Annotated in this window: 50 protein-coding genes (2 of these 50 cut by a window edge); 35 read left to right on the top strand and 15 right to left on the bottom strand. The window is 42.8% G+C overall.

The window, feature by feature from the left end; genetic code table 11:
• From B151_RS0104925 to B151_RS19380, 8 genes are all read left to right on the top strand, one after another.
• Positions 1-810 carry the 3' end of a TonB-dependent receptor gene (locus B151_RS0104925; protein ID WP_169332186.1) on the top strand. 1,839 nt of this gene lie to the left of the window's left edge, so only the last 810 of its 2,649 coding nucleotides appear in the window; its start codon lies off the left edge, out of view; it ends in the stop codon at positions 808-810.
• An 11-nt stretch (positions 811-821) separates the two neighbouring features.
• Positions 822-4,085, top strand: a complete 3,264-nt coding sequence (locus B151_RS0104920; RefSeq protein WP_157470693.1) for a fibronectin type III domain-containing protein — start codon at positions 822-824, stop codon at positions 4,083-4,085.
• An 8-nt stretch (positions 4,086-4,093) separates the two neighbouring features.
• Entirely contained in the window at positions 4,094-5,095 is a 1,002-nt protein-coding gene (locus B151_RS18010) for a PorV/PorQ family protein (RefSeq protein WP_020402495.1), read from the top strand.
• 4 nt (positions 5,096-5,099) lie between these two features.
• Positions 5,100-6,212, top strand: a complete 1,113-nt coding sequence (locus B151_RS0104910) for a GntR family transcriptional regulator (protein ID WP_020402494.1) — start codon at positions 5,100-5,102, stop codon at positions 6,210-6,212.
• Positions 6,212-7,357 (top strand): glycoside hydrolase family 10-like protein, encoded by a 1,146-nt coding sequence (locus tag B151_RS0104905; protein ID WP_020402493.1) that lies wholly within the window; start codon positions 6,212-6,214, stop codon positions 7,355-7,357. The genes B151_RS0104910 and B151_RS0104905 overlap by 1 nt, the downstream gene beginning before the upstream one ends.
• Positions 7,347-9,323 carry a family 10 glycosylhydrolase gene (locus B151_RS19385; protein ID WP_083909862.1) on the top strand — a complete coding sequence of 659 codons (1,977 nt, stop codon included), beginning with the start codon at positions 7,347-7,349 and terminating at the stop codon, positions 9,321-9,323. The genes B151_RS0104905 and B151_RS19385 overlap by 11 nt, the downstream gene beginning before the upstream one ends.
• A gap of 10 nt (positions 9,324-9,333) precedes the next feature.
• Positions 9,334-11,163: a sodium:solute symporter family protein gene (locus tag B151_RS0104895; RefSeq protein ID WP_020402491.1), complete on the top strand. Its 1,830-nt coding sequence runs from the start codon at positions 9,334-9,336 to the stop codon at positions 11,161-11,163.
• Positions 11,164-11,296: 133 nt separating this feature from the next.
• Entirely contained in the window at positions 11,297-13,864 is a 2,568-nt protein-coding gene (locus tag B151_RS19380) for a T9SS type A sorting domain-containing protein (RefSeq protein WP_169332185.1), read from the top strand.
• Positions 13,865-14,063: 199 nt separating this feature from the next.
• Here the strand turns inward: B151_RS19380 and B151_RS17995 are convergent, their stop codons facing one another.
• Together B151_RS17995 and nagB are read right to left on the bottom strand one after the other, a co-directional pair.
• Entirely contained in the window at positions 14,064-15,956 is a 1,893-nt protein-coding gene (locus tag B151_RS17995) for an FAD-dependent oxidoreductase (RefSeq protein ID WP_020402489.1), read from the bottom strand.
• Positions 15,957-16,036: 80 nt separating this feature from the next.
• Positions 16,037-17,968 (bottom strand): glucosamine-6-phosphate deaminase, encoded by a 1,932-nt coding sequence (nagB, locus tag B151_RS0104880; RefSeq protein ID WP_020402488.1) that lies wholly within the window; start codon positions 17,966-17,968, stop codon positions 16,037-16,039.
• Between the two features lie 259 nt (positions 17,969-18,227).
• Between nagB and B151_RS0104875 the strand changes: the two genes are divergently transcribed.
• Positions 18,228-19,007 carry a TatD family hydrolase gene (locus B151_RS0104875; RefSeq protein WP_020402487.1) on the top strand — a complete coding sequence of 260 codons (780 nt, stop codon included), beginning with the start codon at positions 18,228-18,230 and terminating at the stop codon, positions 19,005-19,007.
• 143 nt (positions 19,008-19,150) lie between these two features.
• Positions 19,151-19,663 (top strand): hypothetical protein, encoded by a 513-nt coding sequence (locus B151_RS0104870; protein ID WP_020402486.1) that lies wholly within the window; start codon positions 19,151-19,153, stop codon positions 19,661-19,663.
• Between the two features lie 21 nt (positions 19,664-19,684).
• Here the strand turns inward: B151_RS0104870 and B151_RS17990 are convergent, their stop codons facing one another.
• Positions 19,685-21,055 carry a glycoside hydrolase family 3 N-terminal domain-containing protein gene (locus B151_RS17990; RefSeq protein ID WP_020402485.1) on the bottom strand — a complete coding sequence of 457 codons (1,371 nt, stop codon included), beginning with the start codon at positions 21,053-21,055 and terminating at the stop codon, positions 19,685-19,687.
• Between the two features lie 209 nt (positions 21,056-21,264).
• Here B151_RS17990 and B151_RS0104860 point away from each other — a divergent pair, with 209 nt between their 5' ends.
• The 4 genes from B151_RS0104860 (at position 21,265) to B151_RS0104845 (ending at position 23,874) form a co-directional block, all read left to right on the top strand.
• Positions 21,265-21,975: a ZIP family metal transporter gene (locus B151_RS0104860; RefSeq protein WP_026166481.1), complete on the top strand. Its 711-nt coding sequence runs from the start codon at positions 21,265-21,267 to the stop codon at positions 21,973-21,975.
• Positions 21,976-22,131: 156 nt separating this feature from the next.
• Positions 22,132-22,509: a DoxX family protein gene (locus tag B151_RS17985; RefSeq protein WP_020402483.1), complete on the top strand. Its 378-nt coding sequence runs from the start codon at positions 22,132-22,134 to the stop codon at positions 22,507-22,509.
• A gap of 21 nt (positions 22,510-22,530) precedes the next feature.
• Positions 22,531-23,226: a potassium channel family protein gene (locus B151_RS0104850; RefSeq protein WP_020402482.1), complete on the top strand. Its 696-nt coding sequence runs from the start codon at positions 22,531-22,533 to the stop codon at positions 23,224-23,226.
• Positions 23,227-23,328: 102 nt separating this feature from the next.
• Complete coding sequence (locus tag B151_RS0104845) at positions 23,329-23,874, top strand: DUF4256 domain-containing protein (protein WP_026166479.1); 546 nt, start codon at positions 23,329-23,331, stop codon at positions 23,872-23,874.
• Positions 23,875-23,898: 24 nt separating this feature from the next.
• On the opposite strand, the gene B151_RS0104840 is transcribed toward B151_RS0104845, so the two are convergent.
• On the bottom strand, positions 23,899-25,644 hold the full coding sequence (locus tag B151_RS0104840) for a Na/Pi cotransporter family protein (protein ID WP_020402480.1): 1,746 nt from the start codon (positions 25,642-25,644) through the stop codon (positions 23,899-23,901).
• Between the two features lie 143 nt (positions 25,645-25,787).
• Positions 25,788-26,906 carry a 4-phosphoerythronate dehydrogenase gene (locus B151_RS0104835; RefSeq protein WP_020402479.1) on the bottom strand — a complete coding sequence of 373 codons (1,119 nt, stop codon included), beginning with the start codon at positions 26,904-26,906 and terminating at the stop codon, positions 25,788-25,790.
• Between the two features lie 52 nt (positions 26,907-26,958).
• Here B151_RS0104835 and B151_RS0104830 point away from each other — a divergent pair, with 52 nt between their 5' ends.
• The 9 genes from B151_RS0104830 to B151_RS0104790 all read left to right on the top strand — a co-directional run bounded on the left by B151_RS0104830 (position 26,959) and on the right by B151_RS0104790 (position 36,106).
• Positions 26,959-28,302 (top strand): thymidine phosphorylase, encoded by a 1,344-nt coding sequence (locus tag B151_RS0104830; protein WP_020402478.1) that lies wholly within the window; start codon positions 26,959-26,961, stop codon positions 28,300-28,302.
• A gap of 75 nt (positions 28,303-28,377) precedes the next feature.
• On the top strand, positions 28,378-29,133 hold the full coding sequence (locus B151_RS0104825; protein ID WP_020402477.1) for a PspA/IM30 family protein: 756 nt from the start codon (positions 28,378-28,380) through the stop codon (positions 29,131-29,133).
• 12 nt (positions 29,134-29,145) lie between these two features.
• Positions 29,146-29,616, top strand: a complete 471-nt coding sequence (locus B151_RS0104820) for a hypothetical protein (protein WP_020402476.1) — start codon at positions 29,146-29,148, stop codon at positions 29,614-29,616.
• Entirely contained in the window at positions 29,613-30,497 is an 885-nt protein-coding gene (locus tag B151_RS0104815) for a hypothetical protein (protein ID WP_020402475.1), read from the top strand. The genes B151_RS0104820 and B151_RS0104815 overlap by 4 nt, the downstream gene beginning before the upstream one ends.
• Positions 30,498-30,500: 3 nt before the next feature.
• Positions 30,501-31,280 carry an enoyl-CoA hydratase/isomerase family protein gene (locus tag B151_RS0104810; protein ID WP_020402474.1) on the top strand — a complete coding sequence of 260 codons (780 nt, stop codon included), beginning with the start codon at positions 30,501-30,503 and terminating at the stop codon, positions 31,278-31,280.
• 79 nt (positions 31,281-31,359) lie between these two features.
• Positions 31,360-32,637, top strand: coding sequence for a hemolysin family protein (locus tag B151_RS0104805; RefSeq protein WP_020402473.1), 1,278 nt, complete (start codon positions 31,360-31,362; stop codon positions 32,635-32,637).
• 165 nt (positions 32,638-32,802) lie between these two features.
• Complete coding sequence (locus B151_RS0104800) at positions 32,803-34,515, top strand: ATP-binding protein (RefSeq protein ID WP_020402472.1); 1,713 nt, start codon at positions 32,803-32,805, stop codon at positions 34,513-34,515.
• Between the two features lie 213 nt (positions 34,516-34,728).
• Positions 34,729-35,340: a SatD family protein gene (locus B151_RS0104795; RefSeq protein ID WP_020402471.1), complete on the top strand. Its 612-nt coding sequence runs from the start codon at positions 34,729-34,731 to the stop codon at positions 35,338-35,340.
• A gap of 1 nt (position 35,341) precedes the next feature.
• The gene (locus B151_RS0104790) at positions 35,342-36,106 is read left to right on the top strand and encodes a DUF3307 domain-containing protein (RefSeq protein WP_020402470.1); all 765 of its coding nucleotides are present in this window, start codon (positions 35,342-35,344) and stop codon (positions 36,104-36,106) included.
• Between the two features lie 7 nt (positions 36,107-36,113).
• Here B151_RS0104790 and B151_RS0104785 read toward each other — a convergent pair whose 3' ends face one another.
• Positions 36,114-37,208 carry a 6-phosphofructokinase gene (locus tag B151_RS0104785; protein WP_020402469.1) on the bottom strand — a complete coding sequence of 365 codons (1,095 nt, stop codon included), beginning with the start codon at positions 37,206-37,208 and terminating at the stop codon, positions 36,114-36,116.
• 145 nt (positions 37,209-37,353) lie between these two features.
• On the opposite strand from B151_RS0104785, the gene B151_RS0104780 reads away from it, so the two are divergent.
• Positions 37,354-38,001: an SDR family oxidoreductase gene (locus B151_RS0104780; RefSeq protein WP_026166478.1), complete on the top strand. Its 648-nt coding sequence runs from the start codon at positions 37,354-37,356 to the stop codon at positions 37,999-38,001.
• Between the two features lie 82 nt (positions 38,002-38,083).
• Here the strand turns inward: B151_RS0104780 and azu are convergent, their stop codons facing one another.
• On the bottom strand, positions 38,084-38,524 hold the full coding sequence (gene azu, locus B151_RS0104775; RefSeq protein WP_157470692.1) for an azurin: 441 nt from the start codon (positions 38,522-38,524) through the stop codon (positions 38,084-38,086).
• Positions 38,525-38,834: 310 nt separating this feature from the next.
• Here azu and B151_RS0104770 point away from each other — a divergent pair, with 310 nt between their 5' ends.
• The 8 genes from B151_RS0104770 to B151_RS0104735 all read left to right on the top strand — a co-directional run bounded on the left by B151_RS0104770 (position 38,835) and on the right by B151_RS0104735 (position 46,695).
• The gene (locus B151_RS0104770; protein ID WP_020402466.1) at positions 38,835-39,806 is read left to right on the top strand and encodes a Gfo/Idh/MocA family protein; all 972 of its coding nucleotides are present in this window, start codon (positions 38,835-38,837) and stop codon (positions 39,804-39,806) included.
• A gap of 162 nt (positions 39,807-39,968) precedes the next feature.
• Positions 39,969-40,577, top strand: a complete 609-nt coding sequence (locus tag B151_RS0104765) for a TetR/AcrR family transcriptional regulator (protein ID WP_020402465.1) — start codon at positions 39,969-39,971, stop codon at positions 40,575-40,577.
• Positions 40,574-41,857: a TolC family protein gene (locus B151_RS0104760; RefSeq protein WP_020402464.1), complete on the top strand. Its 1,284-nt coding sequence runs from the start codon at positions 40,574-40,576 to the stop codon at positions 41,855-41,857. The genes B151_RS0104765 and B151_RS0104760 overlap by 4 nt, the downstream gene beginning before the upstream one ends.
• Complete coding sequence (locus B151_RS0104755) at positions 41,848-42,750, top strand: HlyD family secretion protein (protein WP_020402463.1); 903 nt, start codon at positions 41,848-41,850, stop codon at positions 42,748-42,750. The genes B151_RS0104760 and B151_RS0104755 overlap by 10 nt, the downstream gene beginning before the upstream one ends.
• Positions 42,751-42,790: 40 nt before the next feature.
• Positions 42,791-43,726 carry an ABC transporter ATP-binding protein gene (locus B151_RS0104750; protein WP_020402462.1) on the top strand — a complete coding sequence of 312 codons (936 nt, stop codon included), beginning with the start codon at positions 42,791-42,793 and terminating at the stop codon, positions 43,724-43,726.
• The gene (locus B151_RS0104745; protein WP_211207820.1) at positions 43,704-44,462 is read left to right on the top strand and encodes an ABC transporter ATP-binding protein; all 759 of its coding nucleotides are present in this window, start codon (positions 43,704-43,706) and stop codon (positions 44,460-44,462) included. Before B151_RS0104750 ends, B151_RS0104745 begins: the two co-directional genes overlap by 23 nt.
• A complete protein-coding gene (locus tag B151_RS0104740; RefSeq protein WP_020402460.1) occupies positions 44,459-45,568 on the top strand; it encodes an ABC transporter permease in 1,110 nt (369 codons plus the stop codon). Before B151_RS0104745 ends, B151_RS0104740 begins: the two co-directional genes overlap by 4 nt.
• Entirely contained in the window at positions 45,565-46,695 is a 1,131-nt protein-coding gene (locus B151_RS0104735) for an ABC transporter permease (RefSeq protein WP_026166477.1), read from the top strand. The genes B151_RS0104740 and B151_RS0104735 overlap by 4 nt, the downstream gene beginning before the upstream one ends.
• A 15-nt stretch (positions 46,696-46,710) precedes the next feature.
• Here B151_RS0104735 and B151_RS0104730 read toward each other — a convergent pair whose 3' ends face one another.
• From B151_RS0104730 to B151_RS0104715, 4 genes are all read right to left on the bottom strand, one after another.
• Positions 46,711-47,916 carry a GAF domain-containing sensor histidine kinase gene (locus B151_RS0104730; protein WP_020402458.1) on the bottom strand — a complete coding sequence of 402 codons (1,206 nt, stop codon included), beginning with the start codon at positions 47,914-47,916 and terminating at the stop codon, positions 46,711-46,713.
• A gap of 9 nt (positions 47,917-47,925) precedes the next feature.
• On the bottom strand, positions 47,926-48,813 hold the full coding sequence (locus tag B151_RS0104725) for an SMP-30/gluconolactonase/LRE family protein (RefSeq protein WP_020402457.1): 888 nt from the start codon (positions 48,811-48,813) through the stop codon (positions 47,926-47,928).
• Positions 48,814-48,818: 5 nt separating this feature from the next.
• A complete protein-coding gene (locus B151_RS0104720; RefSeq protein ID WP_020402456.1) occupies positions 48,819-49,499 on the bottom strand; it encodes a hypothetical protein in 681 nt (226 codons plus the stop codon).
• 145 nt (positions 49,500-49,644) lie between these two features.
• The gene (locus tag B151_RS0104715) at positions 49,645-51,105 is read right to left on the bottom strand and encodes an NADP-dependent isocitrate dehydrogenase (protein ID WP_020402455.1); all 1,461 of its coding nucleotides are present in this window, start codon (positions 51,103-51,105) and stop codon (positions 49,645-49,647) included.
• Positions 51,106-51,203: 98 nt separating this feature from the next.
• On the opposite strand from B151_RS0104715, the gene B151_RS0104710 reads away from it, so the two are divergent.
• Positions 51,204-52,106, top strand: coding sequence for a LysR family transcriptional regulator (locus B151_RS0104710; protein WP_020402454.1), 903 nt, complete (start codon positions 51,204-51,206; stop codon positions 52,104-52,106).
• Positions 52,107-52,447: 341 nt separating this feature from the next.
• Positions 52,448-54,253, top strand: a complete 1,806-nt coding sequence (locus B151_RS0104705) for a DEAD/DEAH box helicase (protein ID WP_020402453.1) — start codon at positions 52,448-52,450, stop codon at positions 54,251-54,253.
• Between the two features lie 77 nt (positions 54,254-54,330).
• On the opposite strand, the gene hisI is transcribed toward B151_RS0104705, so the two are convergent.
• Genes hisI through folE form a run of 4 tightly spaced genes read right to left on the bottom strand, consistent with a single transcriptional unit; the run spans position 54,331 to position 57,237 of the window.
• Positions 54,331-54,813, bottom strand: coding sequence for a phosphoribosyl-AMP cyclohydrolase (hisI, locus tag B151_RS0104700; protein ID WP_020402452.1), 483 nt, complete (start codon positions 54,811-54,813; stop codon positions 54,331-54,333).
• A gap of 26 nt (positions 54,814-54,839) precedes the next feature.
• Positions 54,840-55,088, bottom strand: coding sequence for a membrane protein insertion efficiency factor YidD (yidD, locus tag B151_RS0104695; protein WP_020402451.1), 249 nt, complete (start codon positions 55,086-55,088; stop codon positions 54,840-54,842).
• On the bottom strand, positions 55,088-56,545 hold the full coding sequence (gene cysS, locus B151_RS0104690; RefSeq protein ID WP_020402450.1) for a cysteine--tRNA ligase: 1,458 nt from the start codon (positions 56,543-56,545) through the stop codon (positions 55,088-55,090). Before cysS ends, yidD begins: the two co-directional genes overlap by 1 nt.
• 5 nt (positions 56,546-56,550) lie before the next feature.
• Entirely contained in the window at positions 56,551-57,237 is a 687-nt protein-coding gene (gene folE, locus B151_RS0104685) for a GTP cyclohydrolase I FolE (RefSeq protein WP_040516581.1), read from the bottom strand.
• Between the two features lie 303 nt (positions 57,238-57,540).
• On the opposite strand from folE, the gene B151_RS0104680 reads away from it, so the two are divergent.
• On the top strand, positions 57,541-57,671 hold the start of the coding sequence (locus tag B151_RS0104680; RefSeq protein WP_020402448.1) for a Dabb family protein. The gene runs 178 nt beyond the window's last position; 131 of the gene's 309 nt are visible here — the first part of the coding sequence; the start codon lies at positions 57,541-57,543; its stop codon lies off the right edge, out of view.

The raw sequence follows: 57,671 nt of genomic DNA, 5'->3' as shown, positions 1-57,671 counted from the left end.
CCTGAATTTGAAGTGCAATCCAGTAATTTCACACAATTTATTGGCAATGCAGGGCTGGATGCACAGAGATCTAATACTTATGAAATAGGTCTGCAACAACAAATTGGAGACTATGTAGGCATAGATGTAACGGCCTATTACCGGGATATCCGGGAATTGGTTGGCACTACTTTGTATGAAGCAAGAACCGGTGGAGATACCTGGGGGCGGTATGAGAATACAGACTTTGGTCGCGTTCGTGGAATCACTTTTTCAACCGACATCAGAACCGATATTGGTTTAATGGGTTCTGTAAATTACACCTATCAGTCAGTAAAAGGAAATGCAAGTGATCCTAAGCAGGCGTTTTTCAATGCACAGCAAAATAACGAGACCACAAGGCAGCTACTTCCCTTAAGCTGGGATCAGCGACATAATATTTCCGGTAGTTTGACCTATTTACAAAACAACCTTACGGCTGGCCTGTTGGCTACTTTTCATACCGGCTATCCCTTTACTCCTGAAAATGTACAGCGGAATGATATCACTGTACTCAGAAATCAGGCGCGTTACAATGCAGAATTTATCGTGGATTTAAGAATAGGATATCGGGTTGAGCTCTATGGGGTTACAGGCCAGCTATTTTTTACGGCCGAAAACTTGCTCAATTTTTACCGACAAGACCGCGAACCAAAGATTTTTGAATCAGAGATTGAAGCTCATATTTCAAACGGGAATAGCCGAATTAATTCCTTAAGAGATTATTTGACCAATCCGGTTTTGCAACCTGCACCCAGATTATTGAAGGCAGGTCTTCAGTTTAATTTTTAATTCAGTTTTTAATGAAGATCAGAAGATTGAACCATAATTTAGAAGCGGCACAAAAACTCTCCAGGTTAGGTTTGCTGTGTGTCATAGTAATGAGCTTCAACTTTGTGGTAAAAGCGCAGACCAACGAATCCGGGGTTTTCATAGATCCCAATGAGGGGGAACAAGATTCCAGGGTTGATTTTAATGTAACCGGGAATCAGGTGGAGTCCATCATCACGAATTGGGGTACGGTTGGAAATGGAAATGGAAGTATAAATCAGGCTGGGGTTTGGCCGAAAGGAACCGGTCACGGTCATTTACACGAAATGACGGGTATGATCCTGACGCGTACAGAAGATGTCGATGGGCAGGAGGTCACAGTGATATCAGATGGCTATGGTGCAAGCAGTGATGTTAGTGATATAGATCCAAATACCAATATAAGATGGAAATTTCAGCCCCTGCCGGGATACTTTAACCAAAATACAGATGAACCTGAAATTGCAAACTCAAGAAATCCCGACAGTTGGCCTCAATCCTGGCCGGATCAAAGTGCTGAATGGGATGGTAACTGGAACGGTTATTTTGGATTGAACCAGTTTAATGCTGACCAGGAAGTTTTCTATGTAATGGATGACCTGTCAAACACAGAATATGAATATTACCCGGTTGATGGAGATACAACCAAAGGAGGATTGGGATTGCAGGTTCGGGTAAGAGTATTCCAGTGGTCGCAGGCGCTGGCGAAGGATATTCTGTTTATGCAGTATGAAGTATCCAATATCGGCGATCAGACCTACACAACAGACATCAATGATAAGCCAATTATTTTTGGAGGGTATACGGATGTAAATCCAGCCGGTGCAGGTACATCTGATGATGCTGCAGGCTTCGATAATAACCAGGATATTGTATATGGTTGGAGTAGCACCGGGCAAGGATCATGGACACAATTCAGAGATATAGCACCGGGATATATCGGCTGGAAGTTTTTGGAAAGTCCGGGATTGGATTTTGACCTGACCGATAATGACAATGATGGTCTTGTGGATGAATCCCGTGATAATGACGCAGGTTCATTCGCTTTTGCCCCATGTGGAAACTATGATGATCCACAAGAACACTGGAGTGGAGATGAAGACTGTGACTGGAACGCATCTATCGATGATGTAGGCTCGGATGGAATAGGTCCGGAGCAGGATGGATATCCAGGCCCGGATGCAGATGGCTCAGAAGGAAACGGGCGCCCAGATCAGGGAGAACCAAACTTTGGGCGATTAGATAATGATGAGTCCGATCAAATTGGGTTAACCTCGTTTTATGCTCCTCTTTTTGGAGCCGTTAACATTCACGACGAAGAAACGGTTTGGCCGAATGTACAACCCGGCTTCTTTGATGTACCAAGTCAGGGCGTGAACCAGATATGGATCTTTGGTTCCGGCGCCTTTCAACTCCCGCCAAATACCAGTCAGCGTTTTTCTACCAGTTTTGTTTTTGGTGCTAATGAGGATGCCATGTTTAGGTCGGCAGCAGTAGCTCAGCGTATTTACGACTCCGATTATCGGTTTGCGGTTCCTCCAAGACAGCCCCGCCTGCGAGCTATTCCGGGAGATGGAAAAGTAACCTTGATCTGGGATGAACTATCAGAGGTGTCAAGAGATCCTGTTTATGGGGAGGATTTTGAAGGATATCGGATCATTAAGTCTACCGATCCACAGTTCAATGATGCAGAAGATGTTACCGATTCCTTTGGAAACTCAGTCTACAAGCGTTCCATTGCTCAATTTGATAAAATTAATGGACTTACCGGATACCATGAACTCCAATTTGGCGAGGAGATTGGCATACCCAATGGTGTACATTACTATATGGGGGAGGATACTGGAATTCAGCATTCTTTCGTGGACGAAGATGTTATCAACGGAAGAACCTATTATTATGCCCTCATTGCTTATGATGCCGGGTACGATGAAACCTATTTCGATCGTGGTATTTCTGACCTCGATAACTTATTCCCGATCTCTCCATCTGAATCTCCTGCCAGCATAACAGTTACCCAGGGAGTGGTTACTAATTATGATCCAAATACTGTGGAGGTTCGCCCCAACCCGGAAGCAAGCAATGTGGTTTTAGGTACATTGGATGTTGATAACCGTGGACGGGTAGATCAGGATGCAGGGAAAGCAACAGGAACAGTAAGGGCTTCGGTAGTTGACGAAAATCTACTCAAAGATCAGGAGTACAGCCTGTCCTTTTCTCAAAAACCGGTGGTTTATCCACAGAATGACACCTCGGCTGTTGAATATGAGACCACGGCATTTAGCATTACCGATAAAAATGGCAACTTAATTGTAGACAATAGTCCGGTCCCTACGAACCTTGACGGTGAGTTTGTCACCAATTGGACCTATGAGCTTTTGGAAGAAGGATTGATCCTGCAATTTGAGAATCAATATCCCAATGAATCGAATACGCAGCAAAATTCGGGTTGGACTACTGACAGTGAAACAAATCTGAGAACACAAGTCACCCTTCCGGACCCAACATTTTCTGTTCCTAATCCTCCAGTTTGGCCTATCCGTGCTGTATTGGAAGTGGGCGGAGATGGGGAAGTATTGGATTCTGCCTATACCTCCGATTCCGGAAACTTTTCTTTTCCCGTCAATTTCAGGTTATATGAAAAAAATACGGGTAACGAGATCAAGTTTATTTTTGATGAACCGGATTCAACCGAAAATGGACGAATAGATCAAGATGAACTGATCCAGCTATTATTCAAAGAAGAACCGGGTGATGATGATTATGTGATAGCCTGGAATATCAAATTTCTTAAACCCGTCGATGCAACCGGTGCAGAACTGCCTGCAAACCAAATTTATGTCCCCGGAATGGGAGATTCTTTTGAACTTAACGCCCAAATACCGTTCAGTCAGCAAGATCGCTATGGATTGACTACAACTGCTTCATTCATAGATTCTACTTCAGATTCTTCAATTCTGGATGAAATTATCGTGGTCCCAAATCCCTACGTAGCTGCTACTATTGTGGAAGAGCGCCCATTCTTATCCGGGAGGGGAGAGCAACGAATAGAGTTCCGAAATGTACCCCTGAATGCCAGCATCAGAATATTTACCAACAGTGGTGTTTTCGTTCGGGAGATTCAGGCTGAAGACGGGGTAGGAGTTTGGGACTTGCAATCCAAAGATGGACTTGAGGTAGCCTATGGATTGTATTTCTATCACGTTAAAGCACCGGGCATTGGCGAGAAGACCGGTAAATTTGCAATTATCAAATAGGAATGAAAATGAGCAAAAGGGTCATATTCATATTTTTGTTTTTAGTTTTTTCGGTGCCTGTTTTTGCCCAAAGTCAGGTAGGAACTACAGCATCGTCCTTTCTTGAAATACCGGTTGGTGCCCGAAGTATTGGAATGGGGGAAGCCTATGTTTCTGTGGTTGATGAGATCAGTGCGCTTTATTGGAATCCTGCTGGGGTCACAAACCTAAAATCTAATCAGGCTACATTTCAGAATACCGAGTGGTTTGTAGATACCAAACTCTATTATGCAGCTTCTGTTTTTAAATTCGATGATATCTATCTCGGAGCCAGTGTATATATGTTTGATGGCGGAGAGATGGATGTTCGAACAGTAACCTATCCGGATGGAACAGGTGAAAGGTTTTCAGTTCAGGATATAAGTATTGGTGTAACGTATGCTCAAAAGTTAACTGAAAATTTTGGGATCGGAGGAAACGTAAAGTTCGTACAAAATCAGATCTGGAGGATGAAAGCTTCTACTTTAGCCTTGGATCTTGGATTTCAGTATAAAACACCTTTTGAGAGAGTTAGGCTGGGTTTCAGTATTAGTAATTTCGGTGGGGAGATGAAACTCAGTGGAGACAATACCTACGTACCGGTTGACCTGGATCCCAATAATTCAGGCAACAATGATGGAATTCCGGCAAATCTAATGACTTCAGACTGGGATTTACCTTTACTGTTTCGAATTGGGTTGAATGCAGAGCTCATTAAAACAATCGATCATCGGTTAATATTAGCTGCTGATGCCATTTATCCCAATAACAACAACAACTACGTAAATACCGGTGCTGAATATGCATTTAGAAAAACCTTATTTCTGCGAGCCGGTTACAGTAATCTATTTATAAGTGATAATTATGGATTAGGTCATTTACGTTTCGGAGTCGGATTATCACCCATCGATAAGATCTCAATTGATTATGCGATGAGTGACCGTAATGAGTTGGGGTATATTCACACAATAGGAGTATCACTTAAGTTTTAAAATCATGGTAGATATAACAGATACAGACAGACATTTATACGAAATTGTAGCTGAAGACTTAAAGGAGAAGATCAAGGAGGACTACTTCGGCGAAGATGGAAAAATTCCTAACTACTTAAAGCTAACGGAAATATATAACGTTAGCATGTCTACCATAAAAAAGGCTATGAAGATTTTGAATGATGAGAATGTCATCATTAGCCGGGTTGGGAAGGGTACTTTTGCAAATAAGAATTTTCTTGGCGATAGATTGGTCAGGCCTAAAAGCCAAACGAACAAAATCGGGTTGTTGATACGTGATCTTGAAGGGCCTTATTTCTCAGGTATTTATGCCGGGCTTGCCGACGAAGCTGATCAGAAAGGAAAAAAGTTAATGGTAACGGTATCCCGCGACTTCCATCAACAGGAGGACTCACTGCTGCGGATGATGCTTTCTCATGAAGTTGACGGATTAGTAGTCACTACAAGAAGAAAATCAATTTATGGAGTTCGTATTTATGATGAACTCAGTAAGAATGCAATACCTACAGTGATTCTGCATGATGTATATGATTCTAAATTGCCCTCTGTTGATGTCGATAACTTCAAAGGAGGTAGTTTAGCGGCTGAACATCTATTGCAACGCTCTAAGAAAAAACTATGCGTTATTGTCGGAGAGCATGGCTATAAAACCGATGATATGCGCCTTGATGGATTTCTTGAAACACTCAGGGAGCATGGCGAGAACCCGGCTGAAAGATGCCATGTTTTCAGGTATTCGTTCAGTACTGAGAATACAGCTTTTGATGAAGGTTATAAGTTAGGAATGTCTTTGAACATCAAAGAAATGAATGTAGATGGCATTTTCATGTTTAATGACCTGATCGCAATGGGCTTTCAAAAAGCGATGTTAGAAAAGGGCATCAGGATTCCGGAAGATATTGCCATCATTGGATTTGATAACATTGATCGCTGTTCTGAGGCCCGGGTTCCTCTTACCACTATTGAAGTTCCCAGGTATGAGATCGGTAAAACAGCATATAATATTTTGCAGCAGCTAATGGATAATGATGGGACATATACCGGTCCTCAGGCCATTCACCTGGAACCCAAACTGATTGTGAGGGAATCAGCCTGATGACTAAAGAACTCATATACATCATTTCCTTGTTTTTTTTGGGCTCATTGATCTCATGTTCGACCAATAAAGAGAAGTCCGATCTTGATCCTGTAATCGGGGTATGGATAACAAATGTTGACAGTGACATCATGCTCAGTGATGAAGCTATTGCCAACGGCATGAAAAAGATAGCTGATCTTGGGTTTAATACCGTATTTCCGGTAGTCTGGAATGATGGATATACGTTATATCCAAGTGATGTGATGACTAAAACATTTGGTGAGGAATTCAATCAAGATTCGCTGTTAAAAGGACAAGACAGAGACCCATTAGAAGTGATCATTAAGGAGTCAAAAAAACAGGGTCTGAAGGTTATACCTTGGTTTGAGTTTGGGTTTTCAAGTTCCTATAACCAAAATGGTGGCCATATTTTAGCGGCTAAGCCAAACTGGGCCGCATTAGATTCATCCGGTAAATTGCTTAAGAAAAATAACTTTGAATGGATGAATGCACTTCATCCTGAAGTTCAAAGATTCATGACCTCTTTGGTTTTAGAAGTAGCCAAAAATTATGATGTAGACGGTATTCAGGGCGATGACCGGTTGCCTGCTATGCCTTCAGAAGGTGGTTACAGTGTTTTTACTCGTGAACTTTACTTAGAAGAAACCGGAAAAGTAGTTCCAAATAATCCGTCAGAAGATGATTTTCTTAATTGGAAAGCGCGTAAACTAACAGAATATGCGTCTGTTTTATATGATTCAATTAAGTCCGTAGATCAGAATTTGATCGTTTCTTTCTCTCCAAGTATTTATCCATGGTCAAAAGAGCAATACTTGCAAGATTGGCCTTCCTGGATAGAGGAAGGAGCCGTAGACCTGCTAATTCCACAAGCTTACCGATGGGATATAGAAAGCTATAAGAACACCATTGATGGGATGATAGATAACTACCAAACGAGTACGGGGCACGAAAAAGTGAAAATTGTGCCAGGTATCATCATCAAAGCAGGCGATCGGTATAATGGGTTTGAATACGTAAGGGAAGCTGTAAAACATAACCGTGAAAAGGGGCTCGATGGAGAAGTTTATTTCTTTTATGAAGGGCTCTTTGATCAAAATGATCACCTTGGTGATTCTTTAAAAAAATACTTTTATGCAGAATAGATACAGTAAGAATAACATCGAAAGAGTCTTTAAAACAGGAAGATTGTTAACAATACTATTTAGTATGCTTTTCCTGAGTCAGAATGTTTTTTCTCAGGATGAAGGGGCCTATGTTGAAGAATTAAGGGGTGTTTGGATCACTAATGTTGACAGTGATGTGCTTAACAGTAAGCAAAACATCGCTGAAGGAATGGATTTTCTGGCTGAGCGCGGCTTTAATGTAATATATCCTGTAGTATGGAATAAAGGGTACACCTTGTTCCCAAGTATGGTGGCTAAAGATTCGATCGGTTACCTGCAGGATCCGGTTTTTGCCAACCAGGGGAGGGATCCACTTCGTGAAATAATTGTTGAAGCTCATCGCAATGGAATGGAAGTAATTCCTTGGTTTGAGTATGGTTTTGCAAGTGTGTATGGAGACCCAACAGGAGGGCATATCATTCAACGAAATCCACATTGGGCTGCGAAAGATGTAGACGGCAATATTGCTAACCGTAATAGTTTTTATTGGATGAATGCGATCCATCCTTCAGTACAAGACTTTATGCTGGGAATCATGGAAGAGGCCATCGAAAACTACGACATAGATGGTGTTCAGGGAGATGATAGGCTGCCGGCAATGTCCTCAACTGCCGGTTACAGTGATTACACGAAAAAACTTTACCGGCAAGAACATGATGGAGAAGACCCTCCGGCCAGTTACGACGATGCTTCCTTCTTAAAATGGAAAGCCGATAAGTTAACAGAATTTGCGGGAGATTTGTATAGCATGGTGAAGAGCAAAGACAGTTTGCTTACGCTTTCACTCTCTCCCTCTATATATAGTTTCAGTTATGATAACTACCTGCAAGACTGGCCTACATGGTTAGATTCTAATTATGTGGATATCATTCACCCCCAAGCTTACCGCTATGATATTGGAGGCTACCGAACTGTAATTAGAAATATGTTGGGAAGAGAACCTTTTTCTTCCCAGGGCTACATTCATCGTGTATTTCGACCACAGATCTTTCCCGGAATTTTGATCAAAGCAGGGGGGACTTTTAATGATGACGAGTATGTATTAAATGCAATCGAATTCAACAGGGAGTATGACCTTAAAGGTGAAGTTTACTTTTTCTTTGAGGGACTTGATGAAAAGAATAATAACCTGGCTGATACTCTTTACAAATATAAATATGGAACTCCGGCCATACTTCCGAACCGGAATGGAAAGGTAAGAAGACCAAAGGGAATTATAACCAATGAATCAACCGATAGCGTTACCATTACCGGAACATGGACCAATTCTGATAAAAAGGGGTTTTCAGGCCAGACTATTTTTGCAGAAGCGAATTCTCAGTCGTCGATCACCTATGACCTCGATGTTCCATACGAAGCTTGGTATAAAGTCTACGCCTGGGTTCCCACCGATAATGAAGCCACTCAAAGTGCGAATTACGAAGTTTTTGGAGCAGAAGACACTTCAGAGGTCATATTGGATCAAACAACTTCCACAAACTGGGGCTGGATAGAAATAGGGAATACATATCTGGAAAAAGGAACTCAAACGGTAGTAAAAATTGATGCGGATAAAGTAACTGACGGAAAACCAACCTATGCAGATGCCGTCATGCTACTGCTGGATCGCAAGAAGTCGCCAACGGTCGAAATCGATGCAGTCATCACGTCTAATGAGGAGCTTAGAAACGAAATTCCTTCCGGTTATAAACTTCAGCAAAATTATCCAAACCCTTTTAATCCAACTACTAAAATAGGGTTTACACTACCAACATCATCCAGAGTAACACTGGAAGTTTTTGATATTCTTGGAAGAAGAGTTGCCTTACTTGAAGACCAAAGAATATTTGCAGCAGGAAGTCACCAAGTTACATTCGATGCCAATAAGCTTGCAAGTGGGGTATTTATATATCGCTTTAAAGCAGGTGATATCACAATGAGCAAGAAAATGATCTTAGTAAAATAAAAGGGGTCTAATGCATACCATTGATTATGTAATTATAGTTGGATACCTGGTTGCCTTGATTGGCTTAGGGCTTTATTTGCAGCGTAAGGCCTCCAAGAGTATTGATAGTTTTTTTCTTGGAGATCGAAACATGCCATGGTGGGCATTGGGTGCTTCAGGAATGTCTTCAAATTTTGATGTTTCAGGAACCATGATCATTGTTGCAATGATCTATGCACTGGGACTTAAAGGGTTCTTTATCGAACTTCGTGGAGGTATTGTTTTGATCATGGCTTTCCTGATGGTCTTTATGGGAAAATGGAACCGTCGGGCACAAGTCATGACTGCTGCAGAATGGATGCAACTACGCTTTGGAAGAGATAAAGCCGGTAATGCAGCCCGAATATTAAGTGCGGTGGCAAATCTTCTTTTTGCGGTAACGGTAGTAACGTATTTTGCACAGGGAGGGGGAATATTTTTAGCTAAGATATTGGGAATTAATGCCGAGTTTGCGACCATTGGAATAATTGGTTTAGCTACTATTTACACAGTGGCATCAGGTCTTTATGGTGTGGTATACACCGATGTGATGCAGGGATTTTTGGTCTTTATAGCAATCATACTGACCTGCAGTATAGCATTTATCAATTATCCGCTTGCAGAGACATTCCAGGTATCTGTCCCGCTGATAGAAGACGGGTTTAGAACACTGAATGTAAATATTGAAGATTGGACCAACATTCTACCAAGTTGGAAAATGAATTTGCCGGGGGAGTATGGTCAGTATAATTTATTTGGGATTGCCATCCTCTTTTACCTCTTTAAAACAACGATAGAGGGCAGTGGTGGATCAGGGGGGTACTTGATTCAGCGATATTTTGCTGCAAAGAGTGACAGAGAGGCCGGTTTGTTGAGCCTGTTTTGGATCTTTTTGCTTTCATTCCGATGGCCGTTTGTAGTGGCAGTTGCCATGATGGGAATTGCCTGGGGCGCTTCTAATTCGGTGATCCAAAATCCGGAGGAAGTTTTACCTGCCGTTCTTTCAACCATGATTCCGGTAGGGTTAACAGGGCTTGTTATCGCCGGATTGATAGCCGCCGCCATGTCGACGTTTGACTCGGTTGTAAATTCAGGAGCTGCCTATTGGGTGAAAGATATTTATCAGCGATTTATAAACCCTGAAGCTTCTGAAGATCAACTTATAATACACAGTAGAGTCGCTTCTATCCTAATTGTGGTTGATGGATATCTGCTAACCAAACAGTTCAAAAATATCAATGATATCTGGGGATGGCTCACTATGGGATTGGGTTCCGGATTAATTGTTCCACAGGTTATCAGGTGGTATTGGTGGCGTTTTAATGGATATGGATTTGCTTCGGGAGTGTTGGCTGGTATGATAGCAGCCTTTTCTCAGCTTATTTTCTTTCCTGATTTCACAGAATATGAACTTTTTATGTTCGTGGGAAGCATCTCACTCGCGGCTTGTATTATAGGAACGTTTCTTACACCGGCAGTGGATGACGAAATTTTGGAAAATTTTTATAAAACAACCCGGCCATTTGGTTTTTGGGGGCATATCAAAAAGAAAATGCCCGCTCAGAAAATGAAAGGAGTTGAAGCTGAGAACAAAAGGGACATTTTCTCAACCGTATTGGCAGTGCCGTGGATGCTGATCCTTTGTATAACACCTATGCTGTTTATGGTTCGGCAATGGGAAGAATTTGGAATTGCATTGATCCTTTTGGTATCGCTTTCGATTGGATTGTATTTCACATGGTTTAGGCACCTATCCACAGAAAACGATCTTGATTCAGAACAGGAGCCCCCAATCAATAGCTTATCAAGTGATGAGCGTTAGGGTTGACAAAGGAAGGAATTTGGTAAGGATAAAATACAAAGAATGTACTCTCGCTGCATTTTAGCGGCGTACAAAAAATAGAATGTCGGCCTTTAAAAAGCTGACCTTAACCAGAACTAATGGGGAGATTAACATGACTAATCTTTACAAATCGATAACAAGTACTGTGCTAAGCATGCTATTTGTATTTGCTATGACTTTGTCATTCAATACAAATGCGGTTGCACAGGTTGATACTCTTTGGAGTATAGATGCACCAACCAGTAACTGGCTGGGTACCGGTAATACCGAACGTGGTATTACTTTTAACCCTGCGACAGGTAATCTCATCGTAGCCAGCCGACAAGGTGGTGTGACTCCTGTAATAATAGATGGAACCACCGGTGACTCTCTTGGCTTATTGCCAACAGTTCAGCCTCCTGCAGAAAATATAGATCCTATATGGTCTGTTGAAGCACCAACCAGTAATTGGTTTGGTACAGGAAACACAGAAAGAGGTATAGGCTACAATCCGGCCACGGGAAATCTTATTGTTGCAAGTAGACAAGGCGGGGTTACTCCGGTACTGATTGATGCTGCTACTGGCGATTCAGTTGGAATATTGGATAATACAGGTATTTCAGGCGGTACTTTCGCATTTAACCAGATCAGAGCTACTCCAGATGGACAGATTTTCACTGCTAATCTTGCTATTAGTGATACATCCCGCATCTACTGGTGGGCTGATGAAAATGCTGCTCCGGTTCAGATATTTGCTGATTCACTGGGGGGACGTTTAGGAGATTCTTTCGGAGTTGTAGGAGATACAACCAACGTCACCTTACTACTAAGCGGTTCCGGTGCCGAAAAAGTAGTTCCCTTTAGTTGGGATGGAGCTACATTGACCAAAGAAGCGGATATAACTGTAGCTGCCGGAGAAGCCCGGGGAGGATTTTCTTCTCGTGTAATCGAGGACAGTGTGTTGATCACCGGAACAGGTACAGCACCTCGGTTCTTAAATGTAGCTGATGGAACGCTGGGTTCTCAGCTTTCTTCTGATGATATCGCATCTGCAGATCTCAATTCTGTGATGGTAAACGACCAAATTATGTATAAAGGACGTCATCTTGTAGCTGTTGGTCCTGCATTTACAAACGGCACATTCTATTTACTGGATGTAACCGATGGTGTAGAATTAGTTCGTCAAATAGGTCCAATAGGTGAAAATTCCAACGGTAACAACACCGGTGGTGTACTATTTGATGAAGCAAACGGACGCCTGTACTTAATGGATACCAATAACGCGATCCATGCCTATAACCTTGCTGATTTCTTTGACAAGCAGGTAGTAAGCGGGGGTATCTTCGCATTTAACCAAATCCGTGCAACATCTGATGGACAGATTTTTACGGCTAATCTTATCCTTGGAGGAAATGGAGTAAAGATCTACCGTTGGGCCGATGAAACCAGTATTCCCGAAGTGGTATTTGAAGGAGATCTGGATAATAAGACCCGATTTGGTGATGCACTGGGCGTGGTTGGCTCCGGTACTGATGTAAAAGTACTGCTTAGCGGCAGTAACACCGGTGTAATCGCTACCTTCGATTGGGACGGAAGTACCCTAACCAAAGCTGCTGAATATACCGTGCCACAAAACGTAGGTCGTGGTGGGTTTTCCAGTGCGATGGGAGATAGCGTCCTTGCTACAGGAACCGGCGCTGCAGGGCAATTCTTTAACTTTGAAGATGGTTCCCTGGGAAGCACTTTTGCTTCAGCAGATGTAGCAGCACCTGACCTGAATTCCGTGATGGTGAATGATGTCATTGAAAAAGGCGGAAAAACCTTGGTCGCTGCCGGACCTGCCTTCACTAATGGGTTATTCTATATCTTCGAGAAAAATGGGACTTCTTATGACTTAGTCATGGAATTAGGACCATTAGGTGCAAATGATAACCTGAATAATACCGGTGGTGTGCTTTTTGATGGAAGCAATAATCGTCTATATCTAATGGATACCAATAATGCTATTGTTGCCTTGGATATTAGTGACTTGTTAGCTCCAACCAATATAGAACCATTTGCTTTATTATCACCGGCTGATGGAACCGAACTTTCATTGACCGGAGATGCTTCAACAGAAGTTAGTATTACCTGGGCCGAAGCTTCGTCTAATGAGTCAGTGACCTATACCTGGCATGCCGATGCTACCGATGGCGACTTCTCCGATCCACTGTTAAGTATCGCCTCAGATAACGAGGGAATGGATACCACACTTACTCTTACCTATCAGGCACTGGATGATGCCCTAGCATCTTTGGGTGTAGCAGAAGGTGAATCAATTGACCTGATCTGGACGGTAACAGCTATGGCCGGTGACAGTGTACGCTTTGCCAGTGATACCTTTGATATCAATATAGCCCGAATGTTGGGTGTATCGAACGAGCGGGAAGATCTACCCAATGTATTTGCATTGGATCAAAACTATCCGAATCCGTTCAACCCAAGCACCAACATTGCTTATCAGTTACCGGAAGCAGCAGAGGTTTCGTTGACGGTGTATGATATCACCGGAAAAGAAGTCGCTAAATTCCTGGAAGGACGCAAATCAGCCGGTTCTTACACCGTAAAATTTGATGCCTCCAACTTGTCCAGTGGAATGTATATCTATCGCATTAAAGCCGGGCAGTTTACGGCCACTAAAAAAATGATGCTGATCAAATAATCAACTATCTCTAACGGTTGATTATGTCTACCACAAGGCCTCGGGCATTAACTTGCCCGGGGCCTTATTTTTTTAAATAGAGAAAAGCTGCACTTTAAACCTCATTCCAACAACCCTGTTGGGAATGCCAATACGGACCACCCGGTCCGTATTTAAAATTCATAAATTAGTATCGCAACTATTTAAAACGGTTTAGAAATCAATCCAGTTTAGAGTTCGGGAAACCAATCTGCACCTCATCATTTTCAAAAGGGCGGAACGTATGATCGATCAGCCAGGCAAGCTGCGCGCGGGTCAGTACTTCATTGCCCGTAAACCCAATTTCACTTGCCTGATCCTGAAACCAGTCCTGAGACCGAAAGTAAGCCAAAGTATTGTTTTCGGAATTTGCCCCTGCCGGTTCTCCAAGTTCAGCCCAAAAGAGTTCAAGAATGTCCTCATGGGGTATGGTGCCAGTTCCGGTATAATCATTCTCAAGCTCCAGGCGGTCCAAAATTTCATTCAAATTTTCCGCAGTAACAACGCTGTCGGGATAAAACCGGGTTTCGTTGGCCCAGGCCACGGGAATGCCTTTACCCCGCATAATACCGGACAGCCCCACTTTTTGGATAGACCGGAATGCAGGATCATCCGGTGTGGTATCCATGTAAGGCATCAACCACATATCGGCGTCTAACAAATAATTTTGCAAAGTACGAACATCCACTTCTCTGGGTTGAATGTTTTCCCGCACAGACAGCACTGCGGCAGCACCGGCAGCCTGACCAAGTTGAAGCACCACCGGTTGTAATCGGGTCGTCCCATTCACAATATTGGAAACCGAAATGCTTTTTTCTGCCACAATTAATCCGTCAATTTCCCGGGGAATTAAGCTGCCGTAAGGCACGGTGTAGGAGGGTATTTTGGGAAAATGAAATTGTTTAGGAACTGGGTTTTTCTTGCGGTGGTGATCTACGGGATAGTCTCCAACAGCAATACCGGTTTTATACACCGGGCGCTCCGGCAGGGCATAGGGGTCTTTAAGATCATACAGGAACAGTCGATCTACGCCTTGCACACGCCGGCTTTCACGGATATAAGGAATAAGCGGAAAATGATCAGCGGTAGGAAACTCATCTTCTGCATATCCAAGATTTGTATAGCCACCTTCGGTTTGCATGAAATAGATCCAGGAGCGGGTCATATCTTTAGCAAGTTCCAGAATAGAATCCCGCTCGGCATACGTCTTTTCCAGGATTTCCGCGTAATAGTCGTTTCCGTTGGTTGGCCAGTTGATGAGGTATTTTTCATTGGGAAGCTTGGCGTATTCAAGCATGTAATCGCAATCCAGTAGATCTTCGGTAGGATTGGCACAAACCTGCTTACACATACATTCAAACTCCGATGGATCATAAGAGGCGGGTTTTGGGATGGTTTTATCAGTCCCTTTTCCGAAATCTTTCAGGATGGCGGTGTAGGTTAAATCCTGAACGTAAGGATGAGGTTCCGCCGGCGCCATCTCTTCCTTTGTTTCCTCGTAAGTTTCCATATGGATATCATATGCTGCACCGGCTTTAGCCATCAGGTCTCCATATTCGGTGGCCTCAATAAAAACGGAAGCTTCTATCGACAGTGATTCCCCGTCTTCATTCGTGAACCAAGCCTGCCGCAACCTTCCTTGTTCAACCAAAACCGAATCTACCAGCCAGCCACTGAATACTCTGATATTTGTTTCGGCTGCTATCATTTCGGTCAGAATATCATTTCCGACAGAGGGCTCAAACTGCGTGTTGCTGACCCAGCCTGTAAATACCGAATCAGGTCCACCGTAATAATCATAAATATGTTCCCTGAATTCGCCCCAAATGCCCGATGGCAGCTGATGATTTCCATCGGTGGCACTCACGCCGGCTTCAGTAAGCATCCCGCCAAACCAATTCGTTTCGTTGATGAGTACCACTTCTTGTCCCATTCGCGCGGCTTGGATGGCTGCAGCCGTTCCGCTCGTACCTCCACCCACGATGGCGATCTCCGTTGAGATAACTTCATCTTTTTTTTGGCAACTCAGTAATGTAAAAATTGTGGAAATGAGAATGATAAGGAGACGCTTCATAGTCGAGTAGTTTGGGTCATAAATGTAAAAAAGGGCGAAAGAGATAATCTCTTTCGCCCTTAGTGTAATTCAGTGGATGTTTAATCCAGCTCTTTCCAGCGTACGAACGCTTCCATGGCTTCGTACTCGGCCAATCCTAAACGGTCATAGGTTTCGGCGGTGGTGCGGGTGCGGTCATCGGCTCGTTGCCAGAATTCGCGCTTGTCGGTCCCCGGGAAGAGTGGACGGTCTTTTTGAGACTGATGTTTGAAGATCGCTTTACGTTTGCGATCGGTTTCTTCGGGGCTCAGTGGAACAGCCATCTCAATATCCTCGATATCCCATTCCTGCCATGCACCTCGGTATAACCAGGTCCAGCAATCTTTCATGAAGTCGTGTCCTTCTTCTTTCAGTTCCCGCAATGCAGAAAAGATCGCTTCCAAACACACACGGTGTGTTCCATGCGGATCCGAAAGATCACCTGCAGCATAGATCTGATGTGGCTTCACTTTCTTGATAATGTCCTTGGTGATCTCGATGTCTTCCGGTCCGATCGGTTTCTTACGAACTTTACCGGTCTCATAGAAAGGAAGGTCGAGGAAATGCATGTTTTCATCGGGAATGCCTACATAACGGCAAGCGGCTTTAGCTTCTCCTCTTCGGATCATCCCTTTGATCTTCTTCACTTCATCGGAATCAACTTCACCGGGCTTCTTATTCTTGATAGACTCACGAACTTCATCAAAGAGGTTGGTGGCTTCTTTATTTTCAAGTCCAAAGCTATCGTGATAATCAGTTACGAAATCTGCAAATCGGATGGCTTCATCATCAAAAACAGCAATGTTCCCGGATGTTTGATAAGCCACATGCACTTCATGTCCCTGATCTACTAAACGGATAAAAGTTCCACCCATTGAAATCACATCGTCATCAGGGTGTGGACTAAAGATCAATACTCGTTTTGGATGAGGCTCCTTCCGCTCAGGGCGGTGCGTGTCATCTGCATTGGGTTTGCCTCCGGGCCATCCGGTGATGGTGTGCTGAATTTCATTGAAAATGCGAATGTTTACGTTGTACGCCCGGCCGATATCAGTCAGCACATCATTCATGCCATGCTCACTGTAATCTTCATCTGTAAGTTTTAGAATGGGTTTTTCGAGATATAAACTGAGCCAAACCACAGCTTTTCGAAGCAATTGATCGGTCCACTCAATTGGGCCAACCAGCCAAGGCGTTTTGGTGCGGGTGAGTTCTGCAGCAGCAGGTTCATCTAAAAGAAACTCAACGTTTTTATGTTCCTGAAGATAGGTGGCAGGAATTTGGTTAGTGATCTCGCCTTCAATGGCTCTTTTTACCACTTTGGCTTTGCCTTCACCCCAGGCCATAATGATAATGCGTTTGGCATTCATAATAGTACCAACACCCATGGTTATTGCCCGGCGCGGTACATTTTCCACACCAAAGAATCCACTTGCTGCATCCAAAATGGTAAGGCTGTCTAAGGCGATCAATCGCGTTTTGGAGGTAATGGAAGAGCCGGGTTCATTAAAGCCAACGTGACCGGTACGGCCAATACCCAATACCTGAATATCGATGCCACCATGCTCTGCTATCTTCTTTTCGTAATCCTCGCAAAACGTGTAAATGTCTTCGCGATCCAGAGTTCCGTCGGGGATGTGAATATTTTCCTTTTTGATATCCACATGATCGAACAAATACTCGTTCATAAAATGCACGTAACTGTGGATGCTGTCAGGCTCCATTGGGTAATACTCATCGAGGTTGAAGGTGACCACGTTTTGGAAGCTCAGTCCCTCTTCTTTATGCATCCGTACCAATTCATCATACAATTGGGTTGGGGTAGATCCTGTTGCCAATCCGAGAACAGCTTTTTCTCCATTTTTGGTTTTTTCTCTGATCAATTCAGCAATTTGGTCGGCTGCATATTTTGATGCTTGTTTAGCCGTCTCATAAATATTTGCCGGCATCTTCTCATATTTCTCATACTCAGGTCGGACGAGGGGGGTAGACATGTAAAAATCTGGTTAGGTTGTAATTATTGTGACTCACCGGATACTCAAAAATCCGAAAAAGATAGAACCCGCAAAATAACGGTTCATAAGAACAAATCCACATTATGACGGTCATATTTATTGGATACAACAATTTATTAACGTGCTGACCTGTAATCACATAGAGATTTCGGGAGTATATAATGTAAAAGCACATTTTAGGTATTTTTAGGGGATTCGATTTCGTAGTTTTTAACAAAAATTAAAGCCTCAAAACCACATGATTGATACCCACAGCCATATTTATTTACCTACATTTGATGACGACCGAGCGGAAGTGCATGACCGGGCGGCCGAAGCAGGAGTGGAAGCTATTTTTATGCCGGCCATAGACTTTGATTCTATTACACAGATGGAAAAGCTTCATCACCCTGAGATTATGTTTTACAAAATGGCGGGTGTTCATCCCTGTGATGTGAAGGAAGACCTGCCGAAAGATTTTACAGAACAGCTATTTGGATTTTGCGATTCCGATGATTTTTATGGCGTTGGCGAGTCCGGCCTCGATTATTATTGGAGTACCGATCTTGTGGAGCAACAAAAGGAAAGTTTTCGAATTCATTGCAAGGTTGCTAAGCAAACCGGAAAACCGATCATCATCCATAACCGGGAAAGTACCGTTGATATGCTGAATATCATCGAAGAAGAGCAGGATGGAAGTCTGAAAGGCATTTGGCATTGTTTTAATGGGAGTTTAGAAGAAGGGAAACGTGCCCTGGACCTGGGACTTCATTTGGGGATAGGCGGAGTGGCAACTTTCAAAAATGCCGGAGTGGATAAAACTGTTGCCCGGCTGCCTCTCGAAAAGATGGTGCTTGAAACCGATGCTCCCTACCTTGCTCCAACCCCAAAGAGGGGTAAACGCAACGAACCTGCTTTTATGAAATATACCGCCCAAAAGCTGGCGGGTATTTTCGGGGTGAGCCTGAAGGAAATTGATATAGCAACCACAAAAACAGCGAAGCAGTTGTTTGGGTTGAACTCAAATGATATTCAATAATCCCTTACTAAATTGAACCGAATACCAACAAAGCCCTCAAAATCGAATCACCCCTCATTCAAAGTTATTTTTCAAGATTTCAAGTAAGAACCGCTATCTTCGAGCCAGCTAAAAAATATTTTCCATTCATAACGCATCTTTTCATGCAAAAATCACCCTATGCGCTAATTCTTATCCTGATACTGTTTACCGGTTGCAGTTCTTATAAAGATCTTTACGTCAGCAATTCTTCGGATCAATTGGCTTCTTTTAATGAGATGGCCGAAGGAAAGACGGGATACATCGTACTTAATACAGACAAAGTGATTGAGGGAATTTCGGTTCAGGTTCAACCTGATTCTGTTTTTTGGCTTAGTTCCTACAATCAAACCCCGATGAGTATTGAAACAGATCGTGTGAAGGAAGTGCGATACCAGAGAATACAAAGAGGAATGTTGCAGGGTGGAGGAATTGGCCTGCTGGTTGGCGCAGCCGCCGGAGTAGGAGTGGGATACTTATCCGGACAGGGTACGTTATTATCTTCCGATGATAATGCTGTTCTTTTTGGAATCATAGGCGCTGCAGGTGGCGGTGCATTGGGTGTTTTCTCCGGGCTCGAAGGTGCCAGCGAAGACCGGTATCGGCTCACTTTAAAAAGGGTTGCTGAAGATCAGTGATCAAACCGTTGGATTTGATCCTTATTTAAGCAACATCATCTTATGTACATTCCGGGCTTCAGGGGTCTGCACTACCACTAAATACATCCCCGATGACAAGTTGCTTCCATCAAAACGGAAGTTATGCACTCCTGCTGAAAGGTTTGAACGATTCAGCATTTGAACGGCCTGACCAATGGAATTGAATACCTGCACCTGAACCCGGCCGGGCTGATCAAGAGCTACCGAAATGGTTGTAGAAGGGTTAAACGGGTTTGGATAATTGGAGACGTCAATGGATCCCAGAAGGTCATCTTGAAATGCAAGTGGATCTGATTCGGTGCTTGTTGCAGTCCGTTTTTCTTTAAGTGCCATGATTCGCTGGTAGGAGTCATTGATAGTCTCTTCTGCGATTACTCCTTCTTCAATTTTTTTGGTGATCACTGAAATGATGTAACCGGCCAATGAGCGATCTTGATAAATATTGGTGCTGAAGAGCAGAATATCAGTATCTGAGTTAACGACCTGCACAATAGTCTCCTCCATCCCATAATTATCCTGGACCGCATCCATAAACAGTTCATCCGAGATCACAACGCCTTCAAAACCGAGGCTGTCCCGGAGGATATCAGTAATGGCATATTTTGAAAGGGAAGCAGGATATTGGTCATCCCAATCTTGTTTAAACAAATGACCGGTCATAATAGCATCCCGGTAGTCATTTTCGATGATAAATTTGAAAGGATCCAATTCGCGGTCTTCCCAGGTATTCGTGATATCTGTGAAGCCATCGTGGGAATCAGATACAGCGCTGCCATGACCGGGAAAGTGTTTCAAAGAAGTAGCAATATTTCGTTTATGAAACTCATCGATGAACCAGGAAGCATGCAGATATACGGTATACTCATCATCCGAAAAACTACGATCCAACTCACCGATGGCGGGACTGTTTGGGTCTACGTTTACATCTACAACAGGAGCCAGGTTCATGTTAAAGCCCGCATTGGCCATCCAGTCAGCCATCATTGCCGCTTGCTTTCGGGTTGAGTCCTCTAAATTGAATAGTGTCCCTAACTCATAAGCTGTATAGGTACTTTCATAACCGTTATTTTCATCCAGGCGGGCTACAATACCTCCTTCCTGATCGGTAGCTATAAAAAGAGAGGCATCAGAGGCGCCTTGCAACCGACCGTTTTGACTTCTGATCTGGCTGGGAAACCTTAGGTTGTATCCAAACAACAAGACCCCGCCTAAATTCCGGTTCGAAATATCATACATCAGGGAATCCTGAGATAATTGGCTGTTATCAAAACCAACCATGATCATCTGGCCGATCTTGTCTTGCAAAGTTTGAGCCTGAACGTTAGACAGAAATACAATGAGAAAAAGGAGAGTGGTAGCGAGAACTTTCAAATAGCCGGATCTTGGGTTAAAATTAAACGCCTCAAGCGTAAGGATTTGTAGCTTGAGAAAAAAATGATTGAAATGATTTTCTGTAAAAATTATTTAATAGATTGAAGCTGATGCTTAAGATGACCTAAGCAATAATCTGCTGAGCCGAAATAACTTACGGGTTCATTTTTTAAATGAGCCTCTTCTTTACTTTAGCAAAATCTGAACAGATGAATACACTAACTACCATTCTTCTTTTTTCATGGATAGCCGGACTGACTGCTTTTTTGGGTGGATTGATCTCCTATTTTGAAGAAACCGTTGAGAGTAAGAATAAGGATGAGTTCATACATGGTGTGATCGCTTTCGGTGGAGGGATCTTGGTTTCTGCAGTCGCATTTTCACTGGCCCCCGAGGGGATGGAAGTATTACCTTCATGGTTGTTGGGTGTTACATTTTTAGCAGGAGGACTTACATTCAGCAGTATTGATAAATATCTGAGTCGCAAAGGGGGAAGCAAGGCTCAATTTATGGCCATGCTTATGGATTTTGTTCCTGAAGCTATGGCCGTGGGCGCCCTTTTCTCCAAAAACAAAAATGCAGCAATTCTACTGGCTATCTTTATTGCAGCACAAAATCTTCCGGAAGGCTTCAATTCGTTCAGGGAAATTATTTCTGATAAAATACGACCTGCCCAAACACTTGCATTATTATTTGGGATCAGCTTTTTAGGGCCAATTGCGGCCATACTTGGATACTTTTTTCTGGAAGGCTTGCCGGTGGTCACCGCCTCTGTCATGACTTTTGCAGCGGGAGGGATCCTATATCTTGTGTTTCAGGATATCGCTCCCAAATCAACCATGCAGCGCCACTGGAGCCCGCCCTTAGGTGCTGTCCTGGGTTTTTTACTTGGTATGATAGGGCAGCAGTTGCTGGGTTGATGGGCTCACCAGGTGAAATGTAGATTGAGCTGCAATTCTAATAAAAGAAACCAACCGTTAATTTGATAAAAAACAGAAGTTGGCAGATATTCCGCCCTTAATTGAGGTCGTATCATTTATATCAACCCAAAAATTCACATTTACAATAATACTACTATGATTAAAACGGTCCTTATAATTCTGTTGGGCGTATTCTTCCTTGTCAATGGCATTAATCATTTTTACAACTCCCACATTGTACGCGAATATGCGGAAAAAAGAGGACTCTTTGAGCCTAAAGTCATGGTTTTTTTAAGTGGACTTTTATTGGTTTTTGGAGGATTGAGTATGATCACGGGGTATTTCATCATCGAAGGTATGATCGGGTTATGTATATTTATGACCATTGCCGCTTTCACTATTCATTCTTTTTGGAAGGAAGAAGACCGTGAAGACAAAATGATGGAGTTTATGAATTTTGTAAAGAACTGGGCGATCATTTTTGAATTGGTTTACTTAACAACGACCGTCGAAAGCAAATTGGGCCTCTTTTAAGACCCATCTCAAGAGTTTATTATGAGTGGAGAAGACCAAAGTATATATAAAAGCTTCTACCTTTTTTTGGGTAAAAGAAAATATGAATTATTGCTTTTGGGGCTTATTCAGCATCTGTTTGTAGGTATTTTTGTACTTGATTTTCAGTTCTATGTGAGAATACTTTGGCCGGTCAATATGGTGATCCTTGCGATTTTAGCCAGTGGCCTATTCCTGGAAACAGAACATTGGATTAACCGATTTAAAATGCCCCTGTTTGTAGCGGTCATTTTATTTCCAATTGGGTTACCCTTTTTTGGAGAGATAGACGGATATTTTGTTGCGTTAAGTTTGACGTACGTCCTTTTCTACCTGGTACTGCTTGTTCAAGTTTTTCGATATATGATTCGCCCCTCATATATCAACATCGATCTCATTACAGCGGCTATTTGCGGGTTTCTTTTGATGATTGAAGTTTTTGTGTTTGTAGCCTACATGTTGGTGCATCTCGATCCGGGCTCTTTTGCAAATGTAGATCTAAGCAATCCTCCCTCTACATTTACTGATCTTGTCTATTTCAGTTCAGTTACGCTAACCACCATAGGCTATGGTGATATAAGTCCCGTTACCCATCAGGCAAAATTGATATCTTCTTTCTTTGGTATTACGGGTCAATTTTACCAGGTACTTTTAGTAGGGGTATTGATTAGTAAATTTACCAGCCGTAAAAATTCTTAGAAAGTGAGAAGCTGCAAGTTTAATGCTTTCTCTTTTGTAAATTGAATGACTAATTTTGTAAATATAGAGGTCGCAGGTTGCTATAACTGAATGAGGTTTAAGATGATGACAGAAGTTCACCAAAAATTGATTGAGAAACTAAAAGATCGTTTCGAAGACAATCATAAGCGGCATGAAGGAATTAATTGGGAAGAGGTAAAGAAAAGGTTGCAAGCGGCTCCTGAGAAACTTAGGTCACTGCAAAAAATGGAAGAAACCGGGGGAGAGCCGGATGTGGTAGGTATTGATGAAAGAACCGGGGAGTTTATCTTTTACGATTGTGCTGCTGAAAGCCCAAAAGGACGCAGAAGCTTATGTTACGACCGGGATGCGCTGGAATCGAGAAAGAAATTCAAGCCGGAAAATTCTGCTGTTGATCTGGCACATGAAATGGGCATCGAACTGTTATCGGAAGAGGAATATATTGAGTTACAAAAACTGGGCATCTTTGATACTAAAACATCGAGCTGGCTGAAGACCCCATCAGATATTCGGTTACTTGGAGGAGCAATATTTGGAGACTTTCGCTTTGGCCGTACTTTTATTTATCACAATGGAGCCGAATCGTATTATGCAGCTCGAGGATTTCGAGGCAGCCTGAGAGTTTAGTAATGGCAATGGCCATTGATGAGATTATCCGCGTTCTTCTACCACTTTCTCATAAGCTGCTTTTACTTTGATACCCGCCATCGCTTCATTGACGTTAAAGAGGTGATCACCGATTTTTTCCAATCGGTTCAGGTAGTCCAGAAATACAAATCCTACAGCATTGCTGTACGCGTTTTTTTCTAATTGCTGGTAGTGGAATTCAAGTAATTCATCGCGGTAAGAATTGATCGTTTCTTCTAATTCCATTGCTTTTTGGAGATCAATGTTTCCGTATTCCAGCTGTAGGTTATCCCGCACCAACCGGATGTCTTCATGAATGAGATCCAGCATTTCCCTCAATCGCACCATAACGGATTCCCTAAGCTCCGTTCCTTCCGATTGCATCCGTTCAAAGGTTTTAGACATTTGGTAATAAATATCACCTACACGCTCAAGGTCATTGATAATACTGTGCATGCTTCGTATTCGTCGGGTTGCTTCTTCCGTCAGATTGAAGCTTGAGATCTTAGTGAGATATTCTGCGACTTCCAGTTCTATAGTATCTGTGATCTCCTCTCTTTTCTTTAGCTTCTTCAAAAACTGATCTTGTTTGTTTTGCTTGTTGAACAGAAGTCCTTCCATACTGTAGTGCATCTTTTCGATGAGTTTAGCAAACAGCTCGATCTCTTTATGAGCTTGTGAAATAGACAGCTCTGGCGAAGACATCATTCCTGAGGAAATGTACTGCAAACGATAAATGCTGTCTTCCCCTTCTTTCTCTTTTTGATATTTTTCAATAAAACGAACGATGTGCGGCACAAAACCTACCATCAAAAACACATTGAGGACATTAAAGGTGGTGTGGAACAGGGAAAGTCCAAGCGTGGCATTGGCCCGGCCCATTTCTGTGGTGGTATTGAAAACGGAACCTGCTTCGGGTGAGAAATAGCTCATTACCGTGTCTATGCCCATTAAGAAAGGATGGAGAAGGAGAAGCATCCAAAAAACCCCGAATACATTGAACACAAAGTGAAAACGGGCAGATCGCTTGGCATACACATTTCCAACCAGGGCGGCGATGTTTGCCGTTACGGTGGTTCCGATATTCTCTCCCAACACCATAGCTGCTGCAATGGGAAAGTCGATCCATCCCTGGAATAACATCACCAGGGTAATGGCACTTGCGGCCGAAGAAGATTGGGTAAGAAGAGTCAGCAAGGTTCCCGCGATCACAAATAATACAATGGAGAAAAACCCAAATTCAGTAAACTGATCCAGAAACATGAACATCTCGGGATTCTGCTGAATATTGGGAACTGCATTCTTTATGAAATCCAATCCGATAAAGAGGATTCCGAACCCGATCATCGCTTCAGCGAGGTTTTTCAGTCGTTCCCGCCCGGAGAACATAAATGGGAAGAAGATTCCGATCAGCATAACGGCAATAGGAGTGATCTTCATTTTAAAACCAAATATTGAAACCATCCAGGCCGTAACCGTTGTACCGATATTTGCGCCCATGATCACCCCGGTTGATTCCATAAAGGTGAGCAAACCCGCATTCACAAAACTGACGACCATCACCGTGGTGGTGCTTGAGGATTGGGTTACCGTGGTAGCGGCAAAACCGGTAAAGATTCCACGAAAGCGGGTGGTGGTCATGCCTTTCAATATAGCCCTGAGCTTGTTTCCGGCTACTTTTTGTAAACCATCGCTGAAAACCTTCATTCCATAGATGAAAATTCCCAGGGCCCCGATGAGTTGTAAGAAATCAAAAAAATTGTATGTCATGTCCTGAAATTATTTCAGATCTCTTTGAGAAAAACTAAATATGTGCTGATCTATTAATTGGCCCCAAGGTAAGGATGATTTCTCAGGACTGTGTTAAGATAAGATTAATATAAATCCTGCTGCTATGGGGTGAACCAGATCGACTATTGAGTAACCGGCTGAACTCCCAGTTTCTGTAACTCCGAAAATTCATCCAGCAGAGTTTGTAGAATTCTCAGGGAAGGATATTCGTATCTGTAAGGCCACTCATTTCTCAGGTTTCTGAAAAGCCTGCCTTTGTCAGGTTGGTCAAAGAGATCACGAAGCGCCTTGTCGTAGCCCATAATGGGATGTAACTCTGTCAATATCGTTGTCAGGTCACAACTGGTATATTCCAGATTCTCTGTTTTGGGATGGATTTCGTAGTCAATAGCGTTTTCGTTCAAACCAAAATGAGCAGCCATTTTCTTACATATAATTTGGGTAGCATTCACTTTTGCCTGTTCCGAGTATCCGGCAATGTGAGGCGTTGCGATATAAGCTTGGCTGGCTACTTCGGTATTGAAATCCGGTTCTTTCTCCCAGACATCCAGAATGTATTGATCGATGCCTCCGGCTTTAAAAGACTTCATCAGGGCTTTTTCATCAATGATACCACCCCGTGCCGCATTTATGATCAGTTTATAGCTTCGCCCTTTCAGCTTTTCATCATCCAGCCAGTGGTGGGTAGCATATACTCCTTTGAGATCTAACGGAACATGAAAAGTAAGGATATCGGTATCAAGAACTTCTTCCAAAGTAGCTGAGGAAAAAGACTTGTCCCGTTCCTGTCTTGGGGGGTCATATTCCACACATTCGATGCCAAAATTTTGCATAAGTTTCACAACTGCCGATCCGGCTTCTCCAACTCCAATAACCCCAACTTTTCCAAACTCTTCATTCGGGGCAAATTTTGCTCTCCACAGCAACAAAGCTGTCATAACGTATTCTGCTACGGCCCGTGCGTTACTGCCTTTAGCATCTGCAAGGGTGATGCCATGTGCTTCAAGGTATTCCTGGTCAAGATGATCTGTTCCTGATGAGCCGGTTCCTATGAACTGGAGGGATTCAGGAATGTTTGGAAATGTTCTTTCATTAAGATGAGTAACCGTTCGAACCAGCATGGCGTCAAATCCTTTGGGATTGGGAATACCCTCAGCGGGATCATAAAGAGTTAGCTTGGCTTGCGGGGGAATGATTTCTTCAATTTTATGAAGATTTTGATCAGCTAATACGTGTATCAAAAAGTGTAATTTGAGTGAGAAAAAAAGTGTATGAAAGTCTTATACTTGGAACATGGATTCAAAATATAATATAGTTTCGATTATACGCAAAAAACGAGATGGGCAAACTCTTGAGAAAGAGGAAATTCAGCATCTCATAAGAGAATATACCGCCGATGCTATTCCGGATTATCAGGTAAGTGCCTTTCTGATGGCTTGTTTTCTGAATGGCTTGAATGATGAGGAATCGGCAGCACTTACTGAGTCGATGTTGCATTCGGGTACTGTTGTAGATCTTTCAGAGATTTCCGGTAAAAAAGTGGATAAACATTCTACAGGAGGCGTTGGAGATAAGCTTTCGCTAATTCTTGCGCCCATAGTAGCTGCAGCCGGAGTCCCGGTCCCCATGATATCGGGCCGGGGATTAGGTCACACTGGTGGAACGTTAGACAAACTGGAATCCATACCCGGTTTTACGGTAGATATGAATTTGGATCGATATAAGGAGATCATAGGTAAGCACAACCTGGTGTTAGCCGGACAAACGGCTGAGATTGCCCCCGCTGACAAGCGATTGTATGCCCTGCGGGATGTGACGGCTACAGTCGAGTCCATTCCACTGATTGCCGGTAGTATCATGAGCAAGAAGCTGGCCGAAGGAATTGATGCACTGGTTTTGGATGTAAAAGCAGGTTCCGGCGCTTTCATGAAAACTACCGAAGACGCCATCAAATTAGGCGAAGCGTTGGTGGGTATTGGCACGCAGTTTGAGAAAGAAACCATCGCTTATGTGACCAATATGAATCAGCCGCTTGGCTACAAGATTGGGAACTGGCTGGAAGTGGAAGAGTGTATTGACGCCATGCATGGGGAAGGACCGGATGATATTATGGAGATCACACATTTGCTTTCCGGAACCATGATCTATCTTGGTGGAAAGGCTGATAATGTGAAGGAAGGAATTGAGATCAGCAAAAAGATGATCGCAAGCGGAGCGGCCTTTCAGAAATGGCTGGATATTGTAGAAGAGCAGGGTGGAGATGTGGAAATGATCAAATCTCCGAATAAGTATCCCAAAGCTGAATATGAATTTGTGATCAAAGCTGACTGTGATGGATATCTTTCTGAGATGAATTCCTATGAAATTGGTATGGCTTCGGTTGAAATGGGAGCCGGTCGTAAGAAGAAAGAGGATGACGTAGATCCACAGGCAGGAATTATCCTGAAAAAGAAAATCGGGGATAAAATTTCGAAAGGTGAAACAATTTTGATGGGATATACGAACAAGCCATCAGCAATAGAAGCTGCCAGCGATAAATTATTCGGGGCAGTAACGATTGCAGAATCTAAACCCGATGATACGCATTTGGTGAGTCATATTATTGACAAAGACGGCAGCAGGGCATTTGAGCTTTAACTGCTTGAAATACACTGAGAATCGGTTAATTTAGTTTATACATAACAAGGGCATTCAAAAATTAAGGAAAGTATTATGTTTCAACGATTTATCCGCGCTATAAAATCTATGTTCGGTGGCTTGATAAGCTCAATGGAGGATCCAAAACTCATTCTTGAGCAAAATATAAGGGAAATGAACGATCAAATTCCCCAGATGAATGAGAACATCGCAACGGTAAAGGCTAATATGCTGATGCTTCAAAAAGAGCAAAAGCGCAACGAAAAATCCATTCAAGACCTCACTGCAAAAGTGAAATCAGCCATCCAGGCCGATCGCGATGACCTGGCCGAAGGATATGCACTGCGGCTCGAGAAGGCTAAAGAGAATATGGTACATACCCAGGAACAACTCGACTTTGCTGAAAAAGCTTATGAAAAAGCAATCAAGGTCAAGAAGGTCTTCATGAAAGAAAAAGACCGAAAGATTCAGCAGGCCAAAGAAGCTTTACGCGCCAGTGAAAGATCTGAATGGCAAGCCAAGATTGCTGATACTCTGGAGCAGTTTGAAGTGGGCGGTATCGACCAAACGCATGATGAGATGATCACAAGGCTGAATGAGCGTACCGCTAAAAATGAAGCCCGTATGGAAATTGCCTTAGACAGTATTGATACGGAAACAATGGAAATAGAAGCGAATGCTGAAAAACTTCGTGCAAAATCACTTGTCGAGCAGTTCAAAATGGAAATGGGCGAAAAGAGTGGCTCCATAAACATGGATGAAGAGCCTGTTAAAGAACAGGATGGCTCCAAAACGGTAGGGAGCAAAAACAAAGAAAAGAGCAGTTCATAGGAGAACAACGCCATGAGCAACGAAGGTGAACAAGAGCGGGAACGGCTCAAAGAAGAATACAAGGAGCATTATCGCCGTATAAAAGAAGCTAAAGAGCGATTGAAACGTGCTGAACAAAAAGGAAAGATATCTCAGGCCGTTCATAAGATGAATGCGGATAATCTGTTGGAAACAATGGATGAATTCCTCGGTAAGGTCCGCGAGAAAGTATCTCATGTGGAAGCCAGGCTCGACGTTGCCATGGATAACCTTGAAGACGAAGAAACGGCTGCGGGAAGTAAAGTAAAACAAGAAGAGCTCGACGAAGAACTGAAGCGCCAAAAGGCAAAACAAACACTTAAGCAGGTTAAAGCAGAAATGGGTATGCTCTACACGGAGATCGAAAAACATGCCGATGAAATCCATGCTGAAAAGACTATTGGTAATAAAAAACCGGCTTCAGATAAAGAAAAACAAGACCCTTCATCAGCATCTGAATCATGAGTGACGAACTGAATATCAATTATACCCGAGAAGCTTTTATGAATCCCATTAATCTGGGGGTTTTGCTGGTTTCTACCTTAACGGCCTTTTTTATGTCGGGCATGGGCGATATCTCCAGCATGTTGCTTACAACCGTTTTTGGACTGGAGCTGATGTATCTGGGCATTGTTCCCAAATTGCCTCGCTTCCGGAAGAAACTGGAGCTGAAGAAGATTAAGGAACGTCATGCAGCCAACAACGAGAAAGAATTGTTTCAATCATTGGATAACAAGTCACAAAAGCGATTTTTGGTGCTCAAGCATTTAGCCAAACTGGTACAGGAGAATTTTGAGAAATTGCCTTACAGTTCTCAGGGGCTTCTGGATAACATCGGTAAGAAAATTGATGAGTTGCTGGGGAATTACCTCACCTTGTTGGATCTCATCAAACGCTATGAAGTGTATTTGAATACATCTCTTGAAAGCAATCTAAAAGAAGAAGTGAAGCGGCAGATCGAGGAGATCAAAGAACTCGAATCAGAGAAACTCAAGCGCACAAAAGCACGTCGCGTAGCCATTATGCAGAAAAGATTGAAGAAATTCAGCGTAGCCAAAGAAAAATATTTGGTTTGTGAAACGCACCTGGAAACCATTGAAGATGCCGTTCGATACATCTATGAGCAATCTATGACCATGAGTAATCCGGAAGAGATCGGTTTCCAGCTTGATAACCTGCTGACCGAAGTGGAAGAAACTTCGCAATTGATTGATGACTTAGATCAGGATATTTTACCCGAGTACACTACTGAGTGGGAGAAAGATCTGGACTTTGATTCCATTTTGGATGAACTCTCTGATGATGTAGAATCGGAAATCAAACCTGCAAAGAAAGTCAAAAATTAGACGATGAATCAAGATTTTGAAACGCTGCTGCTTGCAACCGACGAGAATGGCATTTGCACGCTTACCGTAAACCGTCCTGAAAAACTGAACGCACTGAACAATAAAGTGTTGAACGAATTGAATGCAGCGGTTGATAGCATCAAAGATGATCTCAAGGTTAAGGCTGTCGTAATTACAGGAGCGGGAGAAAAAGCTTTTGTGGCCGGCGCCGATATTAAGGAATTGAGCGCACTCGACCCGGTATCAGGGGAGAAAGTCTCAAAACGGGGACAAGATATCTTTCAGAAAATTGAAGACCTTACCATTCCTGTTATTGCAGCCATAAACGGATACGCTTTAGGAGGAGGTTGTGAATTAGCGCTGGCCTGCCATCTACGCATCGCTTCAAATAATGCAGCTTTAGGCCTTCCGGAAGTTTCCCTGGGACTGATTCCCGGTTACGGTGGAACTCAACGATTAACCCGTGCTATTGGCAAAGCAAAAGCATTGGAATGCATTATGACCGGCCGACAAATTAAAGCGGATGAAGCTTTTGAAATAGGCTTGGTGAATCAGGTGGTGGAAGGAAATCCTGTGGAAGAAGCCAAAGCTATGCTGCATAAAATTTTGAAACAAGGTCCGGTTGCTATCAAAAATGCAATACTTGCAGTAAAGCACTCCGGTTCAGAAAACGGCTTTGATACGGAAGCAAAATTATTTGGAGAATTGTGTGGCACCGCCGATTTTAAGGAAGGGACATCCGCTTTTCTCGAAAAACGGAAGCCTAGTTTTTCCGGTAAATAGGAACGAATCTAATCTGAATGAACGACGAGCCTCCATCGGGTAGTTTTACATCATTGATCTTTAGCAACAAGGAGAATCTATGACTGAATTGATTCTCATTGTACTTACCATATTATTAAGTGGATTCTTTTCCGGTTCTGAAATTGCTTTTGTTACTGCTAATAAACTGAAGCTTGAAGTGGCCTCCCGAAAGAATAATTTCCTGTCCAACTCCATTGAGTTTTTTACACGAAAGCCGGAAACCTTTTTAACCACCACCTTAGTTGGCAATAACATAGTGAATGTGCTTTATGCCACCTTTATGGCCTTATTTTTGGTGGAACCGATTCAGCATTATGCTCAGGTTTGGTTTGATTTTGTTCCTTCTGAAGTGGAAATCCTGCTTATTCAAACCATCATTGCCTCCGTGGTAATTATGCTGTTTGGAGAAATCCTTCCGAAAGCAATTTTTCGTGCATTGGCCGATCACATGATCGGGATCATATCTATTCCATTACGGATTTCTTACTACTTGTTCCGGCCGTTAATTGAAATTGCGAAAGGTTCATCCAATATATTAATCCGCTTTTTTGTGAAAGATGCTGAAGTCGTAGAACAGTATTATCGTCGCCAGGACGTGGAAATGATCTTTAAGGAACTGCGTGATAGTGGGGGTAGCCAAGACATTGACGAGGACGATTCGGAGATCCTTCACAACGTGCTGGAACTTTCCAACAAGCGGGTAAAAGACTCCATGATCCCTCGCATCGAGATAGAAGCTGTGGAGAAAGAGGCACCGATTGAAGAGGTTCGGGATGTGTTCATTCAATCGGGTCATTCCAAATTACCGGTCTATCGAAATTCCATTGATGATGTGATCGGAGTGGTATTTGCTCACGATTTCTTTCACGATCCGAAAACCCTGAATGAGATAGTTCGCCCGGTTAAACTGGTGCCATCCAGCAAAAAGTCTAAGGATTTGCTCACTGAATTTCGACAATCAAATATGTCCGTGGCCATTGTGTTGGATGAATACGGTGGAACAGCTGGCATGGTAACCATCGAAGATCTGCTCGAAGAAGTGGTGGGCGATATACAGGATGAGTACGATGTGGAAGATGAGATCATGAAAAAATTGTCCGAAAATACTTTTGTGGTAAGCGGAAATGTGGAGATTGAAGAGCTTTGCGAAAAATTTGAGGAAATTGAACTTCCGCTGGAACCTTCGGAGTATGACACCGTAGCGGGGTACATAATCAATCATTTAGGGCGCATACCTAAAGTAAATGAAGAAGTGGTAATTGAAGGTAAAAAATTTATCATCAGTAAAGCTACGCCAAGTCGTATAGAAACGGTGAAGCTCATAATTATTGAATAGTTTGAAAAGCTTTCATCTGTCAGACTTCAACTTCCAGTTTTTTAAGCATCATTCCTGCATAAGCCGTGAGATGAACTTAAAACTTAAAGCTGATAGCTGAAGTCTGATGGCTTTGTCATAAACAGCAGAAGATTTACATTCCATATCAAAATTAATTAAACAACCATGTTCGATCACTATCCAAAATGGTCTCAGGAATTTGCAAGAAAATATCTTAGTCGCACTATCAATCAATTTATTTTGCATGGAAATGTGCATGATCTTGTTCCCCTGAAAGAAGAAAATGGTACCAAGTTTACCCGGTTAAAATCTTTTCTTTCGGAGGAATTTTTTGGAGCCAGAGATTTCGTGATCTTCTATGATCGGGCATCCGGTATTTATTTCCGTGATAAAGAATCTCAGGCTGATTTTAATCAGGCTATAGCCGGTCGGGATAGTTTGGTAGGAACCGAGTATGCCCAAAAAATGCCTAAAGATCCGGTGCGGGTTATGTCGTTACTGGAACAGTATTTTCGGCTCCGTCTCGACCAAAAGAAAAGTGTGGCCCTGATCATTGATTATGCTGAAACCATTATTCCTATGAGTGATGCAGCGTCTATCGGAAATGAAGACCGAACGTCACTGGTATATTTATCCCGATGGGCGCACGACCCCATGTTTCTTGCCTCAGATTTTACTACGGTTCTCATCACAGAAAATCTTTCGGACTTAAATAAAACGCTGGTTCAAAATCCCTATACCACAGATATTAAGATCAATATTCCAGGTGAAAGAGATCGTTTGGAATTCATAAAATTTGAAACAGAAAAGGATGACTGGAAAAAGCTATCTGTTGTAAAACCGGAAATCATTGCACAGCAAACGGCCGGGTTGAACTTTGTAAATATTCGCAGCGTACTTTCCCATGCACGGGAAAACAAGGAAAAGATCACGTTCGAAGGATTATCAGAAACTAAGAAAGAACTCATTGAAGCCGAAGCATATGGCTTATTGGAGTTTGTTGAAACTCAGTATACACTTGATAATGTGGCCGGGCATAAGCAAGTAAAAGCTCATTTACGGCAGGCCGTTCATGCCCTAAAAGCAGGGCGACAGGATGTAATGCCGATGGGATATTTGGTATGTGGTCCGGTTGGAACCGGTAAGACCTTTTTGGTTACTTGCTTTGCCAGCGAAGTTGGGATTCCTATGGTAAAACTGAAAAATTTCCGCAGCCAGTGGCAGGGAGTTACCGAAGGAAATCTGGAGAAAATCTTATCGCTTCTTAAAGCCATGGCACCTGTTGCAGTTATGATAGATGAAGCCGATGCCTACCTTGGAGATCGTGATGCCAGTGGCGACAGTGGCGTTTCAAGCCGGGTATTTTCACAGATCGCAACATTTATGAGTGATACGGCCAACCGCGGACGTATTCTTTGGTTCCTGATGACTGCCCGGCCAGATCTGATGCCAATTGACCTGAAGCGACAGGGTAGAGCCGAAGAACATCTGGCTTTGTTTCCTCCTCATTCTAAAGAAGAGCGAGTGGAATTATTTGAAGCTATGGCGAAGAAAACGGGTCTTAAAATGACCGAAGAATATATCCCGGAAATGATCGAAGATGAGACCAAACGGTTGTCGGGAGCTGATATGGAAGCTGCTTTAACACGTGCCAAATTCCGTGCTGCCGCAGAAGGTAAGGTAAAAGTGACTCCGGAGATTCTGGATGCCGCCCTGAACGATTTCCTTCCACCAACATATCCGGAAGAAGTGGAGCTTCAAACATTAAGTGCTGTTATAGAGTGTACTTCTAAAGAACTGCTTCCGGAGCATTATAGAGAGATGGATCGGGATGAAATTCTCTCGACCATAGAAGAATTGAAGTTCCGTATAGGTTAGAAGCACGATCAGTGAACATCTGACCTTCTACTTCGAATTTTCAAATGGGTAATGCTTCATCAAAATGATGGGTCCTGCAAAGGAATCGTGAGTTAACCTTGGTTACTTAAGAAGCAGGAGTGATTTAAAATATCGGCTTATAAGCGGATATTTTCATTTATAGGCTTTTTAACCGATATTTGATTATATCCGTTTTAAAGCCTATAATTGATTATGACAAGTGTAATCACCGGAGATATCGTCAATTCCAGAAAAGCAGAAGCCGAAAAGTGGCTGAAGTTGCTGAAAGGTGCTTTGAATGAGATTGGCTCATCCCCAAAAAGCTGGGAAATTTACCGTGGAGATAGTTTTCAAGCTGAAGTTTCTGATCCATCAAAAGCACTGCAACATGCCATAAATATTAAGGCGACCATAAAGCAGGCGAAGGGGATAGATGTAAGAATCAGTATTGGAATAGGGGAGAAAGATTTAAATGCGCCAACCATTAGCGAATCGAATGGAAATGCATTTATACGGTCTGGGGAGGCTTATGAGCAGCTATCAAAGATTAAGCAGAATATGGTTGTGAAAAGTGGAGAAACCAATTTTGATGAAGAGATAAATCTTTATTTAAGGTTGCTGCTGATTGCTATGGATAACTGGACCCAAAAATCAGCTGAGTATGTCAGGTTAAGTTTAAAAGGGGAATTAAAGCAGGAAGAGGTTGCAAAAAGATTGGGTATTTCTCAGTCTTCGGTAAGTGAAAGGCATAAGCGGGCTTATCTGGATGAGGTTCGCACGGTAGAAAAACGATACAGAGAACGGTTGAAGAAAATGGGAAGGTAGTATGATTATACTCATTAAATTGATACTGGCACATCTTATCGGTGATTTTGCGCTTCAGTTTAAATCCTGGGTGGAGCATAAACGGACATACAAAATCAGGTCAGGTTATTTATATCTGCACGTGGCAATACATGCGGTTGTAACATTGCTGCTTTTATTGCCGGAAATTATGGCTGAGCCTTTTTATCTATGGATTCCGGTTATTATTCTACTGACCCATTTTGCCATTGATGCCATTAAGTTAACGATGAGAAGAGCGGACTCGACGATTCATACCGAAAAGAATACATCGCGCGAGCAACTGCTTTTTTTTGTTGATCAGTTACTGCACCTGCTAGTGATATTTGGGCTTTGGGTGTGGGTTGATTCAACTGCGTTATCTTTACTTTCCGGACTATTTACCCAGCAAAATTTATGGCTTTTACTCTGCCTGTTTGCTTTAACCCAACCAACAGCCATCATCATTAAAATTTTAATTGCGGGATGGCTTCCGGAGAACGAGAGTAAAGAAAGTAAAACACTGGCCAACGCCGGAAGACTGATTGGGGTGTTGGAGAGGCTGTTTGTTTTCGGTTTTGTGGTTAGCGGAAACTGGTCCGGCATAGGTTTTTTGTTAGCAGCAAAATCCGTATTTCGTTTTGGTGATTTGAAGGAAAAAGAGGGAATAAAGCTGACAGAATATATTTTGATCGGAACATTACTCAGTTTTGGTTTGGCAATGTTGGTGAGTTTGCTGTATCTGAAAATGAAGGATCTTTTACTATAGCAGAATTTTAATCCCCAAAACTGATTCCAACTCCTTTCGCGGTTTGAACTAAAAAACCATTAGGATTAACCAGGTTCTGTCCTTCTGTAGCCCGTTCCAGTGAAACCGACGTGATGTCATGATCGAGAAAGGATACCATCCGGCCAAATTCTTCATTGATTGCCATTTCCATTGCTTTCACCCCAAATTGGGTAGCAAGCACGCGGTCGTAGGCAATAGGGGTGCCTCCACGCTGCAGATGTCCTAAAACCATTTCCCGAATATCGTGTTCAAAACCTGCTTTTTTGAGCTGATCAGAGAGTTGATATGCAACTCCTCCCAAGCGGATATTTTCGTATCCAACCTCATCGCTTTTACGGGCTACTACGGTCCCATCAATCGGTTTTGCTCCTTCTGCAATCACAATAATGGCGAAGCCGCGACCTCCCACATAACGAGTATTTAATCGTTCAAGCACTTTATCAATATCGTAGGGAATCTCAGGGATCAAACAAACCTCTGCGCCCCCTCCAATGGCAGAATGCAAAGCAATCCAACCGGCTCCGCGCCCCATAACCTCCAGTATCATCAGACGGTGATGGCTGGCAGCCGTTGTCACTAATTTGTCCACTGCATCAGTGGCAATATCAACGGCCGTTTGAAAACCAAACGTATAATCGGTGCAAGCCAGGTCATTGTCGATGGTTTTGGGAACACCAATCACATTCAAACCTTTTTTAAATAGCTGGTAGCTGATCTTTTGTGAACCATCTCCGCCAATATTGATGACAGCATCAAAACCTTCCCGGTGAAGATATTCGATCATTTCATCTGAGCGGTCTTCAGTGATCCAGGAGCCATCCTCTTTTTGAACCGGCCAGCTGAAAGGTCCTCCTTTATTGGTAGTTTGTAAGATAGTACCGCCTTTTGTGTGTATTCCGGCTACTTTTTCATCATCCAGCTTAATGATCTCTTTTGGAGAACGGAGGACCCCATTGAAAGCTTCCATACTTCCGTACACTTCCCAGTTTGTTGTTTGCTGAGCCCGTTTTACAATTGCGCGTATAACAGCATTTAATCCGGGACAATCACCGCCCCCGGTAGTGACCAGTGCTTTTTTCATAGATGAAGCCTTTTGCTTGAGTTTTCTGAATGTATCAAAAATAGCTGTTTATGATTACTTCTTTTGCCGTTTCATCATAAAAAAGTGAAACGATATCAGTAAAAGCATTCTTTTAAATAGATGAATCCCAATAAAAGAGAATAGTATGAACATATTGATAATAGGCGCAAACGGTCAAATAGGAATGCGGCTTACCAAAAAGCTTCAAGAAAGTAAATATACGCCTATCGCTATGGTGAGAAAGAAACATCAGGTGGCTAAGTTTGAAGAGCAAGGAGTGAAAGCTATATTGGCAGACCTTGAAGAGGATATCAGTCATGCGTTTGAGAATGCAAATGCAGTTGTATTCACCGCAGGCTCCGGAGCGCACACGCCCAAGTCTCAAACAAAGGTCATTGATCAGAACGGAGCCAAGAAAGCAATAGATGAAGCAAAAAAAGCCGGCATTGATCGATTTATTATGGTAAGTGCTCTATTAGCAAATCGTGATCCTCAAAATTGGTCTGAACCGATGAAACATTATTACGAGGCCAAATCGAATGCGGATAGTTACCTTAGAAAGTCTGGTTTAGCTTATACCATCCTGATGCCCGGCCGATTGAAGAATGAGGAAGGCTCCGGAAAAGTAGAACTCAGCGAAAAGATCGAAGACCCTGAAAGCCGGAGTATTACAAGGGAAGATGTAGCCTCTGTCATTGTTCAGGCCATTGAAGCTAAAAATACTTTTAATAGAAGTTTAGATCTCTTACAGGGCCAAACGCCCATTCCAAAAGCAGTTTCTGAAATAGATTAAAATAAAAAACCCCGGTTTAGGTCAGTAAGCCGGGGTTCTCGGGGTATAATACGTAGTTTAGATGTGCTATAACTAACTACTACTATTCAACAATAAACTTGCCTTTCATCATGGCGTAGTGTCCCGGGAAACTACAGATGAAATCGTACGTTCCTTTTTCAGGAGCTTTAAATTCGATGGTGGTTTGTTGTCCGCCTCCAACGAGTTCGGTATGTGCGATAACCTGGTCAGTATCTTCAGGGATGTAGTCATTACCAGCAAACTTAGATGCAGCCGCACCAAACTTGTTGATCTCGGTTCCCTGAGTTAACAATACCCAGTTGTGGCCCATAGCTGCTTTTGGAAGCTTGCCTACGTGCTTCAGGGTCAATACAACGGTTTGACCTGCTTCAACTTTAATTTCGTTTAAGTTGAATTGCATCTTGTCATTACCTTCAATGGTAATTTCAACTTTATCCTGCGCCAGCACAGAACTTGAAAATGCTAATGTTAAAATGGTGATAATGGATAATAGGTATCTCATAGTAATGTTGGTTTGATTTACAGCGAACCGACCTCTATGATTTCGGACTCGCTTGTCTTTTTTGTTTCCAAACACAAGTTCCCGGTTTAATGTGAAGTTTTTGTGAATCTTGAAAAGAATTTTCAAACCAAACAATAAGGAGGCTTCTCAGTAAGATCAGGTACCTCCCTTTAGGAAGAGAAGAAGCATTATCAGGCTGCTTTTTTATGCTTTTTAGCGCAAGTTATAAGGGTAATTAGATTATCAGAACAATAGCAAATGCAGTACTTTAAATACGAAAACTTTAATTCATAATTCACTCACAAGAAATATGGCGAAGAAAGTAAGATGGGGCATTTTAAGCACAGCTAAGATCGGAATGGAACAGGTAGTTCCAGCCATGCAGAAAGGAGATTATTCAGAAATAGTGGCTATTTCGTCAAGAGACCTGGAAAAAGCTGAAAAAGCTGCTAACTCACTCAGTATTCCAAAATTCTATGGTTCATATGAAGAGCTGCTTTCCGATCCTGAGATTGATGCGGTCTATAATCCACTGCCAAACCATTTACACGTTACATTTACAATTAAAGCGCTGGAAGCGGGTAAGCACGTTCTTTGTGAAAAGCCAATAGCAATGAATGCCGGTGAAGCCGAACAATTGGTTTCAGCAGTTAAAAACTATCCGGAATTAAAAGTGATGGAAGCTTTTATGTACCGTTTTCATCCTCAGTGGGGAATGGTCAGGTCATGGATAAATGAAGGAGAGATCGGTGAGGCACAAACCATCCACTCTGTTTTCACTTACTTTAATGATGATCCCGATAACATCCGAAATAATCCCCAAATGGGTGGGGGAGGATTGATGGATATTGGATGTTACTGCATATCGGCTTCCCGTTTTCTGTATGGGAGTGAACCGATTAAAGTGATCGGTGAGGTTGAAATGGATCCGGAGTTTGGAGTAGACCGATTGGCTTCGGGTATTCTGAAATTTCCTAAAGGCACCGCTACCTTTACCTGTTCTACCCAGGCGAGTACGGAACAACATCTGAAAGTATATGGGACAAAAGGAATCATTGAAATGGATATTCCTTTCAATCCTCAGGAAAGTGTGGCTTCGATCCGGCTTATCAAAAACCGTAAAGTGATCAAAGAAATTGAAACGCAAGCTAATCATTACACCATTCAGGGAGATGCCTTTTCCAAAGCCATTCTTGAGGATTCTTCCGTTCCCACACCGTTGGAAGATGCGCTGGCAAATATGCGCATCATAGATCTTCTTTTAAACCATTCCAATTCCTGACGAGATAATTTCTTCTTTTCATATTTTTAACTGAAGGAGCTTATCCGGTTGAAATTAAATGCTATAGAATGGGGTATAAGTGTTAACTAAAAAATTTAACCATTTGGTTGAAATGTTTGGTTGAAAATCGTAGACTACTTCTAAAATCAAACAGGTTGATCGATGGCATTAGAAAAAGAAACGGAAGAAAAAATTTTTAAAGCAGCTCAAACAGTTTTTCAAAAAAGGGGATTTGAGGGGGCACGCATGCAGGAGATTGCAGATGAGGCTGAGATCAATAAGTCGATGCTTCATTACTATTTTCGGAGTAAGGATAAGTTATTCATGGAGGTTTTTCGTGCGGGGGTCCGGAAGATCATGCCACAATTGTTTGGGATCTTGAAAAGTGAATTACCTATAGAGCAAAAGGTTCAGGATATCGTGGTTTTTTATCATGAAATGTTCAAAGAAAATCGGCACCTGCCATCGTTTGTAGTATATGAGATGAATCAACATCCGGAGCGATTTACAGAATTTATAGAAGGCATGAACATTCATCTGCCGGAAGTTTTTACCAAACAAGTAAATACGGAAGTTCAGCAAGGGAGGATGAAGAATATCTCATCGGAGCAATTTCTATTGAACATTGTGAGTATGTGTATGATGCCTATGTTGGCGCGTACGATGGTGAAAACGATCTTTTCTTTGGATGAAAAGGGATACTCTGACCTTCTCGAAGAAAGAAAAGCGCTGATCCCGGAAATTATATTTAATGGAGTCAAACCATCATGAAATGCAGACATCTTATAGCTTTCATCCTGATGATCCCGGCACTGGCGACAGCTCAAAGCGAAGGGCAGATCTTGTCTTTAGATGAGATCTATGCACGGGTTGAAAACAGTTTTCCTCTAATGGAAAAAAGAGACTTACAGCAAAAGATATCGGCATTAAATGAACAGATCGTCCGGTCGGCCTTTTATCCCGAAATTCAGTTAAATGCGGATGCAAGCTATCAGTCTGAGGTAACGGAGCTGCCGATTTCATCACCGGGATTTTCAGCACCATCCTTAAGTAAAGATCACTATTCGGCCTCTCTCGATCTCAGTCAGTCAATCTATGACGGTGGTTCCACAAAAGCCCGCAGACGACTCGAATCCGATAAAAATGAAGCAGAAAATGTATCCGTCAGTGTTTCTATGTGGAGGGTCAGAAGTCAGGTAGAGGCTGTCTTTTTTGGTATCCTGAACCTGGAAAAGCAGCAGGAATCAGTGCGTATTTTAATGGAGGAACTGGAAGATCAGCTGGACCTGGTACGAGCAAAAGTAGATAACGGGGTTTTGTTACCGGGAAATGAGAAAGTATTGAAGGCTGAATTACTGAAAGCCCGACAAACAGACATTCGATTACAATATCAGATCCAATCATCTTTTAAGATATTAAGCGAATTGACGGGCTCAGACATTGAACCGGATACCAGGCTAATCGTGCCTTTGGTTGATTTGGAGCAACATTTAAAAGAGCCGGTCAAAAGGCCGGAGTTGGAGATGTTCAAGAAAAGATCCGAGATACTTAGCCTGCAACAGGAATTAACAGGGACGGATCGTCATCCAAAAATATCTGCATTTGCAAAGGGAGCTTATGGCCGGCCGGGCTTTAATGTTTTTGAAGATGAACTGCACACCTACTGGATGGTTGGGGTTCGTGCCAGGTGGAGTTTGAAAAATTGGAGTAATTCAGGTAAAAAGATCGAGATCCTGGAACTTGAAAAGAGAAAGGTGAAAGCAGACGAAAGCGTGTTCATGATCGAGCTTAGATCTGAATTGGCAGAAATACGTGATCAGATCGAACAACTGAAAGCGCAGATAAACCTGGATGAAGAAGTGTTGGAATTAAGGGAGCAAGTGGCGGAAGAAAAGAAAAAGCAGTTGGAGCAGGGAGTAATTACCTCCACAGAATATGTGACCGAGCTAAACGAGGAAGCGAAAGCCCGTGTAAACCTGGAAATCCGAAAACTTCAGCTTGTGCAAAAACAAATTGAATATGTAACCAAAAAGGGAATCTCATGGAATTAAGAACGATCGTTGTTTGGCTTACCGTAGGCCTGCCGTTAACAGGGTGCAGCAATGGAGAACTTTCAGATGCTTATGGACAGTTTGAAGCGGATCCGGTGATCATTTCAGCGGAAGCCACCGGGATACTTCGGGAATTCAATGTGGAAGAAGGAGAACAACTGGAAGCCGGGCAGCAAGTGGGGCTTATTGATACCACTCAGCTTGCACTTCAAAAGAACGAATTGAAGGCTACCCTTCGTGCCGTTCATGCTAATATAGCTAAACTTGAAGCGCAAGCAGAGATCTATAAAGAGCAGCTTGTTACAGCCCAAAAGGAATTGAATCGAATTACAAACCTGAAAGAGGAACAGGCTGCCACTGAACAGCAGGCAGATCAGGCCCTGGGACAAGTGAAGGTGCTTAATAAGCAGATACAGGCAGTAGAAGTTCAGAAACGATCGGTTTATGCAGAATTAGAGTCTGTACGAGCAAAAATTGCCCGGGTGGAAGATCAATTGGAGAAGGCAAACATCGTAAATCCTGCAGGAGGTTTTGTGCTTTCAACATACGCGATGGAGAATGAATTGGTTTCTGCCGGGAAGCCTTTATATGAAATTGCAGATCTGAACCAAATGGAGCTCAGGGTATATATATCAGGAGCACAACTGCCACAGGTTTCTTTAGGGCAGAATGTAGAAGTGATTATCGATAAAGACGCAATATCAACCGAATCGTTGGCCGGAAAAGTAAGTTGGATTGCCTCTGAAGCAGAATTCACTCCCAGAATGATTCAAACCAAAGAGGAGCGTGTAACACAAGTATATGCTGTAAAGATTCGGGTGAATAATCCTGAAGGAAAGCTAAAGATAGGCATGCCGGGTGAGGTAAACTTCAGTCCAAAAACCTCAAATTAAACTGCGTTATGCGGTCAGATCACAACAAAAAAGGCCTGAGATGAAAACGGTGGTAAAAGCAGTCGGTGTCTCCAAATATTTCGCCAACGTGAATGCTTTGGATAATGTTGATTTTGAAGTTACGGAAGGGGAATTGTTTGGGGTTATCGGGCCGGACGGAGCCGGGAAAACTACACTATTCCGTCTCATTAACACTTTATTGGTACCGGATGAAGGAAGCGTGACCGTGCTGGGGCTGGATTCCGTATATGAATACAGAAAAATTCGTCCTTTATTGGGATATATGCCTGGGAGATTTTCTCTTTATCAGGATCTGACAGTGGAGGAGAATCTCAACTTTTTTGCCTCTGTATTTGGAACCACGATTGAGTCTAATTATGAGCTCATCAAACCGATATACCGCCAGCTTGAGCCGTTCAAAACAAGGCTGGCCGGAGCTTTATCGGGAGGTATGAAACAAAAGCTTGCCTTAAGTTGCGCTCTTATCCATAAGCCGCGCATCCTTTTGCTGGATGAACCTACAACAGGAGTGGACGCTGTTTCCCGAAAGGAGTTTTGGGAAATGCTGAAAGTACTAAAACAAGAAGGGATCACCATCATTGTGTCTACTCCATATATGGATGAGGCTAAGTTGTGTGAGCGTGTCGCTTTGATTCAGGATGGAAAGATCCTGCAGATCGACTCCCCGGAATCCATAGTTGAAGGATTCAAAAAACCCTTGCTTGGGATAAAGGCAAAAAGTACGTATCAGCTATTGCAGGCGCTAAAAGCGTACCCAAAAACAAATTCTGCCCAGCCTTTTGGCGAGTACGTTCATTATACCGAAAAGAACCGAACTCCAGATCAGGATGAACTGAGAGATTTCCTCAAAAAGCAGGGGGTTTATGACGTACAGGTCGTATCTGTAAAACCAACTATTGAAGATCGCTTTATGGAGCTTATGGATCCTCAAAATGAGGAGGAAAATAATGCTTGATTTTGCCATCCAAACCAAAGGCTTAACACGCATGTTCGGCGATTTTACGGCCGTTGATCACATTACTTTCAATGTAAAACAAGGTGAGATATTTGGGTTTCTTGGAGCAAATGGAGCAGGCAAAACTACGGCCATGAAAATGTTGACAGGGTTGCTAACACCAACCTCAGGAGAAGCAAGAGTGTCGGGACGGGATGTGTATACCGAGGCGGAATCAATCAAGAAGAACATTGGCTATATGAGCCAAAAGTTTTCTTTATACGATGATCTTACCGCCGAGGAAAACATCCGTTTTTATGGGGGGGTCTATGGAATTCAGCCCCATGAGCTTTCACAAAAGGCAGAAGAACTCCTGGAGAGAACCGGGCTTATCGAAGAGCGAAAGAAATTGGTCAAAGACCTCCCCTTAGGATGGAAACAAAAGCTGGCGTTTTCAATAGCGATCCTTCATCATCCCAATATTGTTTTTTTAGATGAACCCACCGGAGGCGTTGATCCGGTTACAAGGCGTCAGTTTTGGGAACAGATCTATGAAGTTTCGGAGCAAGGGATCACGGTTTTTGTGACCACGCATTACATGGACGAAGCGGAATATTGCGATCGTATCTCGATTATGGTAGATGGCCGTATGGATGCCCTTGGAACACCTGCGGAATTGAAACAAGAACATTCGGCAGAAACCATCGAAGAAGTTTTCATCAAATTGGCACGGTCGGCAAAAAGGGGGGGTGGATGAACTCATTTTCAGGATTTGTGGTGAAGGAATTCAAGCAGATATATCGTGACAAAAGAACGCTTATAGTTCTGTTTGGGATGCCGGTCATTATGATGATCTTGTTTGGGTTTGCCATTCGAAATGAGATCAACAATGCGAAGATCGGCATTTTGGACAGAGCCAAAGACGAAGCTTCACAGGCGATCATTCACAAACTCGAAGCCTCTGATTCTTTCGAGATAAGTGCGTACCTGAAGAGCTATGATGAAGTGGAGGCACTGTTTCGGCAGGGAGAGGTTAAAGAGGTCGTAGTTTTTGAATCTGAATTCAGAAAAAAACTGGTAAAACAGGGGCAAGCAAATGTTCAGGTATTAACAGATGCTACTGACCCCAATCTGGCAAACCTTGTACAATCCTACACGGCCAATATCATACAAGATTATGCTGAAACATTGCATGAAGGCAAGCACCTGGAAACGGCGGGAATCAGTCCGGATATACGGATGATGTACAACCCGGAGCTCAAAAGTGTGAACCTGTTTGTGCCCGGACTGATCGCTGTAATTTTGATGCTGGTATCAGCACTTATGACTTCCATTTCCATCACAAGGGAAAAGGAGATGGGGAATATGGAGATTTTACTTGTTTCGCCTCTTAAACCTTATCACATCATAATAGGAAAGGTACTTCCATATCTGGTGCTGTCGGTTGTAAATGTGATCACCATTTTGATTTTGGCTAAGTTTGTATTTCAAGTGCCATTTGAAGGTTCTTACCTGTTGTTTTTTGCAGAATCCGGGTTGTTTATTTTGACAGCATTGGCATTGGGCGTATTTATTTCTTCGGCATCCGAGAATCAACAAACGGCTATGATGATATCCCTGGCTGGTTTATTACTTCCCACCGTTCTGCTTTCCGGTTTTATCTTTCCTGTGAGCAGTATGCCCGATGTTTTGCAGTTTGTTTCGCATATCATTCCCGCCAAATGGTTCTTGGTGATCGTGCGAAGCATCATGCTTAAGGGCTCTGATTTTTTATTGATATGGAAAGAAACGCTCATTCTTGTAATGATGACTGTATTGCTTATAGCACTTAGCATCAGGAAATTTAAGGTGAGGCTGCAATGAGAATTATTCGTGTACTTCTTAGAAAGGAATTCTTACAAATATTCCGAAACAAGTCGATGCTGCCCATTTTATTTGTGATGCCGGTCATTCAATTGCTGGTTTTGTCATTTGCGGCCACTTATGAGCTAAAAGAAGTTGATATGGCGTTGATTGATGCGGATCAGTCTGAACTTTCCAGAGCGTTGGTATCCAGGTTTCAGGCCAGTGGATATTTTGTTCTTGAACTTGAGACATTCAACCCTGAAGAAGCCCTTGAAGCCATGGATGAAGGGCAGGTGAGCATGATCATACAAATTCCACAAGGTTTTGAAACGGATTTTAAGGAGGGGAGGAAAGCCCATTTACAGCTCATCATAGATGCAGTTGATGGTAGCACGGCAGGTTTGATTCAGTCATACAGTACATCAATCCTAAAAGATCTTAATGCTGAAAAACTGGTGGAGGTGAACATGAGAAATGCGGTGTCAGCTCCAAAACTATCAAGCTCAATAAACATCATTCCGCAAAATTGGTACAATCCCAATTTAGATTATATAACCTATATGGTTCCCGGCATTCTGGTTGTTTTGGTTTCGATGATAGGGCTTTTTCTTTCCGGGATGAACATTGTGCGGGAACAGGAAATTGGTACCATTGAGCAACTGAATGTTACACCGATCCGAAAATACCAATTCATGATAGGTAAATTATTGCCGTTTTGGGTGATAGGAATGGTTGATCTTCTTATTGGTTTAGCCCTCGCGCGCTATGGGTTTCAGATCCCTTTTCTGGGTAATCTTTTTACAGTGTTAGCTGTAGCAGGTATTTTTCTGATCACCATACAGTCGCTGGGACTTTTGATCTCGACGGTAACGCACACTCAGCAACAAGCCATGTTCATAGCTTGGTTTTTGATGGTGGTATTTATTCTGCTGGGTGGATTATTTACACCGATTGAAAGCATGCCTAATTGGGCACAAAATCTGACTCTTGTTAATCCCATAGCCTATTTCATAAAAATCATGCGGATGGTACTTTTGAAAGGAGCCGGATGGATAGAAATTCAAAACATGGTTTATGTCCTGCTTTTTATGGGAAGCGTACTGTTGCTGGTATCCATTAAACGATACAAAAAGACCGCGCAGTAGTAAATCGCTGAGATTTTATACAGGAATCTCGACCTTAATGGAAGTGCCTTCGCCTTGCTTCGAGTGAATAGAGATGGAACCATCCATGGTCTCGATTAAATGTTTTGCTAATTGAAAACCGAAACCAAATCCACGCTCATTCTTTGTGCCTGCGGTAGATTGTGCATGGTCGGAAAGAATGTTTTCTTTCTGTTCCGGGGACATACCAACACCTGAGTCCGAAACTATAAACACCAATTTGGAATCGGGTGCAGGACTGAAGGAAAGTTCAACCTTCACAGAGCCATTCTCAGGAGTGAACTTATTCGCATTAGTGATCAGATTCCCAAAAATTTGCAGCAACTTATGCTTCGGAAAAGGGACATCCACTTTGTTGGAACTCACAATTACTGAGTAATTGATATTCTTACTTTTTGCCTGGGGAGTATATAGATTAAGCAGCTTTTGTTTGAGGGAGGATAATGTTAGCTCGTGATCGGAAATCTTAGCCGGGGAATCCTCTTCTTTGTAGTTGGAAAGAATATCATCAGCCAGTTCCAAAACGGATCTTCCCCCTTTATTAATAAGTTCAAGCAGCTTCATGAACTCTTCCATTTTACTTTCTTCTGCCTGATCACGCAGAATTTCTGCAATCCCTATGATCCCACCTATAGGTCCTCTGATATCATGGCTGACTTTTCGCTGGATCTCTTTTAGCTCATCCATATTATTGCGCATTAACTTGAGCTTATGTTCGTATTCAATGCGGGTGATCACTTCATTGGCAATGATCTTCAGGAATTCTTCTTTCTCAGGTGAGAGATCATTTGATTTGGTATCCATCACACACATAGCCCCAATACGGATCCCATCAGGGGTAGTTAAGGGCAACCCATAATAGTATTGGATATGAGGATCGTTGACCACATAGCTTTTTTTCTTAAAACGTTCGTCCTGAGTGAGGTCTTCTACCTCCAGAGGAGCGTCATCCAGAACCACATATTGGCAAACGGTTTCTTCACGTGGTGTTTGGTGAACATTGAGCCCATAATTGGATACCGTCCATTGGGTATTAGCTTCCAATAAGTTAACCAGAGAGATGGGTGTTCCGGCCACAAAGGCAGCAAGGCGGGTTAGGTCATCGAGTTTACCATGTATCTGTGAATAATCGATATCATAATCGGCTAACTTCAGCAACCTTTCAAATTCATTTTCTGGAATTGGAGCGGCAGGTTTTGACATAAATCAGAACTAATTAAGATCCCAAATTTCAACTTTATCAAGCGCAATATAAGGTACGGCTATGTGGTTTAGATCCGTATTAATACCAATGTCAGCAGGCCTGCCACTGGTTTTGATCAATTGCTTTTCCATCTTAGGTTGGAAAATACGAATTGAAGAATCTTGCTGACTTGCTGAAAAAAGAGTTTTTCCGATGAATTCAATACCATCAAAATAGCCGCCTTCCAATACCGCAAACTCTGAAAGTTCTCCACTCTCATCAAAGGAGTAAAAAGTTTGATCTCCATTCCAGGGAGCCAATAAGAATGTGTCATCAGCAGGATTCAAGGTGATCCCATTTGGAGCAATTGGTAATTCATCAAGAAATACGGATACTTGGCCATCCTGGATTTTATAAACGGTAGATGTTCCGGTATCGGTAACATATAAGTTTCCATTCTTATCTGCAGAAACATCATTCAAAAAGCCAATCTGAAATGAACTGAAATCCACGAAATTAGTTTGTTGGCCCGTATTTTTATTGAACCCGTGTACTCCAAGCACGTCGGCAACCCATAGGGTTTTATGAGTAATATACATACCTCTGGGAGCGTGTAGCGGGGCTTCTTTTGTTCCTTCCATGAACTTAAGTGCCTCCACTTTTCCCTTATCGTTTACCTTGGTGATGAAGCCGGTAGAATCCTGAGCATTGCCGCCACCGGTAAAATTGGAGATGAAATAAACCTTCTGATCGGGATCGTATCGCACCGCTTCCGGCCCATCTAAACCGGTGACTGCATATATTGTATCCGAAGTATCCTGGAAAGTACTCAGGTCAGGTTCCCCGGGTTTTTCAGAGGAGTTACAGCCGGAAAGTAAGCCAAGAAGGCTCAAAAATAGAAAGGTAGAGTATCTCATAATATTTAATTGTTGTACCAAGCCACGTCCCGGACTTCAAAAAGATCGTCCTGATCCCAATCCCGATTAATGATAATTCCTCCTATCAAAAGAAGGGGTTTTTCTCCGAGTGAATCCAGGCTGCCAGCAACAATATCGGTAAGTTCCCTTTTGATCTGGTCATAAGCTACTTCCGTTGCCATCACGATATCACGATCAGCTTTCTTGATCTCGTCATACCTTTCGATCAATATTTTATTGACCTGTCCCTGTTGATAGTCGTCATGAGAAATGTTGAGTACATTACCTGTCTTAACACTGTTTAAACCGGCAACGAGTGAGCCGCAACAGGAAGAAGATTCTCCCTGCCCATCACGGTTTATCATTCCAACCTTGCCATCTTTAGTGATACCGATATGTGGCCCGTAAATGATAACGGCGCCTCCATTATCCGGAATATGGCTTGCAAATGCTTTAAAACCGGTTTTGCCTGCAAAAGGAATTCCTGAAATTCCCCCCATAATAAATGGGCCAAAGGCTTTGAAGTAATCGTTTAACTGGTTTAAACTCTGGTTAACTTCGTCACTGCAAACAGAAGTAGCCCATAAAGTATTGCCTTCGTTCAGGTTTTCTTTAGGCAGCTCGGTTTCAATTAATTTTCTTAATTCAGAAATAGGTTGTGATTCAGGAAATAATTCTTTGATCATTAGGACTGCTTGTTTTTGATTTGGGTCAAAGATAAAGAATTTAACCATTCTCTTTAATTCATTGTAACAACTTTCGAACATTAAAAAAGCCACATCCCGGATTTGGGATGTGGCTTTTGAGCACACTTTTGTATTATGATTTTAGCTATTCACCTTGACCCAGGGAGAAGGCCGGCTCCATGTCAAAGGTGTAGAGGTTTTCTGTTTTTATGGTATCTATGGTATATCGGGTCAGGTTTTGGAGTAACTCTAGGATCTCCATTTGATTGGTTCTTCCATTAGTTGCCTTAAACCGACATCTCCAATGATCGGTACAAAATGTTTCAGGAAGGCCGTTTGGCCATACTTTAGTGCCCCGGTTGGTGATCATGCTAAGCTCGAATTTCTGCCCAGCAGCTTCCTGAAGACGTTCAGCTAACAGGTTTGGATTTTCCGGTTCCCAATACACAAATACATCTACTCCGAGCAGTTCGCGTTTTTGTTTTAAGGAAGGACGGAGTTCCGTTCTGCTCAGTTTCAATTCGGGAATTTGAACTTTTTGCTGGCCTGCATAGCTCACCGGCTCCAGGATTGAGGGGATTTCACCGAGCCTTTGGATCAGTTCGTCTGCAAATTCATCGGTTGTAACTTTCTTCTTACTGTCTGAGCCGAACATGTCGATTGTGTGAACTCCATCTTCAAGTGTTTTGAGCCAGGCGTTTTGAATTCGCTCTGCCGGCTGGTTTTGGCCAATATGTCGGAGCATCATGATGGATGCCTGTATGAGTGCCGAAGGATTGGCAATATTTTGTCCGGAAATATCGGGTGCAGAGCCATGGATAGCTTCAAACATAGCACAATCAGTTCCTATATTTGCCGATCCGACCATTCCCACTGAGCCTGAGATCTGAGCTGCTACATCTGAGACGATATCTCCATACAGGTTAGGCATCACGACAACATCAAATTTTTCCGGAGTGTCTGCAAGCCGTGCGGTACCAATATCTACGATCAGATTTTCGGCTTCAATTTCCGGATATTCAGAGGCAATGGTCTTAAAGATCTCATGAAAAAGTCCGTCCGTGAGCTTCATGATATTGTCCTTAGTGAAGCAGGTAACCTTATTTCGGCTGTGAGATTTTGCATATTCAAAGGCATATCTGATGATCCGCTCGGTGCCGGGCAAGGTGATGAGCTTGAGACATTGATACACTTCAAAAGTTTGGCGATGTTCAATTCCTCCATAGGTGTCTTCCTCATTCTCCCGAATGATGGTGACGTCCATTTCCGGATGTTTGGTATTCACGAATGGGTGATAAGCGCGGCAGGGGCGAACATTGGCAAAAAGCCCCAGAGTTTTGCGGAGCGTTACATTCAGGCTTTTAACTCCGCCACCTTGTGGTGTTGTGATGGGGGCTTTAAGCAGTATTTTGTTCTTTAGAACGGTATTCCAGGCATCATCTTCGATACCCGATTTGACTCCTCTTTCATAGACTTTTTTTCCCACTTCGATGGTATCGTATCTTAGTTTGGCACCGGAAGCATCTAAAATTTTAAGAGCGGCATCCATGATTTCCGGGCCTATTCCGTCTCCATGGGCAACTGTGATGGTCTGTAGTTTTTGCATGTTATCAGGTTTGAGTTTTTAAGTTGCCAAAAAGTTAAACCCTTCTTATCATAAATAATAATTAACGTATTTAATCAAAAACATAAATATTAGTTTATATGTCTTTTACTTTACATCAGCTTGATGTTTTTGCGGAGGTAGCCAAGCAAAAAAGCATGACAAAGGCTGCCGAAAAACTGTTTATGTCTCAACCGGCCGTTTCCATTCAGGTAAAAAAAATACAAGAACACTTTGGGGTAGATCTTTTTGAGGTGATTGGGAAGGAGCTATATCTGACAGAAGCAGGAAAAGAATTGTATGAGGCTCAAAAGAATATTAAAAAAGAAGTAAATAGCCTGGAAATGGCCCTTTCGGAGATCAAAGGAATGATGAGAGGGAGTTTAAATGTAGCGGTGGTATCTACCGCTAAATATTTTATGCCCTATATCTTGGGTGCATTCCGCTCTAAATTTGATAAGATCAAGATCTCATTAAAGGTAACCGACCGTAATGAAGTAAAAGAGTTGCTTCGTGAGAATGTATGCGACCTGGCTGTTTTTTCTGTGTTGCCTCCAGAGCTCGATCTTGAGGCCGTAGAATTTTTGGAGAATCCTCTTTTGATGGCATCGGCTCCGGATCATCCTTTGGCGCTAAAGAAGAATATTGACTTCAAGGAGTTAGAAGCATATCGTTTCCTGATACGGGAACCGGGTTCCGGAACCCGGATGGTGATGCAGCAGCTTTTTGAATCCAACAATATATCCCCGGAGATTGTAATGGAATTAGGCACAAATGAGGCGGTGAAGCAGGCTATTATGGCGGGTATCGGCATCTCTCTCATCTCTAAGTACAGCCTTACTTTGGAAGAAAGCGTAGGCAAAATATCCGTGCTGGATGTTAATGATCTGCCTTACGTGAATACCTGGAAACTGGTGTATCCAAAAGGAAAAAGGTTGAGTCCGGCTGCTAAAAATTTTATTGAATTCACTACGACTGCTTCATTAAGAGATATTTTGAAGTGAATGTTTGTTGGCAAAAGATCGGCCTGCTTTTACTGCCCTAAAAAACATATCGGTAAAGAATAAGGTGCAGGCAAACCCCTCACCATAGGAGCGAAATTTATTTTGAACCCAATCTCATAACAGAAGCTTTTTATCCGTATCTTTAGGGCTTATTGAAAAATCGTGAGTTCGCGATAAGACTGGAATACCGAAACTTTTCAGGTTTATAGAACCTTGCTGGCCTTTGTAAATCAAGCAGTCGTGCTTGCCTCTTGTCCATAGCTCACCCTTAATTTTATTCCGGACAAGAAGCAGTGCAGCACAAATTTCTATACGGGATTAGAACGACTAAAAAATACTACATGTCAACTTTTGAAGAACTGGGCCTCTCGCCCGAAATATGTCAAGCCGTAAATGATCTTGGCTTTAAAACCCCCACTGAAGTACAGCAAAGAGCGATTCCAACCATTTTAGCTTCTCAGCGTGATCTCGTGGCTTTGGCTCAAACCGGAACAGGAAAGACCGGTGCTTTTGGAATGCCCGTACTCCAGCAAGTGGATGCCAACTCCGACAATGTTCAGGTTTTGGTGCTATCGCCAACCCGCGAATTAGCCATCCAAATTGAAAAAGATCTGAAGGATTTCTCAAGACATCAGAAAGGAATCAGAACGCTGGCTGTTTATGGTGGAACCAGTATTGGCTCTCAAATCAGCGCACTCAAAAGAGGTGTTCAGGTTGTGATTGGAACTCCGGGACGTATGCTGGATCTGATCAAAAGAGGAAAACTGGATGTGACGAATGTCCGTTCTCTGGTTTTGGATGAAGCCGATGAAATGCTAAACATGGGATTTCAGGATGATCTTGATGCCATTCTCCATGATACTCCAAAGGAGAAACAAACGCTGCTTTTTTCAGCCACCATGCCGAATCAGATCTCCAAGATTGCTCGGAAATACATGAACAATCCGGAAGAAATTCAGGTGAGTGCACGAAACTCAGGCGCGTTAAATGTGGAGCATCACTACTATATGGTGCAGGCCCGCGATCGCTACGATGCGCTGAAGAGAGTAGTTGACGTGAACCCGGATATCTATGGAATTATTTTCTGCAGAACGCGAAGAGAAACCTCCGATATTGCCGCAAGCTTAGCCAAGGATGGTTACGATGTGGATTGGCTGAATGGGGATCTTTCTCAAAGTCAGCGCGATGACGTGATGAACAGATTCCGCACCGGAGAATTACAGCTATTGGTTGCGACAGATGTGGCTGCACGCGGTTTGGATGTGGATAGCCTGACGCATGTGATCAATTACAATCTTCCGGATGATCTGGAAGTGTATATTCACCGAAGTGGTCGAACCGGCCGTGCCGGAAACAGTGGAATCTCCATTTCCATTATTAATACCCGTGAGAAAAATAAGATCCGCGCACTGGAAAAAATGTCAGGCAAAGACTTCATCAAACAGGACGTACCGAGCGGTAAAGAAGTTTGTGGCGTTCGCATGATGGATATGGTGGAAAAACTCCGAACCACCGAAGTCAACGAAAAGCAGATCGAAAAGTATTTGCCGGAAGTGTATGAGCGGCTCTCAGATTTAGGCTGGCAGGATCTTATCAAACACTTTGTATCCATGGAGTTCAATCAGATCCTGGAATATTATGAGCAGGCCGGAGATATCAATGCCTCAGCAGGAAAATCAAACAAAAAGAACAAACGAAACTCTTCTAATAAAGGAAGTCGTAATTCAGGCGGCAGAAGCAACAGCCGTAGTGCTGAAGAAGGATTTACGCGTTATTTCCTGAATGTAGGAGGGAGAGATGGTTTGAACCCTGCAAGATTGATGGGTGTCGTAAACGAGCAAATGAATGGCAAAAAGCCTGATTTTGGCAAGATCGACATTCAGAATAACTTCTCCTTTTTTGAAGTGGAAGAAGGATTCGATTCTAAGTTATTTGATTCTATGAACGGATCAAAATTTGAGGGTCGTGAGATCGCTGTTGAGCTGGCCAAGCCGGATACGAATGGAGCTTCCTCGTCCAATAACAACAATGGATCTTCCTCAAAAAGATCCGGGAAAGGAAAACGGAAGTCGAAAGGAAAAGAGCCATTTGCGAAATCAAGCGGTGGCCGAATCAAAAAGAAAAGAAAAGCGGATGTTTACGCTTAATTCGTGAACCGGATGTGAAATAAAAAAAAGCCCGAATTCAGCATTGAATTCGGGCTTTTTAATAGTGGCTAATCTGTTTAAAGCTTCGTAGGATTAGGTGCATCCCCATAAACTTCTTTGGGATCGAAAACCTTTTCATCTTCCTCAAACTTCAGTTCACCGTCTTTTTGCTCGAAATTCTCTCCGGTGGGCACGCTGCGATAGAAGCAAGAGCGATATCCGACGTGACAGCTTGCACCATTTCCCTGCACTTCAACCCGAAGCCACACGCAATCCTGATCGTCGTCGATGCGCATTTCTTTTACGGTTTGAACCAGCCCGCTGGTGGCGCCTTTATGCCAAAGAGTTTCACGGCTTCGGCTGTAATACACTGCTTCGCCGATCTCGATTGTTTTCTTCAGGGCTTCTTCATTCATGTAACCATGCATTAGCAATTCGCCGGATTCATAATCGGTGGTTACAACCGGAATCAATCCATCATCCTGAAATTTTGGAGCCAGATCGGTTCCTTCTTCAACTTGTTCAACAGTGATGCGTTTTTTGAAATTAATGTCATTCATTTACTTCGATATTCGTTGTTCAATGTTCATTGTTCGTTATTCTTTTTTGGAACCGGATCATACCCTTCACCGCCCCAGGGATGGCAGCGCCCAATACGCTTAATGCCCATCCAAAATCCTTTTAATGGCCCCCATTCTTCCACAGCTTCGATCATGTATCGGGAACAGGTGGGTTGATATCTGCAGCTTTTCCCCAGCCAGGGGGAGATGGCCACTTGGTAAAACTTAACCAAAGTAACGATCAGGAAGCTGAATATATCCCGCAGCCATTTCATTACTCGATCTCGAAGGACGTGCCTTCTTTGCCGTCCATGAGCTGCACGCCCAGCTCTTTTAGGTCGTCGCGGATTTTATCTGAAAGCTCGAAATTTTTATTACTTCGGGCATCTTTACGGATCTCGATCAACAACTCGACCAACCCTTTGGTTAATTCTTCATTTCCTCCACCTTCCTGCGGCCAGATTCCAAGTACACCATCCACAAAGTTGTGTATGAATGTCTTGATCGCATCGAGATTTGAAGGAATGTCCTTTTCGTTAATTCGTTTTCTGATCTCCTTCAATTCTTCAAATAAAGTGGCAATGGCTTGAGCCGAATTGAAATCATCGTTCATGGAACTTTCAACGGAAGCTTTCAATCCATCCAGATCAAAAGCTTCTCCAGAACCTGCTTCCGCATTCTCAATAGTATTGATCATGGAATGCAGGTTCTTCAATCCGGATTCGGCTCCGCTTAATGCATCTTCACTGAAGTCGGTGGTGCTTCGGTAGTGGGATTGAAGCAGGAAGAATCGGATCACTTCCGGTGGCCATGCTCTGGTGAGCAATTTATGATCTCCGGTAAAAAACTCATGCAGGTTGATCGCATTACCTAGCGATTTACCCATTTTCTGGCCTTCCAGCGTCACCATATTGTTGTGGAGCCAGTACTTTACAAATTGTTTATCGTGGGCACATTCAGCCTGAGCAATTTCGCATTCATGGTGCGGAAACTGATTTTCCAATCCGCCACCGTGAATATCAAAACTCTCCCCTAAATACTTGGTACTCATAGCTGAACACTCTACATGCCATCCGGGATATCCGACTCCCCACGGCGAGTCCCACTTCATAATGTGATTGTCATCGGCTTTTTTCCAGAGGGCAAAGTCTTCGGGACTTCGTTTGTCTGAAGCTGTTTCTACCCGTGTTCCGGATTCAGCATCTTCGGTTTTACGGCCACTAAGTTTTCCATATTCAGGATCGGAGGATACATCAAAATAAACGTTGCCATTCACTTCGTAAGCATGACCGTTTTCGATCAATTTCTTCACCATCGCAATCTGTTCGGGAATATGTCCGGTGGCGCGTGGGGCAATATCTGGTCGGAGCACATTCAGTGCATCCATATCCCTGAAATAAGTGTAGGTGTATTTTTCGGCTATCTCCATCGGCTGCACCTTTTCAATACGAGCCTGCTTGCTGAGTTTGTCTTCTCCTTCTTCAGCATCATCTACCAAATGTCCCACATCAGTGATGTTTTGAACGTAGCGAACTTTGTAATCCAGATACCGCAGATAACGAAGAATAACATCAAAAGAAACATAGCTTTTAGCGTGCCCCAGATGCGCATCACCATAAACAGTCGGCCCGCAAACATACATTCCCACATGCGGAGGATTCAGCGGTTCAAAAAGTTCTTTTTTACGGGAAAGGGTGTTGTAAACGTGAAGTTTTTTTGATGTGTCAGCCACAGCTATCAGTCGATCTGAGTGTTAGTTTTGATATAGTCGATGAATTTTTGCTGAGTATCTTCATTCTTAAAAGCACCGCGATATTCAGCTGTAATAGTTGTACTGCTATGGTCTTTAATTCCACGGGTTGAAACACAAAGGTGTTTACTGTCGATATAAACAGCGACGTCTTCGGTTTCCAGGGCAGCTTGTAATTCTTCCGCAATTTGCAGGGTGAGCCGCTCTTGGACCTGAGGTCGGCGCGAATAGTAATCCACAATACGATTTATCTTGGAAAGGCCGATTACCTTTTTTCCTGATGGAATATAAGCCACATGCGCTTTTCCAATAAAAGGCAGAAAATGGTGCTCGCAAAAGGAAGTCACATGAATATTCTTTTCAACGAGCATCCCGTTATATTCATAACTATTGCTGAATTGTCGTGCTACGGGTTTATTCTTGGGATTCAGTCCCTCAAAAATTTCCTGCACATACATTTTGGCAACGCGATAGGGTGTGCCACTCAAACTATCATCCTCGAGATCGAGTCCCAGGGTTTTCATGATCTCCGCAAAATGTTCTTCTATGATCTCAATTTTTTCAGCATCCGTTTTATCAAATGCATCCTCTCTGAGCGGTGTTTGTGTTGAGGTCGCTACGTGATCCTCACCGATCTCTTCGGCTGTGATTTTATCTAAATCCAATGTTTTCAAAATTTCTAATTGTATTTTCAAGGAGTACAGGCTTGTTCCTGCATCTTTAAAACAGAACCTTAAAGTTAAGGGTTCCAAGCATTAATTGACAGCGGTAGAACATCGAAGCTGGCACAAAAGACATCGAAAGAATAACTGTATCTGATTGGGATTTTCGATGAGTTCGGGGGATATTCAGTCAGCAGTCAGCAGTCAGCAGTCAGCAGTCAGCAGTCAGCAGTCAGCAGTCAGCAGGATTTATTCTCATTATATATCTCATGAATTAAATCGAAAATCATCAATCCAAAAATCAAATATCAGAAAATGATCAAGCATGTAGTAATGTGGAAGTTAAAAGATGTAGCGGAAGGTAAAACCAAAGCCGAGAATGCCGAAACCATGAAGAAATTGCTGGAGGATCTGCCTTCGAAGATCGATGAATTGCAATCAGCTGA

Source organism: Gracilimonas tropica DSM 19535 (assembly GCF_000375425.1).
Taxonomy (GTDB): Bacteria; Bacteroidota; Rhodothermia; order Balneolales; family Balneolaceae; genus Gracilimonas; species Gracilimonas tropica.
The sequence above is the reverse complement of the archived record's forward strand: the minus strand, read 5'-3'. Positions and strand labels throughout refer to the sequence as shown.

Excerpts from the sequence above, each read along its gene's own strand:
- B151_RS0104920 (WP_157470693.1), top strand. The coding sequence starts at position 822 with ATGAAGATCAGAAGATTGAACCATAATTTAGAAGCGGCACAAAAACTC.
- B151_RS18010 (WP_020402495.1), top strand. The coding sequence starts at position 4,094 with ATGAGCAAAAGGGTCATATTCATATTTTTGTTTTTAGTTTTTTCGGTG.
- B151_RS0104910 (WP_020402494.1), top strand. The coding sequence starts at position 5,100 with ATGGTAGATATAACAGATACAGACAGACATTTATACGAAATTGTAGCT.
- B151_RS0104905 (WP_020402493.1), top strand. The coding sequence starts at position 6,212 with ATGACTAAAGAACTCATATACATCATTTCCTTGTTTTTTTTGGGCTCA.
- B151_RS19385 (WP_083909862.1), top strand. The coding sequence starts at position 7,347 with ATGCAGAATAGATACAGTAAGAATAACATCGAAAGAGTCTTTAAAACA.
- B151_RS0104895 (WP_020402491.1), top strand. The coding sequence starts at position 9,334 with ATGCATACCATTGATTATGTAATTATAGTTGGATACCTGGTTGCCTTG.
- B151_RS19380 (WP_169332185.1), top strand. The coding sequence starts at position 11,297 with ATGACTAATCTTTACAAATCGATAACAAGTACTGTGCTAAGCATGCTA.
- B151_RS17995 (WP_020402489.1), bottom strand. The coding sequence starts at position 15,956 with ATGAAGCGTCTCCTTATCATTCTCATTTCCACAATTTTTACATTACTG.
- nagB (WP_020402488.1), bottom strand. The coding sequence starts at position 17,968 with ATGTCTACCCCCCTCGTCCGACCTGAGTATGAGAAATATGAGAAGATG.
- B151_RS0104875 (WP_020402487.1), top strand. The coding sequence starts at position 18,228 with ATGATTGATACCCACAGCCATATTTATTTACCTACATTTGATGACGAC.
- B151_RS0104870 (WP_020402486.1), top strand. The coding sequence starts at position 19,151 with ATGCAAAAATCACCCTATGCGCTAATTCTTATCCTGATACTGTTTACC.
- B151_RS0104860 (WP_026166481.1), top strand. The coding sequence starts at position 21,265 with ATGAATACACTAACTACCATTCTTCTTTTTTCATGGATAGCCGGACTG.
- B151_RS17985 (WP_020402483.1), top strand. The coding sequence starts at position 22,132 with ATGATTAAAACGGTCCTTATAATTCTGTTGGGCGTATTCTTCCTTGTC.
- B151_RS0104850 (WP_020402482.1), top strand. The coding sequence starts at position 22,531 with ATGAGTGGAGAAGACCAAAGTATATATAAAAGCTTCTACCTTTTTTTG.
- B151_RS0104845 (WP_026166479.1), top strand. The coding sequence starts at position 23,329 with ATGATGACAGAAGTTCACCAAAAATTGATTGAGAAACTAAAAGATCGT.
- B151_RS0104840 (WP_020402480.1), bottom strand. The coding sequence starts at position 25,644 with ATGACATACAATTTTTTTGATTTCTTACAACTCATCGGGGCCCTGGGA.
- B151_RS0104830 (WP_020402478.1), top strand. The coding sequence starts at position 26,959 with ATGGATTCAAAATATAATATAGTTTCGATTATACGCAAAAAACGAGAT.
- B151_RS0104825 (WP_020402477.1), top strand. The coding sequence starts at position 28,378 with ATGTTTCAACGATTTATCCGCGCTATAAAATCTATGTTCGGTGGCTTG.
- B151_RS0104820 (WP_020402476.1), top strand. The coding sequence starts at position 29,146 with ATGAGCAACGAAGGTGAACAAGAGCGGGAACGGCTCAAAGAAGAATAC.
- B151_RS0104815 (WP_020402475.1), top strand. The coding sequence starts at position 29,613 with ATGAGTGACGAACTGAATATCAATTATACCCGAGAAGCTTTTATGAAT.
- B151_RS0104810 (WP_020402474.1), top strand. The coding sequence starts at position 30,501 with ATGAATCAAGATTTTGAAACGCTGCTGCTTGCAACCGACGAGAATGGC.
- B151_RS0104805 (WP_020402473.1), top strand. The coding sequence starts at position 31,360 with ATGACTGAATTGATTCTCATTGTACTTACCATATTATTAAGTGGATTC.
- B151_RS0104800 (WP_020402472.1), top strand. The coding sequence starts at position 32,803 with ATGTTCGATCACTATCCAAAATGGTCTCAGGAATTTGCAAGAAAATAT.
- B151_RS0104795 (WP_020402471.1), top strand. The coding sequence starts at position 34,729 with ATGACAAGTGTAATCACCGGAGATATCGTCAATTCCAGAAAAGCAGAA.
- B151_RS0104790 (WP_020402470.1), top strand. The coding sequence starts at position 35,342 with ATGATTATACTCATTAAATTGATACTGGCACATCTTATCGGTGATTTT.
- B151_RS0104785 (WP_020402469.1), bottom strand. The coding sequence starts at position 37,208 with ATGAAAAAAGCACTGGTCACTACCGGGGGCGGTGATTGTCCCGGATTA.
- B151_RS0104780 (WP_026166478.1), top strand. The coding sequence starts at position 37,354 with ATGAACATATTGATAATAGGCGCAAACGGTCAAATAGGAATGCGGCTT.
- azu (WP_157470692.1), bottom strand. The coding sequence starts at position 38,524 with ATGAGATACCTATTATCCATTATCACCATTTTAACATTAGCATTTTCA.
- B151_RS0104770 (WP_020402466.1), top strand. The coding sequence starts at position 38,835 with ATGGCGAAGAAAGTAAGATGGGGCATTTTAAGCACAGCTAAGATCGGA.
- B151_RS0104765 (WP_020402465.1), top strand. The coding sequence starts at position 39,969 with ATGGCATTAGAAAAAGAAACGGAAGAAAAAATTTTTAAAGCAGCTCAA.
- B151_RS0104760 (WP_020402464.1), top strand. The coding sequence starts at position 40,574 with ATGAAATGCAGACATCTTATAGCTTTCATCCTGATGATCCCGGCACTG.
- B151_RS0104755 (WP_020402463.1), top strand. The coding sequence starts at position 41,848 with ATGGAATTAAGAACGATCGTTGTTTGGCTTACCGTAGGCCTGCCGTTA.
- B151_RS0104750 (WP_020402462.1), top strand. The coding sequence starts at position 42,791 with ATGAAAACGGTGGTAAAAGCAGTCGGTGTCTCCAAATATTTCGCCAAC.
- B151_RS0104745 (WP_211207820.1), top strand. The coding sequence starts at position 43,704 with ATGAGGAGGAAAATAATGCTTGATTTTGCCATCCAAACCAAAGGCTTA.
- B151_RS0104740 (WP_020402460.1), top strand. The coding sequence starts at position 44,459 with ATGAACTCATTTTCAGGATTTGTGGTGAAGGAATTCAAGCAGATATAT.
- B151_RS0104735 (WP_026166477.1), top strand. The coding sequence starts at position 45,565 with ATGAGAATTATTCGTGTACTTCTTAGAAAGGAATTCTTACAAATATTC.
- B151_RS0104730 (WP_020402458.1), bottom strand. The coding sequence starts at position 47,916 with ATGTCAAAACCTGCCGCTCCAATTCCAGAAAATGAATTTGAAAGGTTG.
- B151_RS0104725 (WP_020402457.1), bottom strand. The coding sequence starts at position 48,813 with ATGAGATACTCTACCTTTCTATTTTTGAGCCTTCTTGGCTTACTTTCC.
- B151_RS0104720 (WP_020402456.1), bottom strand. The coding sequence starts at position 49,499 with ATGATCAAAGAATTATTTCCTGAATCACAACCTATTTCTGAATTAAGA.
- B151_RS0104715 (WP_020402455.1), bottom strand. The coding sequence starts at position 51,105 with ATGCAAAAACTACAGACCATCACAGTTGCCCATGGAGACGGAATAGGC.
- B151_RS0104710 (WP_020402454.1), top strand. The coding sequence starts at position 51,204 with ATGTCTTTTACTTTACATCAGCTTGATGTTTTTGCGGAGGTAGCCAAG.
- B151_RS0104705 (WP_020402453.1), top strand. The coding sequence starts at position 52,448 with ATGTCAACTTTTGAAGAACTGGGCCTCTCGCCCGAAATATGTCAAGCC.
- hisI (WP_020402452.1), bottom strand. The coding sequence starts at position 54,813 with ATGAATGACATTAATTTCAAAAAACGCATCACTGTTGAACAAGTTGAA.
- yidD (WP_020402451.1), bottom strand. The coding sequence starts at position 55,088 with ATGAAATGGCTGCGGGATATATTCAGCTTCCTGATCGTTACTTTGGTT.